The following is a 56,388-nucleotide window of genomic DNA, read 5'->3' as shown; positions in this document are numbered from 1 at the left end:
TAAAGGGTTGAACGTTTCGTTAGGTGGTTATTTGAAAAAGAGGGGGCGTAATTTGCGACATCCTAAAACATGGAGTTCTAAGATGAGAAGTCATTACAACTTACTGACAGAATGTAAGTAACCTTGTCCAAAATTTGGACGAAGTTTCAAATTTACTAAAAAGCAAAAATCGACATACTGACATGATGTAAGTGCGTGACATTAAGTCACTCAGTGACGGTGTGTTGCAAATTAACATACTTGCATAAAGCAAGTGAGTTAAAGTATTCGTTTCATTGTGAAACGATTAAAGTTACACTTTGTTATTCAATTGACACATGGATGTGTCGATTAAAAGCGTCATCATTAATGACCCTATAAATAAAAAACTCCACCTTATATCTACAGTGGAGTGGACTATTTCTTATGTACGATAATGTCTGACGAATCACAATCTAAAGCAATACAAACTCTATCCAGATATTCAAGGTTTATTGTTTTAGCTCTTTTTTCTATTGGAAGTTCTTGATCATTATACCACTGTGAAATTGTATTTGGTCTAATACCTGTAATTTTTGCTAACTGGTACATGGTCATTCCTTCACCATTATTGTAATTATCCATTACTTTTTTTAGTTCAATTAATATCAAAGTGAACCACCCTGTAAAAAATATTATTTTTTTTAGTATATCATAAATTTAACTATTGACGTTATTATCCAATAGAGTTATTATTAACTTACATAGTTATTGTTAACTTACATAGTTATTATTAACTTACATAGTTATTGTTAACTTACATAGTTATTATTAACTAATAGAGTTAATATCGATGAGGGTGATAAAGATATTTAGGGCAGAGTTGCAAAATGCAATGCTAGAGAAAAATTTAACTGTACATGCTTTAACAGACATACTTGAGTTGGGACAAAGTACTTTGACTAGACTACTTAAAAACCAAAGAGAGCTTGAATTCACATATGTTTTAAAAGTGGTTCGTTATTTGTTACCTAATGATGAGATTAGAGTAATGTCTGAGTTCATGGTGAATGAGATTACTAAACCTAAAAACTTTAAGCTTGCTATTGAATACTGTTCCATGAATAGGTTGCTTGAAATAATGGGAATTCTCTTAAATAAGGCTGCTGAATCTAAAAATGAGGAACTTAGTGGTGAGATATATACAGTTTATAGCCATCAATTGTGTCTTCAGAAGTCGGAAATTTCTGCACAAGAGCTTTTTACTTTTTCTAATAATATTAGATGTAAGTATAAAGAATCAAAAATTCTATCAGAAATTCAATCACTCTATGCATTGTATTTCATGAAGGAATACTCATTCTTTAATTTTCAGTTGTCTATTTTGAATCTTGAGAAACAAATTAATGAAATTGACTGTCCATTTATGAGAAATTCATTCCTTACTAGATTTTCAGAGTTAATGCATATCGTTAAGTTGAATGTTCATCGTGATATCCCATCTTCTAGAAAATATGCTTCTTATGTTCTCAATTCAAATAATGCTGGTTTCATGTACCATTGCTCTTCTTTGTTTTCACTTGGGTATTCATACTTTTTTGAAGATCCTGCTAAAGCAATTTCGTATTTTGAACAAGCAAAGGATATTTACATTGCAAACGGAAGAATTGATATAGCTGAAATTGTTGATTCTACCATTGAATTCATCAAAATTTACTGGGATATACCAGTTACTAATGTTATAGATGTTGAAAACCACTGTTATTACTTAATAAAAAACGGTGACAATGAAAAAGGCATTAATAAGTTACTTGAAATTGAATCAAATTCTGAACCTGATCCATACAGATACTTCTTTATTGGGGAAGGTACTAAGGATGTAACTTGGTTATATAAATCTCTTAAGTTGTTTATCAAAAGAGGAGATTATTTCATTTCAGATATAGTTGTTAATTCACTTATTGCACTTGGAGAGAATGAAGAGGTAATTTCTTTGTTTTTGCACAAGTGATAATAAAATATAAACTTCAAATTGAAAGGGGGAACAGAAGGCGAGGTGATAAATAGATGATTAAGAAGCTTATTATCGGTGCAATGTTAGTTATTGCATTAGTTGGATTCTCAATAACAAATGTTAATGAGAAGAAGACAGCCGGAGGAGGTATTGGCTCAGTTCCAATAGGAGGATCTCCAGCGTTTAATGCAATTCCTAATGATACATACTTAGATTAAACTCCCAGACAATTGACGTTTTCCTTTAAAGGGAAACGTCCACCTAATAAGTTTTCTTAATAAGAATTATTCTAAATAAAATGGAATATCAAAGGGAGGAAATGTAAATGAATTACACAGTGTATGGGAATTTTGGTTTTATGGTTAGGTCAAGTGAAAGAATTTATGATCCATATGTCGAGGAAAATATCACTCTATCAGTCAATAACATTATTTGCAAGCAGTGGGAAATGACTAGTAGGCATGTAAGAGATGATATCTACCGGATTGATGCTGTAATGACCATTAATATTGATGCCAGTAATGAAGAAATGGCATTATCTTTGGCAGATAAACTGATAAACGATATTAACGTGGATTGTTATATAAAGAAGTATCCACTTAGGTATGTTAACGGTGAGTCCTATGATTTAGAAGTAGATCACACTTTTGTGGAATGGAAAGAAGTAGAATTAGATGGAGTATTAGTCTGATGGGCGTATTGATATTCAGTGTTGTCTTTCTTCTTATCTTTATTGGATTGTTTTCAATAGTCGCTGAATGACAAAAAAATCCTTATTTATTTAAGACAATTGCCGTAGGAAGCTTGTGTGCTTAAATAAATAAGGATCTTATTAATATATATATATATATTATATCATTATTCGGTAGATGGGTAAATAGTACCATCGGAAAAATAAAATATTTTGAAAAATAGGTTGTCAAAATAAAAATAAATTAATAAAATAGTAAATAGAACCTATCATTTGGTCAGATAACGTCAAACAAACGTTGAACATTATTCTTCAACGTATAGTAAATATTTATCTAAAACTATTTCTTTGAATTTCCTAATTCAGTAACATCATCAATCTAATTAACTTAACCTGAACATAATAGGGTATTAGATACAGGTTAACCGTTAAACACAGTATACAACCTATATTTATGCTTGTCAACGAAAAACGTGCCAATTATTTATTTTTATGAAATTGGATCATTAAGGAGGTGGGGAAAATGTAGATTACTATATTTTTTTTACTAGTGTAGGTACTTCAAAACTAAGCATATCAACTACAAAGGGAGGAATGAAATGTTTTGTGTTATTCAAGAGATCCAAAATAAAAAGGCAAATTCGGAAGGAAAGTCTAAAGAGTTAACTGTAGGTAGTTACAGTTTTGGTATAGTTGGGCAACCACAAAAGACAAAATATACCTACGAGTATAATGACGAACGTTTTGAACGTCCGATAAAAACAGCTTACAAGATTAGTATCCATCATAGTTACCGTGAAAATGGACAAGTGAAAAAGAAACAATGGCACATTTGTACAATGGGATATTATGATTTCTTAGATTATTGGTACGGTGATTTCTATCACAGTTCAAAGCTGGAAAAATGGCTTGATGAAATGGAAATTACCGAAGACGAATTCCATAAAATTATCGGTAAAAAATATACACCACTAGAAGAAAAGATTAATAAAGAGTTCAAATCAACTGAAGAATATAAGACAGACAAAAAGCACAAAGAAATCCTTGATAAGTATAGGAAAGTCAAAGCTGCTTTTGAGGAAATCTACGGTGAGAATACATACGATTACGTCTATGATGTTTTTGGAGAACTTCGAAACCAAGAATACTTAGATGAATTACATAGGATACGTGAAGCACGTAAAGAACAAGAAAAACGTAGTTACGAAAACTTTTACCAAAGTAACTACAATAATAATTCAAATTACGATTACAGTAGTTACTTTTCATCATCATCCAGTACCTACACAGATGACGAAAAGAAGATGCTAAAGAAAATTTACAAAGTTGCTGCTTTAAAATTCCATCCAGACATTACTAATGACAACGGAGAGATGATGAAGTTTTTAACTAAGCTGAAGGAGGGATGGGGTATCTAGATCCTATTAAAATATTAATTTACAACAGTTGCAAATTAAGCCACATGGATTAAATTGTTCTTTGACAAATGGATAGCATTTTCTCGTTCCCCATGGGTAGTCAAATTTGAAAGGTGGTGAGGATAGATGAATGAGAGGCACAAAATTAGACCAATGGAAATTACATTTGAAACAGAAGAGGAATTAGATAAATTTATTGAATGGGCTGAGACACCTAAGCGATCTTTAAATAAAATTAACAAAGGAGAATGATATGGAACTATCTAAAACTGATCTATTTTTCTGTTACGATTTTGCCCTACAACGAAAACTTAAAGCTAAAGGTATTCGATTTGTATTTACCGGATTAACCAATAGCCTTACACGAACATGGATTTACTTCCGTACAGATGAAGTAAATGAAATTATCAAGCAACACGTTAAACAAGAGGATTAATTACATAACTAAACACTTATACAAAAGGAGTAGATGAAATGGCTAAGAAAAGAATAAAACGGAAACCCAAAGAAATACGTGAAATGATTGAAACAACGGACATGAAATACATAATGTTAAATAACCGTCTATTTGATGATTTTTACAGTAAAGGCAAGGTCACATATAAACCTGTTTTAATGAAGGAAAAGAATAAGGATACTGGCAAGGTGGAAGAATATTGGCTTTATCACGATGGTAAAACAGTAGATTATAGCGAAAATAATATCCCTGAACCCAAGACAGCTACGTTTGATGAACGTGATTTTCTTATCATTATATTAATTAAGTTCCTTCAACAACAAAATTTCGTTGGCTATTCAAAAGAATTAGCTGACTATCTTTTTAAATCGAAAAAAGATAATAACGATAAACGAATGAAGCAACGGCTTAAAAAGCTTCAGGTTCTCCAAGGAACTGTTAATAATATTTATCACCACAAGGACAAAAAACGTGTGATGCACCTAGATGGTACACAGGTACGACTTATTAATGAAGAAAAAGTAGAAGGTTATGAGGGTAATACCAAAAGGATATTTTACAAATGGCATTTGAATTTTGATTGTGATTATAAGATTGAAAAGGATAAGGACAAAAAGGAAACAGAGGTTCCAACAAACTTTTTCAGGGTAACAATTTACGATTTGGATTTATATACAAATGGAATACTCAATGAAAAAGAATTTATCACATACTTATATTTCATTCGTTCGTTTAATCCTAGTATACCAATTTGGCATAGCATTGGTGCAATATCCGAAAAAACAAATGTTAAAAATGTAAGTAAAACGGATGAACTAGTTGAACGCTTAACACATGTCAAAGTTAAGGATAAATTTTGTAAAGAGGATGAAACCTTCCCGTTGATTCATGTTGATAGACCAGAAAATTATAAGAGAAAAATATTAGAAAGGCAGCAACCTAGTTCATTCTATAAGCCAATTTACCACCTATCTACAATGAAGCGATTAATGGGTGAAGATGATCCTAATTACTACTCTGTACAAGAAGATAATCCTTCTCAAGATATTGAAGAGGATGAAATAGAACCAAAAGAGAATTTTCAAGTTGTTGAAGATGATGATTTAAGCTTTCTTGACGAATTAGATTGACGTACACCTGTAACACAAAAACGGACACCCTTTAATAGATGGACAATAATTAAACAAATACGGACACTTGCATAACATATCAGGACACCCTTTACATAATATACGGACACCCTTTAATACATAATCGGACACCTATTCAATTACAAACAGACACCTTCTATTTATATACGGACGGTCATTAAACAAATAAGGACACACATTAAATAAATAAGGACGGTTAATACACAAAAACGGACACCTCCTAATCAAATGAAGACAGGTATTGAATAGGTGTCCACATATAAACGTTATCATATCAATGGTTTGAGCGAGGTCGTTTTCGCTACAAGATATATAACAATACTTATAACAATAAATTTAAGAATACTTTATTAGTAAATATTAATAGTAGATTCATAAGTATATTTTCAACAAAATTCATAAGTATATTTTCCATAAGATACGATAGTAGCTTATGCCAATGTGCCAAACCGTTTCACTGTCACATTGTAATCCCTCACTATCGTGAGTGCTTGAATCAGATTTTTTTGTTTAGTTGTTATGTTGAATTGTTAGTTGTACATAATCGGTAAATTTTATATTAAACAATTATTTGAAAAGGAGAATGTTGAATGGCAAATCAAAACGATATTACTAAAGGTTGCTATATCCCATCTATTGAGGCGTGTGATTTATGGGAACACATGAATAGGGATAAAAAGTTATTTACTGATTACATTGGGTTTTTGCCTTATTCATTAGAATTGATAAAGTTAAATGAACAAGAGGAATTTTCTACATTTACATCAAATCGAAATCCTAATAAGTTGCTATCTCGTGATGTGATTAATGTTAAATTTGATAATATTGTAAAGGACTCTGAAGCATTAAGGAAATTGTATCAGAAGCAATTAGATGATGCGGATGAACAATTGAAGGAAATCAGAAAGGAATACGAGGAGAATAAATGTAATTGGTCTAATAAGCAAAGGCTCCACCGAATCAATACTTATCTGTATAAACGTAGCAGACGAAAACTTTTAAACTCCATACCTGATAATTGGGCGAAAGTTAGTAAGGAAGATTTACGTCATGAATTATATAAGAATGGCTTCAAAATAACACGTATAGATAAGAAAACAGGTAAGGAAGAAGTAGATGTCTACAAGATGTATAAACGCTCTAGTAGCAAGTCGAGAAAAGGGCAATGTTTATTTATTAAGGTAGATTTATATAAGAAAATGATTAAATACTCAAGGATGTATCTTTCGTTTGAAGAAGGGGAATCTATTGATTTAGCATCGTTAAGTGCTTATCAAAGTTTGGTCACTTCAAGCATAGAAGCAGTCAAAGTGATTGATCCTAATTCAATACTTGTTGTAGATGAAGTAATCTCACGATGGATAGAAACTGAAACAGTTAATGTGATTAAAACTGTAGATGGTAAAGTAGACAGTGTTCCAGATGATAAATATGAGGTTAAGAATAGTATTTTTGATGGCGAGGCATTGCTCGATAGTGAATTCTTTGAGGAAGGTCAATCTATGTTATTACTTCGTTCTCATTGGACAAAAGCTGCAGCGTTTTCGACCAATTTGCAAACATTTTTTAAAGATTATGCAGAAGAACACGGTGAAGATTATGATACTTGGAAAGTACCTTCAATGTTCGGTGAAGAAGTACCTGTGAAATCTATAAAGATGATTTTAAATCCAACGTGCATTAAATTTCTTAAAATGAGTCATTTATTTAAGAAGGAAGGCGAAAATGAAAAAGATCATGGTCACTTATGGCAAAAGAGAATATGGGAACATTGGAAAACTGTAGTGGAAAGTGAAGGTAATGTATGGGGAGTCTGTAAGCATGATAAGACTAATCGTAGAGATACGATTGATGGTATGCCTCTTCAGAGGATGAGTTATCAGATGGTAAATTCTCTTTTAGCTTCTGCACCAGAAATTGAAGAATTGTCACAGTTTGAAATTAATTACATAATGGACTTAAAGAATAAGCCGGAAAAATTTATTAAACATGTACAGTTAAATTTAAATAAAAATGATGACATAGAGGAAGATGATGAAGATGAAAGAAATAAAATAGATTACTTTTCTTCAGATAAAATGTTTATTGATCTGTACAGTATGAATAAAGAGATCATACATAATAGTGCATTCAAAAAGTTTAGAGCTGATACAATCGCTGATTATGTAAAGGATGTAAAAAGAGGTCGTCTGAAAATAGTGGGTGACTACGCAACTTTATTCAGCTGTCCACTGGAATACTTATATAAGGCAGTTGGTGCAATTGGAAATGAAATTAATGTACCAATTGGCTTGAAAGAAAATGAGGTCTACACCACTCTATTTGGAAAAGAAGGATTTGGGGAGGAGTTTACAATTTGCCGTAATCCCCATACCTCAGTTTCAAACATCTGGATTGGCAAATGTACTTATAACGAGGATATTAAAGAGTATTTTAATTTATCGCCTAATGTAATTGTGATTAATACCATTAGAGAAAATGTAATGAATCGTCTCTCAGGGTGCGATATGGACTCTGATACTGCTGTAGTTTTTCGGGATGAACACCTTTTAAATTTAGCTAAAAAAGTTTACGGAAAATACAATGTCTGTGTCAATGAATTGGATGCAGATAAGACTCCTTATACTTTAACAACAAAATCAATGGCTGAACTAGATCACACTTTAGCAAAATCAACAACAGAAATCGGTAGCATTATTAATTTGAGTCAACTTTGTAGCAGTTTATATTTTCACTACTTAAACAATGGTAAAAATAAAAATGATGAATTAGTGAAAGAAATATATAAGCAAACAGACATTCTTACAATATTAAGTATGTGTTCTATAGATAGTGCCAAACGGCAATATAAAATCAAAATCGGCAGTGAGTTAAGGAAAATACAAAAGTATGTTAGTGATATAGTAAATAAGGATTTTGAAGGTAATAAACCTAACTTCTTTCAATACATCGATAAGAAGGAAAGTGTCACATTTACTCATTACGATACACCAATGGATTACTTGTATGATATCTTATCTAATTTAGATGATGCAGATAGTGTTGATACGTGGAAATTTAGAAAGTTTTTGGATAAGGTGAGTATCGATAATGCGAATCGTAAACAAAGAAAAAAGGTTGAGGAATTGGTTACGGAATTAACGAATGAATTAAAGTCCATCCATTCAAAAAAGCTGAAGAAAAAAGAGAAGAATAAAAAAATATCAGATACATTGCATTTTTATTTAAAGAAAATTGGGAAGCTAAAAATAAAGCCTGATACGATGTACAGTATACTGAAGGATATTGATGATAAAAAATATAGTTCAATTAAGTTGCACTTGATGAACTGTTTATATCAGGCACATACAGAAACATTCCTAAATTGTTTCAAAAAAAGTCACGGTTGATATTTTACTATGTTGCTAGAATCCTTTATTCATAGGGGTTCTAGCGATTTTTTATAGTTATGTAGCTATCTCCTAATGGAAGAGGGGAAACTGGAATGTGAATGCTAGCAATTTGTCACAGCACCGAATGTATTTAGGCGAAGTAGGTGACTTTTTCCTCTCCACCAAATATAACAATCTCCTTTTTTAATTTAAAATCCAAAACTCAGCAACACTTAGGATGACGGGAGTTTAATTTCCTGTCATCTCTTTTTTTATTTTTAAAAAACGTGTATAAATGGAACTCTAGTTTAAAGTCATTATACAAGTGGTTTTAACATAATGCAAGTATTATTTATAAAAACTTTAAATTTGAAATAGCTATTCGGTTTGATGTACTGATCTCCCACAGTATTTAGATTGAACTGAGTAGCTATTTGAGATTTAAAACAAAATACTCTTTTAAGAGTGGGTTAATCCTACTCTAGCCAATTACATTCACACAGGCGGCTAGGGATTAGGGGCTTTAGCCTCCTGTTAAAAGGGTATTTGCCATTACCCCTAAAAAATAACGGAAAAGGAAGTGAATGTAATATGGCAGAAGTTGTGAAGTTTTTAGAAAAGAAAGAGGTTTTAGGAAAGGAATTAGATATATACGGAACTATCGACGAACCGTTTTTCTTGGCGAAAGATATAGCTCAGTGGTTGGAAATGGATGCTTCGAATGCGAGTCGGATGATTAAAAATATTGATGAAGATGAGTATATTATTGCTCGTCATAATAAGACGAGTGCGACATTTTTAACAGAAGATGGTTTATATGAGGTCTTAATGCAAAGTAGAAAACCTGTAGCGAAACCTTTAAAGAAAGAGATTAAATTAATCCTTAAAGAATTGAGACTAAAAGGTGTTGTCGTATCTGAAAATGCCACTTATGAACAAGTTAAATATAACGTGGACACCTTTCTTGCTAATCTTGATGACTATAATATTACTAAACTATATGGATTGATTGAAGGATTCTTAGAGTTTCATCGGGAGAAAAAGACACGTATTCCATTTAAACGTAAACACAGCGCAAGACATGGTAATAAAAAGTATAAGGATCACATTGAGTCAATGGAGGAAATTAGGGATTACTTAGTGGATTATCTGAATGCTAAGATTGATTCCTTTAATTCGTCAAATCAAGCAGGATTGGCACAAGAATATATCCGCATTCGAGAAATGGTAAGAGTTAATGTGGAGAATATGCGTTTTAGGACTGCTGCTTGTAGCAAATAGAAATTACAGAATGCTTGAGAAACGCATTCTAGCGAAATTAGGAATACATAGGTTGTACATAATTAGTTAAATCGAATACATACATAATTTAGGAGGATTCTGCATTCTTGCCGAGTCCTTTTTCTATTTAATACATTTTAATCAAATACACATAGTTATCCATAATCACATTATATAGGTTGTTGATGCAAATGTAAAGACTTAAATTAAATAAATTTATTATTTTTTTTGGGAGGAATACATAAATGAGTTTACCAGAGTTCGAAACAGTTAGAGATGAGGTAGTACCTCTTAAAGGTTATAGTCAGTACGTTGTACATCCTAATTTGGGTAAGATATATAATTTAAAATCGAGGAAGTGGCTTCTTTCCGATAACCCAAAAGGAACAGGCGATAAGGGATATTTGCTAACAAAACTTTTACATGATTCAGGCGAATATCTTCCAATTTATGAGCATGAAGCTGTAATGGCGGTTGATAAAAATGTTGAACCTAAATCATGGAGAAAAGAAAAGCTTGAAATCGATCATAAAGACGGAAATGTGAAAAACAACTCTATTTCCAACTTAAAACTCGGCACGTCCTCGCAAAACAAGCAAAATAGAAGCTACGATGTAGAAAAAAATTCACTTACATTTGAGAACGCAGAAATAGTTAGAGAAGAATTTAAGACTTGGGAAGGACGTAAAACGGATTTTCATGAAATTATGGCTATGCGTTTTTGTGTGACGGAAAGAACAATCCAGAATTGTCTATTGGGAGTCACATATAAAGCAAAACCAAAAGGACTTCGTTACGATGTGGATGTAAATGGTGTTGTACATAATGTAAGGGAAGTTAATTAATACAAAATCAATGGTTGTCGTCAGTTTTTGGTGACAACCTTATTTTAATTTTGGGAGATGAATATTTATGGAAAAACAAATTATTATTTCTTACGACGAGTATTTAGATTTAGAGAAAAAAGTAAATCAATTAGAACAAACTTATTTTAGTTATGAGGAAACTAATTTAATTTTACATAAGGTATTGGATTACATTAAAGATAAAGAGTTGGATAAAGATTTGGTTTTATATCTCATGGCGGTAATGAATGATCCTAAACAAAGACCAGTATTTCCATTATGGTAATTTAGACAAAGATCCTTCTAGAATTAATATAACAGAAATTCTTACAATTGATAAAGCAAGATTAGATACAAGAGTTGGGAAAATTAAAAATGACTTATTTAAAGATATAAATTTTAAATTAAAAAGACAATTAGGGTTAAAATAGTATTGACAAGTTAATTATGTTTAATTATAGTGAAAATATAAGATTTTTATTTAGCCTTTAAGGCAAATGGCTCAAAAGAGTTTTGTTAGGGGAGATTATTTCTCCCCTAAATAATTTTAATAATAATATTCACGTCATTTACATAATATATTAGTACCATTTCAAATTTTTATTTAGTCATTCAGTTGACAATTGGCTTCCTAAAGAAGTTTTGTGTATATTTGAAATGGGGCAGGGTATTTCCCTGCTTTTATTTGTTTTGAGACCTTTCACATTAACTTGTGGAGGGTCTTTTTCGTTATGTAGGAGGAATTTTATCAATAATTGTAGAATACTGTTTCTTATAATAATTTCTTAAGGAGCAACTGCATGAATATTGATTGGACACCTTTGTTTGGAGAAGTTAATGGTCTTGCATTAAAACTTTTTATATTAATTATAATTTTAATTATATTTGCTACATTATTTTCTTTGGTAATTAAGTTGACCAATTTACCTAAGATGTTTATTAGACCTACGATTGGAGTATCTTTATTGTTGGGGTTATTTACTTGGGCTAAATACTTTTTGTAACTCTTTGACTTATTAACAATACTCCTTTATACTCAATAACGTTGTGCACACGCATATACTGGAGATTGATCCTCACATTGAAATGTGGGGATTTTTTATTTTGCTTTCCTTTCCCTATTCGTATATAGAAAAAGACACTTTCAATATTGCAAATTTGATAGATAATGTAAATTAAGAAGGGATATTTTACTATTTTGTCGAACTCCTTTTTAAAAGGGGTTGATGGTAAATAATGAAATCAAAAGTATTTATGATTAATCATCAAAAAGGTTGGATTGCATTATTAACAGAAAATGGCACATTTAGTATTGCTGAAGTATTAGAAATGGAATTACCGAATATTGGAGATATTATTTCTGGAGATATTGATTCACTAGGTAGAGAAACATTTTTAAATGAAACACAAAATGAAGAAATTGATGTATTTGTGCAGGATATTTTGTCAGGTAAGAAAGAGGCAATGAGACAATTAGAAATCTACAATTCTAATAGGAATGTATGGGAAGTACTATAAATTGTTTAAATCAGACTCATTTATTGGGTCTTTTTTTTTATGCCTAAATTTAATTAATGAGGTAACTGAATTATGAATACAAAAGAAAAAGCAAATAAGTATGATGACATCGTTCGTATTTGGAATGAGCATTTAAAAAAGGATGAAAATGAAATCTGGTATTGTCTTGCTGGACACGAGTTTGTCGATGCAATTCAAAGTGTCATTTCTGAGGATATTAGTAAGGTTATAAATATTGAATAATTTAGCATTGGGAGAGTTGAAAATGAAAAAAGTTTTAAATAGATTATTTCGTGCTTTATGGAACGCGGTATTAACGATAGTTCTAGTCTTTGGATTTATATTAATTATTGATATGGTAGAAATGCTAATTTAAATATGTACAATCGTGCTTGAATAAAGATGTACAAAATGGATTGCTCATTTCATACTAATCTTGGGGTGATTAGTATGTATATGGCGCTAAATGTTGAAACCAATTTTGAGATTACTAGTCTTTCAGACTTACCAAAATTCAAACAACTAATGGAGCATTTAAAAATGAAAATCAATAAGAGTAAATTAGCAGAAGAGTTAGGTGTAGATCGTAGGACAATTGACAAATACCTAAAGGGATTTGTGCCGAAACGGAAGAGAGAAAAGCCATCCAAAATAGATGAGTATTATGAGATCATTGCAGCTCTCCTCTCCGAGGATTCTAAACAAGTTTTCTATTACCGACGGGTACTTTGGCAGTATTTAAAAGATAATCATGGATTACAATGTTCAGACTCTGCATTTCGTGCTTATATTGCACGTACACCAGAATTTAAAGCTTATTTTGAGGAAGATAAACGGATTGCCTCACCTAAAGGAGTGGTTCGATATGAAACACCACCAGGAAAACAAGCCCAGTTGGATTGGAAAGAAAGTATCCTATTTGAAACAAAGGATGGGGAACAAGTAGAGGTGAATGTGGCAGTTTTTCTTCTCTCTTATTCGCGATTCCGTGCTTTTCATTTAAGTGTCTCAAAATCTCAACGTGTGCTTCTATCATTTCTAACGGATGCATTTGAAACATTTGGGGGAGTACCTGATGAAATTGTGACGGATAACATGAAAACCGTAATGGATGAAGCACGAACAGAGTATTTCGCTGGAAAAGTAAATCCTAAGTTCGCTCAATTTGCGAAAGACTTTGGCTTTAAAGTGAGACCATGTATAGCTGGTCGACCAAGAACAAAAGGAAAAGTAGAAACAACAATGAAGCTACTGGATGAAATCCATGCTTATCAGGGACAGCTAACCCTCGAAGAGTTACATCAGTTTGTGCAAGATTTAAGTAATCGGATAAATCATGAAATGCATCAAGGTACGGGGAAGATTCCTATTTTTGAATTTAAAAAAGAAAAGAACCTCTTACACCAGCTACCAACTGAGAAAGTAAGAGATTCTTATCGCATCAAACATACGCTTGTCAAAGTCAATGCCTCAAACATGATTTCCTACAAATCGAATCAATACTCGGTACCCGCAAAGTACCAAGGAAAGAAAGTAGGCTTACAAGTGTATGATGATCAATTATGGATTTATTATAACACAGAGTTGATCGCCCAACACCCTATAAGTAACAAGAAGCTAAATTATCAGGAGGCTCATTATCAAGAAGCACTTGGTGTATCTATGCCTTATTTTCCAGATATAAATGATTTGGCCAAACGAAATTTAGCGGCGATTGGAGAGGTGTATAAAAAATGAATCCAATGACAACGAATTACCAACGACTCCTACAAAATTTAGAGTATTTAAAGTTAAAGCAAATGACATTGCATTTAAACGAAGTCATCGATTTCAGCGTGAATAATCAAATGTCGTTCATTGATACACTTATCAAATTAACGAATTATGAGATCGATGTACGCGAGCAAAATATGATTCAATCGATGGTCAAAGTGGGTGCGTTTCCGCACTTAAAAGAAATAAAGGATTTTGATTTTAGTTTTCAAACGTCCGTCAATCAGCAACAGATTTTAGACTTTTTAACGCTTCGCTTTATTGAAAAGAATGAGAATATCGTTTTTCTAGGTCCAAGTGGCGTCGGGAAAACCCATTTGGCCACTTCCATCGGAATTACGGCAGCAAAGAAACGAACTAGTACTTATTTTATAAAGTGTCATGACCTCATTCAAAATCTAAAGAGAGCACGCCTAGAAAATCGATTAGAAGCCCGTTTAAAGCATTATACAAAATACAAGCTGCTTATAATTGATGAAATAGGTTATTTACCTATTGATGCCGAAGATGCGAAGCTCTTTTTCCAGCTCATAGACATGCGTTATGAAAAACGAAGTACCATATTGACAACGAATGTGAACTTTAAATCATGGGATGAAATCTTTCAAGAGCCGAAGTTAGCAAACGCGATTCTAGATCGAATTTTACATCACGCGACTGTCGTTACAATCGTGGGAGAATCGTATCGCTTAAAAGATCATTTAGCGAAAGAAAATGAGTAATTTTGTACATTCTTATACAAGCGAAAGTGTACATATTTGTGTTGACATTTATAGATATGGCAATGATGGTAAGTGTCTGGTTTGGGTTGTGTGTCGTGTTAATAGGATTGATAGCTATATATTACCGTGACATGTATAGGATAGAGAAGTTGTTTAAGGAGCACAGGTAAATGGAGAAATACACATTGACTTTAACCTGCATAGATTGTGGTCATAAACAACATTACACCAAGAGACAGGAAAAATATACAGATGCCAAAAGATGTGAGAAGTGCGATGGTATTGTTCTTTATAGTCCATATAAAAGTTAGTAATGAATTATTACAAGAAAAATAATAAGGAGTGTTGTGACATGGCTGAAAAGCGTGAGTCAAACAATGGATCATTAGAAGTAAAGGTTGATGTAGATTGTACAGAGGCTTTAAAGGGATTGAAGGCTATAACCAGAGCTGCAAAGAAAGCGACTGCTGCTTTAAAGGAATTAGAGGAACAACAAAATAAATTGAGTGGTATTTCCATTTCATTTAGTAGGGAACTTGTTGAGGAAAAGCCTGTAGACGAGTGGAAACCATTTTATTCTGTCGATGGCGCTAAAGATATTCAATGTTAAAGAGTTGTAGTTATTGTGGTGGTATACATCAATTTGGTTATGATTGTCCAAAGAAACCAAAGAGAATAAAGAGTACCGAAGGACTGATGGGTGAGATACATAAAGCTAGAACTACACAACGATGGTTTAAGGTTAGGGATTATGTAAGAGAACGTGACCAACATCTATGTCAATTGTGTGTTAGGAATCTTTATCATACGTTGCAACGATATACATTTAATAATACTCAGGTTCATCATGTTATTCCAATGAAGGAAGATGAGGATAGGAACCTATGGTATAACAGTGAGAATCTATTGTTAGTATGCAAGTATCATCATGACATGTGCGAACGTGGAGAGGTACCAAGGGAGGAACAACTGGAAATAGTTAGGGAACAGGAGTATAAGTATTCCAATTATTGACTTAATCCTTTTATATCCCCCCTACCAAAAATTTACAGGTGATAGAACGATTGTAAAGCCACGACCCCACTTTTTTTCACTAAAAATTCCCAAAATGAAAATTTATTAGGTGGTGAATATTATGTTCAAGAAAAAATTGGTTGATATTTTTCATTCTAAGGGTATTTGTTTTGCTAGATTCGAATATAAAGCTTTTGGAATTAAGTTGTTTTCAATCGAAAAACGTATTGACTAAAAATTAATTAATTTATTGAGGAGGTGGGAAAATTGGCAAGACCATCAAAAAGCGTAAATACTATGTCAAAAAATCTTACGAAGGAAGAAATAAGCATTCGTAAACAAACTGAAGAAAAGCTAAAAGGTGAAGCTGATAAAATCTCACCTCCGAAGCATTTGAACGCAAGACAAAAGAAAATATTTAATTACATAGTCGATGAATTAGCAGCAAGTGAGATTTTAGGAAATCTTGATATTTACATTTTAAGTACATGCTCTATTGCTATTGATAGAATGCAAGAAATTGAAAAACAGATAAATAAAGATATCGAAAAGATTCAAGATAAAAGTCTCATGAGTGCTAAAGAAAAGTATACAAAAGAGTTCTTTAGGTGTGCGAATGAGCTTTCGTTATCACCTCAATCTCGTGCAAAACTAGGAAACATTAATCTTCAAGCCAAACAAAATGAAGAAGATCCACTGCTTAAGGTATTGGCTGGTGGTAGGAAATAATGGATAGTATTCAAGAAAGTAAAGCATATAAGTATTGTCAATGGTGTATTAAAGAAGATAATCATTATGTTGGAAAGTACGTGAAAAAACAGGCTAAAGCATGGATTGATATAGCTGATGGAAATAATAATGAAGCTTATGTAGATGAAGAAATGTTTAATAAAGTCTGCGGAATCCTTCGATTAATGGTACATCCTGATTTAGGGTGTTCTGTTTATGAAGGTATGGAACGTTATCAATGGTTTTTTGTTACAGCAACACTTTGTACATTAAGTCTAGAGGATAAATCCTTTTACTATGAGTCTAGTTTACTGGAGATATCTAGGAAAAATTTTAAAACGTTTATAAGTGGTGTAGTTTTTATTATTGGTATGCTATTATTACCAAAGTTTTCAAGGTTATTTAGTGTTGCACCTGATTATAAGCTATCCTCTGAGTTAAAATTGGCAGTTAAAAAGATAATTAAATCAAGTCCATTATTAGAGGATCGATTTAAAATTAAGCGTGATGTAGTGGAGTGTAAATTGACAGATATCGATTATACACCCCTTGCATACTCAAATGATAAACTAGACGGTAAGCTTGCGGCAGCATATCTGATCGATGAGGTAGGAGCCCTCAACTCATCATATCCAATCGAAGCCATGCGTAGCAGTCAAATTACACTTAAAGATAAGTTAGGTATCCTAATTTCCACACAATATCCTTCAGATCATAATGCCTTACTTGAGGAAATCGATTACGCAAAAAGGGTATTAGATGGGTTAATTGAAAATAAACGTTACTTTAGCTTGTTGTATGAGCCAGATGAAAACATAAGGAAAGAATGGGAAACTAATGATTTAGTAATATTTCAATCGAATCCCGTAGCAGTAGACAATGATAAAGTATTTAAAGCCATTATCGATAAACGGACGATGGCTATTTTATACGAGTCCAAACGTGAAAATTATCTATGTAAGCATAACAACATAATGTACAAAGGTCTAGGAGCCGATGGTTATGTGTCTAGTGATCAAATTAGAGCTTGTAAAGCTGATGAAGAATGGGATTGGTATGGTAAGGACGTTTATGTAGGAGCCGATGGAGCCGAGTCATTTGATAATTCGTCAATAGCTATGCTTGCTTATGATGAAAAAACAGGTATTGTCCATTCGAAAACTTGGCAATTTGTACAAGAAGACTATATAGACGAAAAAAGTAAACGTGAAAAGTTTAATTATCGTAAATCAATTGCAGATAAAAATACAATAATTTGTGGCGAATCCGTACTTGACTATGCACAATTTGAGCAATTTGTAGTTGACTTGCAAGAAGAATATGGTGTGAATATTGTCGGTATTGGTTATGACATTAGAAATCTTCGAAACTCTGCTCAAAAATGGGAACGAGATTATAATTTAACAACGATTGAGGTTAAACAACATAGTAGCGTATTACATCCAACTATTAAATGGCTAAAGGAATTAATATTGGAGCAAAAGTTTTCGTATTACAACAACTTAGCTTACGAAAACCACTTCACTAATTGTAGGTGTGTAGATGATACCAATTTGAATAAATACATTAACAAGAAAATTAGTGTCAAAACAGCAGGTAAAGTAGATATGGTCTTTGCAACAATAAATGCTTTATTTCTACTTCAACAAGATGTAGTTTTCAGTAACAATGATTGGACATTCCAAGTTATTTAGAAGGGAGGTGGAAAAATGGGATTAAGACAAAAATGGCGTGAATTACGGTATTTTAAGAAACAGGAACAAAGAGATAGTATGACTTTGGAAGAACTTCTCCTGAGTGCTGGTATTCCATTGAATGATATTACTAAAGAACAAGCTTTAACTATTCCAGCGGTAAGTGCTGCCTCCGGTTTAATAAGTGATATAATAGCGTCTTTACCTATTCATTTATATAAAGAAGAGAATGGAAAAGTAATAGAGGTTAAAAATGATCCACGTGTCAGTATGTTAAATGATGATACAAAAGACACCTTAAATGGTTTTCAGTTTAAGAAAGCATTAATTGAAGATTATCTTTTAAATGGAGCTGGTTATGCGTACATTAACCGTCAAAGGAATAATGTGAAAAGCTTAAACTATGTTGAATACAAAGATATATCAGTAAACGTGGGAGTAGATCCTATATTTAAAAGTTACGATATCCTTGTAAATGGTCAAACTTATCGTGATTTCGAATTTCTAAAAATAGCAAGAAATTCAAAAGATGGTGTCACAGGTAAGGGAATAATCCATGAAAACAACAAAATGCTTTCTGTTGCCTACTACTCCTTGATTTTTGAAGAAGTGCTAGTTAAAACGGGTGGAAATAAAAAAGGATTTCTTACATCTGAAAGTAAACTTACTGATGAAGTTATTGCTGCTTTAAAGAGGTCATGGAATGACCTTTACAAGAATAATTCTGAAAACGTTATGATTTTAAACAAAGGATTAGACTTCAAAGAATCTTCAAACACCAGTGTAGAGATGCAATTAAATGAGAACAAGAAAACTAACTCTGCGGAGATATTAAAACTGTTTCTTGTTTTTCCTTCAATTTTAGATGGTAGTGCAAGTGATGATGTATATAACGAATGGATTAAAATCTGCATATCACCAAAATTAACTGAAATAGAAACATGTTTAAATAAGGATCTTTTGCTTCCGAGCGAACAAGATTCTTTTTATTTTGCCATTGATTCAAAAGAACTTCTAAAAGGAGACATGGAAAAACGTTATAAAGCTTATGAAATTGCCTTAAAGAATAAGATTCTAGACATCAATGAAGTCAGATACTTAGAGGACAGGGAGCCAATTAAGGCTTTCGAGGATATTGTAGTCCTTGGTTTAAATGATGTACTGTACAACATCAAAACTGGAGCGGTTTATACGCCAAACACAGACAAATCAACTAACATGAATAATCCAGATACGACTTTGGGGGGAGGTGATGATAATGCGAATAGAGATTCGAGGGGATCAGGTACTACTTGATGGCTACGTTAATGCAGTGGCAAGAGAATCTAGGGTTTTACCTTCTCCAAACGGTAGATTTAAAGAGCAAATTGTACCAAAAACCTTTGAAAGAGCACTTCAAAGAGCAGAAAACGTTGATTTGTTGTTTAATCATGATCGAAATAGAAACTTAGGATCTATTAAACAAGGAAATTTGGAATTATTCGAGGATACTATTGGACTCCGTGCAATTGCTACTGTAACCGATGAAGATATCATTCAAAAAGCCAAAAATGGCGCATTAAAGGGTTGGTCATTTGGATTCATAGCCAATAAAGACCGCTGGGAAGACGGAGAAAATGGTATTCAAAAACGTTACATAGAAGATTTAGATCTTTTGGAGGTATCTATTTTAGATAAAACTCCAGCATACATAGCAACTTCTATTGAAGCTAGAGGTGAAGAAACTCTTATCACTGAACAACGAAATGAAGAATTTAAGGCTTCAATTGAAGATTTAACGAAACTAGAAGACAAAAAGGAAGAAAGAGAACTAGATTACTCTCTTTATGAAAAAGAAATTGAACTTTTAAAATTGAAAGGTGGAAAATTTTAATGAGAAAAATGTTAACTGAAAAGAAAATTGAGGTAAGATCAATGCCATCACTTGTAGAGCAACGTAACAACTTGCTTGATGAAATGGATGGAATCATGGCAAAGGTTAAAGAAGAAACTCGTGCTATGGATGATAATGAAAATAAACGTTTTGATGAAATTAAAGCTGAAATTGCTAAAATCGATAAAACTTTAGCTGCTGAAGCAGAAGCACGTTCTTATGAGAAAAAAGAAACTAAAAAGCAAGATGGTAAAGAAGAACAACGTGCTTTAGAGGAAGCAAATTTCTTAAAATACATTCGTGGTGAAGAAAGAGCGTTAGACGTAGGTAGCAATGGTGGAATTATTCCTACTCATATTGCTAATAAAATTATTGAGAAAGTAAAAGAATTATCTCCAATTTATTCAATGGCTACAGTTTTCAATGTTGGAGGAGATTTAGTTTTCCCTGTTTATGATGAAAATACTTCTTCAATTGGTGCTGCTTACGTGGATGATATGCAAGAATTAACAGAAGGGACTGGAAAGTTTACTACTGTTAAACTTGAAAACTTCATCATCGGAAGCCTTGCAAAGATTTCTAAATCATTAATGAATCGTACAGACATTGATCTATTGTCATTTGTAATTAACAAGGTTGCAAAAGCTATTGCAGAATTTCTTGAGAAAGAATTAATTAACGGAACAGATGGTAAATTAACTGGTATCCTATCCTCTACTTATGGGGTTGAATCAGCATCTTCTACTGCATTAACAGCAGATGAATTAATTGATTTACAAATGACTGTTCCAGAAGTATTTCAAGCTAATGCATCTTGGATTCTAAATAAAGATACTTTTAAAGCTGTAAGAAAATTAAAGGATTCTGAAGGTAATTACTTATTAAATAAAGATCTAACTACTCAATTTGGTTGGTCATTATTAGGGAAGCCTGTATACGTTACAGAAAGTATGCCAAAAATTGCTGCAGGAGCAAAAGTAATTGCTTATGGTGATATGAGCGGTCTTTATGTAAAATTGGCACAAAATGTAGAATTGCAAGTATTAGTAGAAAAATATGCTACTCAACATGCTGTCGGTGTAGTTGGTTACGTTGAAGCAGACTCTGAAATTGTAGAACCACAAAAACTAGCTGTTTTAACAATGAAAGCATCTTAATGAAGGTGGATATTCTCCACCTTTCTTTTTTATAAGGAGGGATGATAATTGAAAGTTAAAGCTAAAGTTAGTTTTGCTGGTATTATAACTATGTCTAAAGGTGAAGAAAGAGAAATTCAAGACAAACAAATTTACCAAGACTTAATTCAGGCGAACTATGTTGAAGAAGTTAAAACGAAGAATAAGGTGAAGGCTAATGAAAATTAGTGATGTAACCATTGATGATCTAAAAGAATATGCGCATGTTTACCACAATGAAGATGACAAGCTTTTTACAAGTATTCTTGCGGCAGGGAAATCCTACATAAAAGGCTATACAGGACTTTCAATTGAAAAAATGGATGAATTAGAAGACATTACAATTGTGCTATTTGTCTTATCCAATGAAATGTATGATAATCGTACTTTCTCTGTGCAAGATGATAAAGTGAACTTTGTTGTAAAGTCTATTTTGGATATGCACTCTATTAATCTTTTGTAGGGGGTGTATTTTTTATGACTAGATTTCGAATTAATCCAGGGGAATACAGGCATATAATAACCTTTCAAAAGAAAATAGATGTTCAAAATTCTTACGGTGAAAATATAAAGGATTGGGTAGATATTGAGGGCTTAATTAAACTAAGAGCTGGTATTTATCCTATTAGCGGTAAGGAGTTTTTTGCTGCAGGAGCAGTAAATAGTGAGGTTACCCATAAGGTTAATATGAGGTACATGCCTAACAAAGAGATAACTCCCGATATGCGAATTAAATATTTTGATAATGTAATGGAAAAAGATCGTTATTTTGAATTGATTGCCCCTCCAATTAATTTTCAAGAGAAGAATGTTGAAATACAACTATTATGTAAGGAAGTGATCTAATGGCTAGAAGAAATGAAATTGAAGGTATGGCTGCACTAATTAGAACCATTAGACAGTTAGAAGAACTTCCGCAGAAATGCGTTACAAAAGCAGCTCGAAAAGGTGCAACCGTTGCTTTAAAAGCTACTCGTAATAGTGCTCCTGTTGATAAAGGAGATCTAAAAAGAGGGATTGTTCTCAAAGGTGAAAAATCACGAATCAGAGGTAAAAAAATGTATCAAGTCACATTTGACCGTGGTTATAATCATGTCTTTGTGAAACAGTCTGCTGATGGTACTAAACGATATTACTACCCAGCTTCACAAGAATATGGCTATATTGCTCGTGATGGAAGTTATGTTCCCGGTTATCATTTTATGAGAAATTCAGTTGATGAACATAAAACAGAAATTGAACGGACTACAGTACAAGTGTTGGCAAGTGAAATAGATAAAATTAGGTAGGTGTTTATATGGACTTCGAGGAAGCATTGAGGGCTGAACTCGTAACAATAGATGGGTTATCCAATAAGGTATTCCCCTTAAATGCAACTGAGGGAACGAAACCGCCTTATATTATTTATGTATCATCGGAAGGTATACAGGATAAGACACTTGATGGATATCAATCTAATAAAGAAGCACCATGTGAAATTAATATTGTTCATAACAGTTACGAAAACTTAAAATCTATGACAAAGCAGGTATTGGACAAGATTGTGAGTTTCGAGGGTAGAGTCATTGGGAAAGATGGACCTTTTATTCAAGAATTATCCTATGATAAACCTATTGAATTGTATGAAAATGAAATTTCTGCATATAGAAGTGTAATTAATTTTACAGTAAATTTTTAAGGAGTGAATTAAATGACAGCTACAAGAGGTCTAGGTACAATTTTAAATATGGGTACTAAAAAAATTGGTGGATTAACTGAAATAGGTGGATTAGATTTAACTGCCGATACCATCGATACAACTACTCTAGATAGTGATGGTGGTTATAAAGAATTTATAGGTGGATTTAAAGATGGTGGAGAAGTGTCTTTAAGCGGATACTTGGATGTATCTACTGGAAGTGGTCAAAAGGATTTTTATGATGCTTTTGAGGCAGGTTCTGTAAATGATTTTACAATAAAGTTTCCATCATCCATCGGTGCAAGTTGGAATTTTAAAGGTGTTGTTACAGGATTTAAAACAAGCACTAACATTGATGATCCTCTTAGCTTCGAAGGTACAATCAAGGTATCTGGTAAACCAACATTACAAATCGGTGCAAGTGGAGCATAAAACTAGGATTGTCTTCCTAGTTTTTTTATTTAAATGTAATTGACATGGATAAATTAAAAATTGTTGTTGATGAAAATGGAAGAGTCATAGTTTGGATGAATGGTAAAAGACAAGAAGGAATCTATGGAATTGAATTCTTTGCTCGTGCAGGAGAATCGACAAGACATAAAATTGAATATATTACTGGTTTTCCAGTAAAACGTGATGAGGTGAAATAATATTGGCAGATAAAAATAATATGGTTGTTATTAACTTAGATAGACCAAGAATACTGCGATTTGGTCATAAAGCTTTAAAGTTAATGACAACTTTAACTGGTAAGGATTTTAATAACTTTGAAATCGATAATGCAAATTTTGAGGACCTTGAAAAAATAATGTATTGCGGTTTGTTGTATGACGCAAAAGAAAATAATGAGACTCTTAAACTTGAAGACATGGAAGATTTATTGGATGAAGCAGATACATACACAGAAATAATGGAGAAAATGCAATTGGCTCTTGATGCTGCGTTTGGACAAATGGCTGCTGACCAAAAAAACTTACAGAGGATTGTGGATCAGAAGAAGAAAAAATAGAGTGGGATTGGGAATTATCACTAAAATCCGCAATCCGAGTTGGAATCAGTATTCAAGAGTATGAGGTAATGACTCCTTATGAATTGAGTTTATTTATTCATGATTATAATGAAAAGAAAAAACAAGAGACTGAAGATAAACTCACATTTACATGGTTAGGAGCTTATTGGCAAAGAGTAAATAAATTTCCAAGTTTGAAGGAAGTATTAACATCAACAAAGCCTAAAAAGCCTATGAATGATGAGCAAATGTTTGAAAGAATAAAACAACTGAATATCATGTTTGGTGGTTCTGTAAAAGAGAGTAGTGAATAAACTACTCTTATTTTTTTTGTGTAGGGGGTGAGACTTTATGGGAATTGTAAGAAACCTTGTAGTACGTGCTGGCGCTGATTTTAGTGAATTAACGAATGGAATGAGAAGAGTACAGAACTCATTAAATGATTTTAATAGAAACATTAATAGTACTCTTAAAGGAATAGGTGCTGCTATGGCAGCAATTGGAGCGGCTGTAACAATAAAGGAAGCGGTTAAAAGTGCAATGGACACAGAAGCTGCACTTCAACAAGTAAATCGTCAAATGGGTGCAAGTGCTAATGAATTTACTAAATGGGCTAATGAAAACGCTGCAGCATTCGGTATGGCGAAATCAGAGGCAATTAAATATGGTGCAGTTTATTCCAATCTAATTAGTGGATTTTCTAATGGAACCGAGCAAACTTTTCAACGTACTCAGCAATTATTAAAAGCTTCTGCGGTTGTGGCTTCAGGAACAGGAAGAACAATGGACGATGTTATGGAAAGAATTCGTTCAGGTTTACTAGGGAACACAGAAGCAATTGAGGATCTTGGAATTAACGTTAACATTGCAATGATTGAAAGCACTAATGCTTTTAAACAGTTTGCCAATGGTCAGCATTGGAATCAACTAGATTTTCAAACGCAACAACAGATTCGCTTAATGGCTATCTTAGAACAAGCTAATACAAAATATGGAGATTCCTTAAATCAAAATACTGCAACAAGTATGGCTATGTTTGTTGCCCAATTGAAAAATATTCAATTAGCACTTGGTCAAGCATTTTTACCTATATTAAACGTGGTTCTTCCAGTTTTAACAGCATTTGCAGCAAAAGTGGCTAGTGTTTTAACTGTTGTAGCTCAATTTATGCAAGCGTTATTTGGAAAGAGGACGGCAGTAAAACAACAAGTAGCCCAAGCAAAAGCTACCAATCAACAAGCATCTGCAGTTACAGGTTTAGGTAATGCCTTGAAAAAGACAGGTAAAGAAGCGCAAAAGGCTGCAAAAGCGAGTAGAGGAATTGCAGGGTTTGATGAAATCAACTCTTTAGCTGATCCATCTAGTTCCAGTGGTAGTAAAGGTGCATCTGCAAGTGGCACTGGAGGTGGAGTACCTACAGGTGCTGGAGTAGATATGCCAGATACTAGTCCTGTTGAAAATGGTATTACTCAAATAAGTGAGAAGATTCAAGCTTTTGCTGATAAAATCAGAGGGTTTTTTGGAGGGATTAGAGACTTCTTTAAAGGAGTTGGAAATTTTGTAACAGCACATAAGGATATTATTATTGCTGCCTTGTCAGGTTTGGCTGCTGCATTCGGAACATTTTTAGTAATTGCTAACCTCCCTAAAATTATTGGTGCTTTTGAGACATTATATCTTAAAATTCTATACTTTATTGATGGAATTAAAAAGGTATTTATAACCGCATTTGGGTTTTTAGCATCGCCTTTAGGACTTGTTTTAGTAGCAATTGCAGGATTAACTGCAGCATTCGTCTACTTCTATCGAACAAATGAAAAATTCAAAGGTTTTGTTGATGGTATTCTAAATCAGATTAAAGATGCTGCGGTGTACTTGTGGAAAAATATTCTTGTTCCTTTTGGGGAATTTCTAGGAAAAGTCTTTGCAGCAGCGTGGGATATCGTCAAAGTTGCAGCGCAGTTTTTGTGGAAAAATGTGTTTGTTCCTCTAGGGGATTTCATGGTGTGGATGTGGAAAAATGTTGTATCTCCATTAGCATCTGTTTTGAAAGATATTCTAGGGGTAGCATTTAATTTTGTATCAGATGTAGCAAAATCATTATGGAAAAACGTTCTTGTACCTCTTGGTGACTTTTTTAAAGCTACTTTTAGTCCTACGATTGAAGCGGTTTCTGCAGTGTTTAAATTTCTTTGGAATAATGTACTAGTTCCTTTTAGTTCATTTTTAGGAACAAGCCTAAAACCTGTGTTTTCTGATTTGACCACCGTAATTCAATTTTTATGGAATAATGTTTTAAAACCTCTGGTCACATTTTTAACAGGAGTTTTCAAGCAAACGTTTGATACTGTCTTTCAAGGAATTGGCGGAATCATAAAAGGGTTACAAACAAGCTTTATCGGGCTAATGAACTTTATCACAGGTGTATTTACCGGAAATTGGAAAAAGGCTTGGGAAGGTGTTAAAGACATTTTTCAGGGTGTTTTTGAATCTTTGTATTCTATTGTTAAAACTCCACTTAATCTAATCATTGATGCTATTAATCTGTTAATTAGTGGCTTGAATTCAATTAGTATTGATATACCTAAATGGGTTCCTAAGTATGGTGGACAAACATTTGGTGTAAATATTTCTAAAATTCCTCACTTAGCAAAAGGTGGTATCACCAATGGACCAATGATGGCTGTAATCGGAGATAATCCGGGTGGAAAAGAAGTTGTTTCTCCATTGGGTGAATTGAAGGATATGATCGCATCATCCGTTGGAACTGCTTTTATGTCTGCCATGCAATTTAGTAATAACAATTCCAATAATAAAGGTGATGTAATAATTCAACTAGACGGAAAAACTTTAGCCAGAGTATTAAATCCATACCTTTTAAAAGAAGAAAATCGTATTGGGAATTCAATAATAACTACAACATAAGAAAGGAGTTGGTTATCGATGGCATTGATAACAGTCAATGGAGTTGTTTTACCAACTCCTTCTGATTATAGCGTTGGTGTAATGGATCTTAGCAAAGCAGAACGAAATGCTAATGGTACCATGATTATCGAAAGAATTGCAACTAAAAGAAAGTTAGAAATATCGTATTCTTATTTATCAAAGTCTGAAACAAGTAAAGTATTAAATGCAGTGTCATCAGTATTCTTTACTGTATCCTATATTGATCCTCAAACAGGCGGAAACAGAACAGGAACTTTTTATTGTGGCGATAGAAATGTAGGCATGATTGATTTTAAAAATGGTACTCCTCGTTATAAAGATGTTAAATTTGATCTAATTGAAAGGTAGGTGGAGAAATTGTTTGAAACGAGTAAAGCATATAAAAAAGCAATTTATGCACCTTCCCGTACCTGTACTGCAAAAGTTAGATTCGAATTTTTGGATATTACAGCATTTAAAGATAATACAAAGAGTGTTTCCAGTGAAGAGATTTTTAGTAATTTAAATCAAGTGACTGATAAGGTCAGAGAAAGAACTGCTAAATTTATGACTTTTGAAAAGGACTATTTGAAGTTAGACGGTTCATTTATTCTTCCTCCAAAGAGTTTGGATGAAACTAAAGAAGTTGGTTGGATAAGTTCCGTTTTGAGCGATGAAAATAGTTTATTTATACCAAATCAAGTATTGGAATTCACTTTTTCAGAAGACCATTCGAGTGCTGGATTAACTATATATTTTGATATGCTTAGCAATGAATATGCTAGTGAATTTACAATAGATGTATTCGATTCTTTAGGAAATACCCTTGTCCATGAGGATGTAGTTGATAATACTGAGTCTAGGTACGTTTATATCAATAAATTATCTAATTACAGAAAAATCAACATTACCCTAACTAAATGGTGTAAACCATTTCATCGTGCAAGAATTGTGGAAGTTGATTTCGGTATCATAAAAGAATACCAAGATAGTAGCCTCATAAATTTACATTTAATTCAAGAACTTGATACAACAAGCAACACTCTTCCTTCTGATGAATTGACTTTTACAATCGATAATTCCAGTAAAGAGTTTAATATTCTAAATCCCAATGGCTTTTATGAGTTTCTTACGCAGGGGCAAGAAGCTTATTTGGATTTTGGTGTTTTATTGGACAATGATACTTTTGAGTTTGTTCCTACTGGGAAGTTCTTTTTAAAAGAATGGAAATCGGATGAAGGAACATTGACCACTACTTTTACAGCCAGAGATATTTTAGATTCTTTATCTAATACTGAAGTCGAAAATACCGAGGAAAGAGATATCACTTTGTACGATTTAGCAGAAGAAGTGTTGATTGCTAGTAACATAGAAAATTATGTTTTAAGTGACAATTTAAAGCTTATTCGTACCAAAGCTTTGTACAATAAAATAAGTTATCGAAACCTCCTTCAATTAATTGCAGTAGCTGGAATGTCTGTTACTTTTTCAGACAACGAAGGAACTTTTATGATGCAGCAATTAATAAGTGCAAATGCTGTTATTGATTCTGTTTCAGTTAGTGAATCAGAGAGTATCACTTCAAAGGATCAAATTATCGATAAAATTATCGAACCATATGGAAATGTTGCTACTTTTGAAAAGAATCGTTTTAAACTTGATGGTAGCTTTGTTATTTCAAGTGCTGATATGAGTGAATACGAACTTGGCTGGTGGAGTCATCATCTTAGCAATGAAAACGGCTCTTTTTCTTCACCAATTATGGTTGAAATTGATTTATCAAAGGAACATACAAGTACCAACCTACAAATTCTTTTTGATACTTTAAATAATGAATATGCAAGCGAATTTGACATACTTGCTTATGATTCACTTGGTAACATGATAGTAAATGAGACAATTGTAAATAATTCTAGTACATTTATTTATCAGAACAATTTACTTGCAAATTGTAGGAAAGTGGAACTCATTTTAAAGAAATGGTCTTTAGTTTATAGGCGAGCTAGGATTATTGAAATAGGATTTGATATTCCAGTAGATAATTTAACATTTGATAACATTTACAATGAGCCTAAAATTGAGCTTTCAAATGATATAAAATCAATAGAATTAACGTATTATCCTGAAGATCTTCAGACACAAGCTATCTATGTTTTGGACAATCCAAATGTAAAGTCTGGAAGTATTATTAAGCTTGAAAACTGTTTAATAAACACTGAAGAAGATGCAAAGAATGTTGCGGAGTGGATATTAAGAGAAAATACCAAAATAGCAAAATATACAGTTCAATGGAGGCAAAATCCGGCTTTAAATTTGTCAGATAAAGTTTCCATAGAAAATGGTTATGGTAGTAATAATATCGCCAATATTACAAAGCAAGAATTTGAGTACAATGGTTATTTAACAGGTACTACAGAAGCAAAAGGGGGATTATGATGTGGATTAATCCTAAACTAAATTGGACAGCATCGGACTATTATAATGCTGCTGATTTGAACAGAGTAGAAAATAATACTCAAGAAGTTGCTATCCTCATACAACAAGTCATAGGTACTATTATTGATCTTGAGCCAATCGTGACGAATAGGGATTATACATCCATTGAATTCTATAATGGTCTCAACAGAGTTGAAAGAAATCTAGAAAAATTATTGGTACTTAATTTGGATGGTTTAGTACCTTTAAAAACAAATTGGCAAGTAGGAGATCCTTTCTCATATTTAGATGCTATACGTTTAGAAAACAATTTGTCTATTCTTTATAACCTTTTGAGTAAAAATGCTACTGCCATCAATTATGCTGGAACATTTAATTGTGGAGAGGATGTGATTTAATGGCTTATGCCAAAACTGATTGGAAAAACAGGGTAGTTGAAAGGCCAAGAACTTTTAAATTTCAACAAAATGCAGATGCATCTGTTACATTAATTCCAGATGAAGGACAAATCATTGAACCAGGTACACCTGTTAATGCTGAAAACATGAACAAAATTGAACAGGGTGTTGCAGATTTTTATGAACATAAGGCGGATTATGTATCACACCCTGCAAACGGAGGAACCACTTCAGGCACATCAACAGCTTATACCTGCAATTCATCACCAAACCCTACGGAATTAGTAGATAAGATTGGCATAGTGATTACAGCTCATGTAGATAGCGGATCTAACCCAACGATTAAATGGGGTTCTCTAGCAGCTAAATCTATTAAAAAACCAAATGGGAATGCCGCCAATCTTAAAAAAGATGGATTGTACACATTAAGATACAACTCGGTAAATGACTCTTTTATCTTACAGGGTGAAGGGGCTTCTGGTAATGCCACTGCATCTGACCTTCTCTCTGGTAAAACAGCTTCTACAGATGCAGGTGATATTACAGGAACATTGACTTTAACTGGAACAGCATCGGATGCGGATGTGTTAACAGGAAAAACATACTATAATACCGATGCTAAAAACATTCGCACCGGAACTTTAACACCTGGTAAGAAATTTGCAAGCGGCAGTATTACAGGCTCATCTACCACCATAGGGTTTAAAGAAAATACCGGTAGTACAGGAAACTATTTATATATTGCTGTAAATGGATTAAATTTTAAACCTTCCAGAATTATAATAAGAAAAACGGACGATCCTTCTTTTGAATGTATATATGATGATGGGGAAGTGAATGCAGACTATAAAATAAAGATGATATATACCTTTAATAATACGAGATACTTTAAAGTTGATGGAACAAGTGCGTATATAACAAATACATCTTTTCGCTTACCTGTCACCAACGCAACTTTAAATGGATCATTTACATGGGACGCATACGAATAGGAGGGTTTACAATGAATACTTTAATTATTTATGACAATACAGGTTTTGTTTTAGATATTAGAAGTGGTGACCCACAACCAAGAGAACCTATAGGTGTTCCTTTTTTGTGGGTAGATATTCCAGAAGGAAAACGTATTAAAACTACCGATGGAATAGGAGTAGATGTATCTGCCACACCACACCAAGCTATTTTGGAAGATATTCCACCAACAGAGGTTGATTTACTAAGCAAACAAATAGCTGATTTACAGTATCAATTAATGCTAAATGGGGTGTTATAAATGGATTGGTACGGTAATATTAAATATTTTTATGAAAAGAAATTGTGGAATGAGGCTCAAGTTTGGGATGCAGTAAGTAAAGAAAAAATCACAGAGGAGCAATTCACAGAAATTACAGGTGATCCTTTTCCAGAGGAAAGACCTGTAGTGTCTTAATAAACATCAGGAAGATTATGTGTAACATACAGATAGAGAAATGCCACGTGCCGAGCGTGGCTATTTTTATGACCTAAAGGGGGTCTATGCTTGGATGCAACTCTAACACAATATTTTCTCACGCAGGGTCCATTTGCAGTCCTTTTTGTTTGGCTACTATATTCAAGCCGTAAAGAAGGGAAATCAAGAGAAGATAAGCTATACAAGACCATTGAGGATCAGAATGAAATATTGAACAAATTTAGTAATAAATACGACGTAGTAATAAGTCAATTAACTGATATTAAGGACCGTTTACCACCAAGGTAATTCGGTCTTTTTTATATTTTTAAAAAAAATTAGGGAGAGATGTAGAATGTTTGAAATTTATGATGTAGCGATTATTCCATTGATTTTAGGTATTGTGGCATTACTGAAGGGAGCTGGTTTTCCTGCAAAATTTTCTCCTTTTGTAGCAGTCGTACTTGGGTTGGCATTTGGCGTTTTTTATATGGACACAAGCATTAAACAGGGAATTATTGTGGGGTTAATGCTAGGTTTATCTGCTACAGGATTGTATAGCGGCACTAAAAATGTTGCACAAATCATTACTAGCAAACCTCAAGCAATCCAATCAAGCCAAGATAACAAAGGAGATGATTAAAGATGTCATTTATATCTGAAATCGCTCCACATGCTCAGCGAATTCATAAAGAGTATGGCATCTTAGCTTCTTTGGTAATAGCTCAAGCTATTCTAGAAAGCAATTGGGGTAAAAGTGGACTAGCAGTCAATGGTAAGAATCTTTTTGGAATTAAAGGCGCATACAATGGACAATCCGTTACAATGCTTACCACCGAATATAAAGACGGCAAACCATATAAAGTAAACGCTGCTTTCCGTAAGTATCCTTCTTGGTACGAATCGTTATGTGATCTTGCCAATTTATATAAAAACGGGGTGAGTTGGGATCGTAATAAATATAAAAATATAATTGGCGAGACTGATTACAAGAAGGCTGCTAAGTATGTTCAAGCTGATAAATATGCTACGGATCCAAAGTATGCTGAAAAATTAATTTCCACAATTGAATCAAATAATTTAACACAATATGATTGTGGTATTGTATCCGCATCTTCAAAACCTTCTAACCAGAAGAATGAAAAGATGATTAACGGCATTAAAGTCCTCGGACAAATTCAAATTGATAATGTATCAAATGCTGCTTTTATCTGCGATAAACCATCAAGTTCCAATTCTAAAAATCTTGATACAGCTAAGAAAGGTAGTATTTGGCCGATTGCTGGTAGTATTTCAGGGTGGTATGAAGTCATTTATAAAGGTCGTCGTGCTTACGTGAATCAGAAATACGCTAAAAGAATATAATAATTTTACACCAAGACTCCACATTAAAAGCCCTTCTCAATCGAGAGGGGCATTTTTTTATTTCACAAGATATAAATTTCCATTCCTGAATAACTTCTGAACTTCTGCAGTAATATCAATTGTACCCTCATAAATAACTTTTTCGATTTTAACCTCTTTATTACCGTGTTCTCTTTTGAATTGTTTAATGTATATATTAGCATATTTAGCAGCATCATTAGCACCGTTGAATGGTGGTAATGTGGAGAATTTGCCACCCTTTTGATAATATTCATCTTCAAACTTTAAATATATATCAATGTTTATGATCAAATTATTTCACCTCAGTTTAATCAAGAAAGTTCTTAGTTGTAGTGCTATTATATCTTTGATATAGGTAATACTCTAGTAGTTCCTCAGTTCGATTTTTAAGTCTTGGATTAAAATACCTATGTTTATCCTCATATCCTTTATATATAAAAACATATTCTGTAAATGATTCCTCAGTTTTTATCTTTTCTACTTTTATTCGATTTTGTTTCATGTATCGTTTTACATCGGATAATTCTTTCTGGACAGTTCTAATTGTTTCCTCTATCCATTCTGTATATGGTTTTTTTAGTTTTATAGGACTAGTATTAATTATTTGTAAATCTTGATTAAGAACTATTACTAACATTGGTAAATATATAGCTTTTTCAATAACTTCCCTATCCTTATCAGGGATTAGAACCATACAAGATCTCCCTCGCTTTTTTCTTTAATTATATACAAACGTTTGTTCTTTAATCAAGTTGAAAACGAACTATTGTTCGTATATAATGAGAATGTTAGTTCGTATTTAAGGGAGGTTCATTCGATGAAAGGTTTATTGTTAAATGCTGTAGAATCGTGTGAAAAGCTTGAAATGATTTATCTATCCAATAAAGGAGAGATAACCCAACGCATAATTAAAGTGGAGAAAATCGGAGAAGATTATTTTCGTGCATATTGCTTAACGCGAAAACAGGTTCGAACGTTCAAAATAAAAAATGTTTTATCGATTGGACCTCTTAGAAAATATAGAAGAGGTGCATAAGTGTGGATATTGATAATATTAAAGACCGTGGTTTAGCAAAGAAGTGGCAAGGTTTCTTCATGCCTGAGCATGTGGAAGGATTAAAACAAATGTGGATTGATCAGAAAAAAATTCAAATGCCTTTGTTGGACGACTATCAAATACAGGAGTTTGAAGAAAGGATAAAATATGCGAAGGATTATAAACTTCCAGTAGAGTTTACTTTATTTGATAATGGCTTTACTGATGTCATTATAGGCAGGATTCATTCTTTTGATCAACTTAAACAAAAAATAAAACTTATTTTAGATGATAATACTGTAGAGTATATTTTGTTTAGTGAGATTATGAATGTCCAGATACAAGACTAAAACCGCCCATATGGACGGTTTATTTTTAAGCAACAATATTTCTTCTTACTAATACTTCTCTTTGATCATCGTCTGCTGGTTCATAACCTTTTTCAATTAAACTAATAACGTGTTTTTTATTAGCAGTCCAACACTGACAGATACCCCAAATTCCAATAGTTATTGGATTGAGTAACCACCATTTGACTACTTCTCCCCATTGTCCACGGAAAAGAGCCACCCAACCACCAAAAAAGAATGTAGTCCAAGAGAATCCTACCTTTGCAGTTTTTACAACACCAGTCTTGTTTTTTAGTCTTACTTTAGCCATTTGAAAAATTTCCCCCAAAATTTAATATTTTCAAAAACAGTATAAATATAAAAGTTCCTCCTAATTATACCTAATTAACTGAATATTTCAATGGCTTTTAGAGAATATATACTAGTACTATTGGTTCGTAAAGAAAAACCGTTCTCATTCGAGAGGGTTTTCGGTTTGTTTGTTATTAATCTCTTTTCTAGATTTAACAAAGTCATATAAAAAGAAAAATAACAATAATGGTGCATGAAATACCATAGCTGTTGGATAAAAAATAAACCCCAAAATTTCAGTAAGAATAAATGAAACGAATAAACTAATAACCATTGCCAGAGTTTTATCTAATTTGTATTTTGTAAAGATGTTCACTAAATATAAAGCCAAATTCCAAATTACAAACCCATAGACTAGTCCACCTATAATGACATATAGATAATCCATTAATTATTTTCACCCCTCAATATATATTTTTTAATTTCTGATTCCCTAAAAAGCAGTTGCAATAGATAGAGGTTCGATATTTATCGTTGTTTCTTTACCTTTAATATCAGTTGCAATTATTTTGATTTGTATTCGATTTTTATCATCCGGATCATAAATTACCTCATTCGAAAAAAGATCTTCCTGTAAAATTTCATCTTCTAAGTCATTATCAATTTTCAACTTTAAATCCATGGTAATTACATTATTTGAAGGTAAGTTAAATGAATAATGTATATTCTTGTTTCCATTAATAAACAAGTCTGGACTAAAACCTCTAATGATTCGTTTATTCGACATTATTACAATATTGATATCTTTTATAGCTGTATTTGACTTTCCATAGTTATAAATATCCACCAATAGCCCGATATCAATAAATTCAGCTTCATTGTAGTCTGCTATTTCTATGGTGCTGAATCCTTCGTTGTCTCTCATGATCTTCAAGTAGTTGAAATTTCCAGTTTTTAATTCCATTTTCACTTTAGGTCGATTAATAACTAACCCATAAATAATGTTTGATAATGTAGATAAAATAAAACCTAGACAAACTCCAATAATAGGTAAGAATTGTTTGATTAAATCTTTCACAAGGTTTACTCCTCATTCTCTTTCTTCTATAGTGCGTTCGTATAATTCATCGACTTTTACCCCTAGTAATTCAGCAAGATCCCAAGTTTCAGGATGAGAAGGGAAACTTTTCCCAGTACACCAATTTGAAATAGTGTTTGCTGATTTTCCATACCTTTTCCGTATGTCTTCTCTTGTATAATTCGATTTATCAATAAGCCAACCAATGTTACTTTTTAATTTCTTCATGTATATCACCTATAATATATTTCTATCTTTACCTGTTTTATTCCTTCAAAGAAAAAATTGTATCTTTCAAAGATTTTTTTGTATGGACATACAATATTTATTTATTCGCCCATATACATAAATCAAGTTACAAATATATCAGCAAATATAAAAGCAGCTATATTCTAGCAGAATATATTTTTATTTTGTCCTTCCATTGATAAACAAGTAAATTAAAAATCATTTAGAGAAGGAGCGAGCGACTGAACGACGGAAGGGGAGTCCGAGGGGAAACCAAATAATTTTTATTGAGGTGAAACTACATGAAATCTGATTTTAAAATTATTGAATTATTTTGGATGGATTTACTTCGTGAATTTGAAAGGAATGAATCTGACGAAGTATTAAAGATTCTTAGATTTGTAGAAAATGAGGTGGAAAAATTACATGCTATCACTTCTATTGAATAAAAAAGAAGAGGTCTTTACCGTGAAGGAATTCCTAGCTGGCAGGCACAAGAATTTAGATCACTGTCAAACCTCTTCAATATCATTATATAGCCTAATGGGTATAGATATTAGTCCAAATGGGATGTTTAACTTTCATAATTTTAATACACCTTATGTAGTTGTTTTTGGAGTTGCAGGTGTTTTGTTAATATCTACACTTATCGAACACTTCTTTGTTGTACATGGGAATCCGAGAATGGCTGAATCTGTAGAAGGATTAACGAAATTAATGATGCCTATAGCTTTCTATATTTTCCTTTTGATTGGGATATTTAAAGTACTGTGAGGTGATTACATGCAAATTAAACAATACCTTTACAAACAAAAAATGAGAAATAAATTACTTGATTGTTTTCGTTCTTCTGGTATTTATTTAACAGTCAAAAGAGGCGATAGAACAATTTATATTTATCCAAAGATACATGCCGTTGTAAATAAGGAAAAAGAAAACTGTACAGAAATAAAATTTACATTATTGAATGGGCTTGATCCTAGTGAAGTAAAAAAGAAAATGTTTGTATTTCAGCAGTATTTTGGACGTTCAATCGATTTAAAAGGGGATTTGAAAAAGTATGTTCTCACCATATATCACTCTGCATTGAGTACGAATTTAGTTTATAAATTTAAAGAATTACAACCTTATCTAGAAAGTATTAAATTTCCTATTGTAGTTGGTCAGAAAAAGAATTCTAGATATTTAGTGTTGGATGCTTTAGAGTTGCCCCATGTGATCATACAAGGTGTTTCAGGCTCAGGGAAAAGTTCTGCCATACGTGTAATCTTAACAACCTTAATTAAAACATTGAGACCGGAGCAATTAGATATTTATTGTATAGACGGTAAAAAAGCAGAATTTCAATTATTTAAAAAGGTGGAGCATGTTCAAGCTGTTGTCCATTCAAACAAACATGCTAAAAATATACTGAATCATGTCTGTAAAATCATGAGTGAGAGAGAAGATTTACAAGAAACATTTGACGTTCCACATATAGATGATTTACCAGAAGAGCATAAACAAAAATACATCTTAGTTGCCATTGATGAAATGTATGAATATATGGATGACAAGGCAATACAGGAAAAAATTATAAAAATAGCCAGTAAAGGACGTTCTGTAGGAATAATACTTTTACTAAGCGCTCAGCGTTTTGATGCAGATGTCATCGATACCAAAGCAAGAGCAAATTTCAATATTCGAATAAGCCTTAGAGCAGTTGACCGTGTGAATGCTAGACTTTTAGGAACAGATGGAGCAGAGAAAATAAAAGGGGATAATTTTGGTAGGCTTATTTTAAATTATGGAGATGTTGAAGAATTACAAAGTCCTCATTTGACATATGAGAAAGCTAAGAAGTTATTGAATCCATTCTTTGTATCCAAGGGAAATGCTAAAGAGGTTTTTGAAGACACAGAAAATAAAACGGAGTCCATTGTAAACAAAGCGATTGAAAAGAATGATAATAAATTAGATTTCTTCTTATGAGGTGACAACATGAGACAACGTGACTTAGATATATTAAATAGTCTTGAGAAATTTAAATGTCTAGAACGTGATCAAATAGCAGCGTTACATTTTTCTAAAAATGCTAATCCAATTGTTAATTGTAATCGTGTGTTAAAACGACTTCGAACTCAATCCTACATTCTTGCGAATACGAACCGTTCATTTCAACAATATCTCTATTTCCTTAATCCAAGCAGTTTAAAACTAGATAGCCAAAAGATTGATCATTATCTGATGATTGCACAGGGCTATATTGATTTAAATAATTTATCTCCTGTGAGTGTCTATGATATTGAACCTAAGATTAAATATGCAGAGTTTATTCCAGATGTTAAAATGGAGTGGCTTGGGAATAAGACCTATTTCCTTGAATACCAAAATAGTTTATACAGTTGTCATCAGATGCATCAGAAACTAGGGAAATATAAGAGGTACTTTGAACAAGGTTATGGGACGGATGAAAGAGTACTTATAATAGGAAAGATTAATCTCAAATTTAATATTGAGGATTATCCGTTCAAAGTTATGCAGGTGAAAACAATCAGTGAACTTGAGAAGTACATTAAGGAATTAAAGAAAATGAATGAAGTAACTGCTAAAAGTGTGGATGGGACGATATCTTGGAAGCTGGAAGTATAATTTTTGTATATAATATTCTAAATATGACAACACTTTCAAATATGGAGGTGTATTTATGATAACAATAGAAATTGCAATTGCTATACTATTAATCATTGCATATATACATTTTAGGTTAACAAAACGTAAAGTAAATTATCAAAACACATTAATTAATAATCAACTTGATCATAGTACCGAAATGAAAAAGACTCTGGCAATGGGATTGTACTTATGTTTTAAAAAAGAAGAAGATGAGAAAATAAATTATTCCTCTCTATTCATAAAACAAGATCCATTATCATTTGAATACTTTGTAGCGGAAATATTTGAGAGAGCCAGAGGAGGAAAGACTTGGGTTTCTCCACCAAGTGGTGATTTTGGTGTAGACTTTGAGCATGATCGTGAGATTGGAAAGTATTATGGTCAAGTTAAATGTTATAAAGAAGACTTAGATTACAAGCCTATTGCATTAGTTCACTCAAGAATAGTAAAAGACAATGCTGATGGTGGTTATGTAATTACTACTGGATCATTTACAAGGGCAGCAAAGGAATATGCACAGGAATTAAATATAGAATTGATTGATGGAGTAAAGTTAGTGGAATTGTGGCTAGAAGCTTTAGAAAATGCAGAAGAGGAAATTGAAAAGTTAATACCAAGTTTGACTTAAGGGGGTATCTATTTAGATACTCTTTTTTTGTTTAATTTCAACTATTCATGTTAATCCTGTATTTAAAACTTAAAGGGATGAAATAATGTTAGAAATTAAGATTGATGAAAAAGAAGTAAAAGACTGGATATTTTTTTATCCGTTTTTCTACTATTATAATATTGATGATGGATAAATCACTTTGTTTTTTAATCTATTAACTCTTTATAGACAAACTCTATTATTTTTGGTATATTTTACTCAAACGAATAGATTGGTCTGTAATGTTTGAAAACGTTGAAATATCAATGCTTAAAATGATGATGACACAAATGGGTATGAAACCATCCCAGAAGAAAATCAATCAAATGATGAATGCGATGAACAAACAAATGAAATAATGCATCCTAATAAGAAGTATATTAGGATAAAGAGTGAATTCCCGATTCACTTATAGTATAAAAAAACACTATTTCCTAACAGAAATAGTGTTTTTTTATTAATCTCTCCAGGGATTATTACTGTTGAATTCTTCTGCTACTTCATCAATTGTATTAATGATATTTTGATTACTTTGTTGACTCGTTTGATTATCTGTATGGACATCACTTTTAGCATCCTGAGCTATGTTCTCAAATGTTTCGTTTACCGTTTCCATAATATTATCGTTGCTATTGGAAAGATTTTCTTTGAAATTTTGATTTTCCATTTTTTTCACCTCAGGCATAGATTGTGTAAAGTTTCGAAAATTATTCAGTTGCCATAATCAAAATGAAATATTATTTTCCTTTTTTTCAACTAAAAGTGTCCTATTCCCTACTTTTCGAATGAAAGAATATTTGATAAAATTAGAAAGCATTTGTAAATTCAGACAATGTTTAACTGACGGGGGAAAAGAAATGAAAGTGTTTTTGGATTTAATGTGGTTTTTTAAGCAAGAAAAAAAACCATATATAGTTGGAATATCTATATTAGCGTTTGTCGCTATTTTGCAGTTAGTTCCACCTAAAGTGGTGGGTTATATTGTAGATGAAATTAAAGATAATAAACTTACCCCCATACTGCTTGGCAAGTGGGTGTTTGTTTTGGTTGTCGTAGCTTTAGCTATGTATATATTAAGGTATTATTGGCGAATCATGATATTTGGTTCTTCCTATAAGCTTGCCCGCGTTCTACGCAACCGTCTTTTTCATCATTTTACCAATATGTCCCCATCCTTTTATCAAAAAAATCGTGTAGGGGATTTAATGGCTCATGCAACCAATGACCTTCAAGCTATCCAAGGTACAGCGGGAAGCGGGGTTTTAACACTAGTTGATTCTATTATGACTGGTGGTTCCGTTATTATTGCAATGGCTGTCACAATTAGCTGGAAATTGACGCTAATTGCATTGATTCCGATGCCTATAATGGCCATTCTGACTAGCTATTATGGGTCAATTTTACATAGGCGATTTCATAAGGCACAGGCGGCGTTTTCTGATTTAAATGACAAAACGCAAGAAAGTATAAATGGAATTAAGGTTATTAAAACCTTTGGCCAAGAAAAAGATGATATCGCATCCTTTATCAAGCAATCGGATGATGTCGTAAAGAAAAATATATCTGTTTCAAGGATTGATGCCCTTTTTGATCCGACTATTTCGATAATCATTGCTATATCATTCTTTTTATCGATTATTTTTGGTTCAAGATTAGTGATTAATCATGAATTGACGATTGGCGGTTTAATATCCTTTACAACCTACATCGGGTTACTGACATGGCCAATGCTTGCGTTCGGAAGTATTTTTAATATTATGGAACGTGGAAGAGCATCTAATGATCGTGTAAAAAAACTATTAGCGGAACAGGTTGAAATTAAAGACAAACCAAATGCATTAAACGAAATTCCATCTGGCCCTATTTCATATGCTATAGAATCTTTCCGTTATCCGAATGAGGAAAAAGAGATATTAAGAGATATTTTCTTTTCCATTAATCAAGGGGAAACTTTAGGGATTGTCGGAAAAACTGGAGCTGGTAAGACGACATTGTTAAAGCTATTGATTCGTGAATTTGAAGGTTACAAAGGGAAAATAGAATTTGGAGGACATTCTATTCAGGATTATAAAATGGATAGTCTTCGTCATTCCATTGGCTATGTACCTCAAGATCATTTTTTGTTTTCCGCTACTGTTGGAGAAAATATTGCGTTTACCAATCCATCGATGTCAAAAGAGAAAGTAGTAGATGCGGCTAAATTAGCACATATTCATGATGATATTGTCGAATTTACAGATGGCTACGATACGATTGTGGGAGAGAAAGGTGTTTCCCTATCAGGTGGTCAGAAACAAAGAATTTCGATTGCAAGAGCGTTAATTATGGACCCAGAGGTATTGATGTTGGATGATTCTCTCTCTGCGGTTGACGCAAAAACAGAGGAATCTATATTAAAATCTTTAAAGGAAGAAAGAACTGGGAAAACGACAATTATTACTGCTCACCGTTTAAGTGCTATTAAGCATGCGAATATGATTATTGTGTTAGATGAGGGAAAAATTATTGAACGTGGTAATCATGATGAGCTAATCAATAAAGGCGGCTGGTATAAAGAAATGTATGACCGTCAACAGCTTGAAGAACTTGTGGAGCATGGGGGATAATGAAATGGATAAGATGACATCAATGTCCGGGAAGGAACAACGTAAAGTATTATTTCGACTAATGAGTTATACAAAACCCCATTTAAAGATTATTATATTCGCTTTTACATTGTTATTGTTAGCGACTTTGGGTGATATATATGGACCAATTATTATCCAACGATTTATTGATGATTATTTAACCCCGCATCATTTTCCATATAAGCCGCTTGTTACTTTAGCATGTCTTTATATTGGGATCCAAATATTTAAAGTTGTTATTTCTTATTTTCAAATTTTTAAGTTTCAGGAAATCGCCATCAAAATTATTCAGCAGCTGAGAATTGATGTGTATTCCAAGGTGCAAACATTAGGAATGCGTTATTTTGATAAGACACCCGCAGGAAGTATTGTTTCAAGAATTACGAATGATACAGAAGCTATCTTTGATATGTTTGTAAATGTAATGGTTACCTTTATCCAGGGCAGCTTTTTATTAGTAGGTATTTTTATTGCTATGTTCTCTTTAAATACAAAGCTCGCATTATTTTGTTTATGTATATTGCCATTAATATTCTATGTTATGGTACTATATCGAAAATTTAGCTCAGTATTTTACCAGGAAATGCGCGAGCGACTAAGTCAGTTGAATGCCAAATTAAATGAGTCTCTGCAAGGGATGTCCATTATCCAAGTATTTCGACAAGAGAAGAGACTTAGAGATGAATTTTCTGAAATAAATGAAAAGCATTATAAAGCTGGAATGAGAAATATTAAGATTGATGGATTATTACTTCGACCGGCCATCGATTTAATCTATGTTTTTGCTTTAATTATTGTTTTAAGCTTTTTCGGTATAACATCGTTCCATCATACAGTGGAAATTGGTGTATTATATGCATTTGTTAACTATTTAGATCGATTTTTTGAACCTGTCAATCAAATGATGTTTCGCTTGTCTATGTTTCAGCAAGCTATCGTAGCAGCATCGAGGATTTTTAAAGTAATGGATGAGCAGGAAGTAGCACCTATTCAAGAGAACCGAAAACAATTAAAAATTGTAGAAGGCGAGATTGAATTTAGAAATGTAAGCTTTTCCTACGATGGAAAGCGTGAAGTTTTAAAAAATATTTCCTTTGTTGCTAAGCCAGGTCAAACCGTAGCTTTAGTAGGGCATACTGGTAGCGGAAAAAGCTCTATTATTAATTTAATGATGAGGTTCTATGAGTTTGAAAAAGGAGAAATAATCATTGATGGAAAATCTATAAAAGAGTACCCCATGTCGGAATTACGTAACAAAATGGGGTTAGTACTTCAAGATCCGTTTTTATTCTACGGTACGATAAAAGACAATATTCGTCTTCATAATAATGCAATTACAGATTCAGAAATTGAAGAGGCAGCTAAATTTGTGCAGGCACATACCTTTATAGAGAAAATGGATGACCGCTATTCCCATAAGGTTGTAGAACGTGGTGCCACTTTTTCTAGTGGTCAACGTCAGTTAATAGCGTTTGCCAGAACCATTGCAACAGATCCAAAAATTTTAGTTTTGGATGAAGCAACAGCAAACATAGATACGGAAACGGAAGAATTAATTCAGGATGCCTTAGAGAAAATGCGTAGAGGTCGTACTACCATTGCGATTGCCCATCGCCTTTCCACCATTCAGGATGCAGATTTAATATTGGTGCTACATCAGGGCGAGGTAGTAGAGAGAGGTACACATCAAGAATTAATTGCAAAAAGAGGACTGTATCATAAAATGTATTTATTACAGAACGGAATGGCCGAATTAGAGCAAAGCATATAAGAAAAGCGTAGAAGCAAGACAGAGATTAATTTGTTAAATAAATTTACAGTAGTAAACATATACTTTTAAAAAAAACGAGTGGTTGCTATCACTCGTTTTTTTATTCAGTACTAGATTATGAACTTTTATTTGTAACAAGAGAGGAAGATGTCCTTTTAACAATGTAAATTTCGTTATATTGATTCAGTAATTGATCCAATTCTTGACTATAAAGAATTGTATTTGGAGAGTGCAGTCCCTCAATCATAACCATTTCTATTAATTCAGCTCGTTTTTTTTCTATTAGGATGGAAAGTTGATCTTTTGACACGGCTGTGTTCCTTTCATTAATAGAGTGACAATATAAACATTTTGAAAAAATAATAGATTATTAATAGTATAACCATTCTTTTACACTTTTTCAAAAAGAAGTTCTTTTTCCTAATTGTAAAAAAAGCGGAGTGCCATAAAAACGTCACATGTTACCTATTCATTTATTTAGCATAAATTTGGTAAAATATAAGAGGAATCGTTGATTTTACGAATTCCGTACAACGATAACCAAGGAGATTGTGTATTTGATCTTTTACTGACAAAGTCAGATAATTAGCAGGAGTTGTGATATATGTCTAATGTGGATTTAAATTTTTTTCTAGCTCTTGGAGCTGGTTTTCTAAGTTTTATTTCGCCTTGTTGTTTGCCACTCTATCCGGCATTTATTTCTTACATAACTGGAATGTCCGTTAATGAACTTAAAACGGAAAATGCCATGCTACAAAAGAGAAGTATGCTTCATACCCTATGCTTTATATTAGGTTTTTCTATTGTATTTATTGCTTTAGGGTACAGCGGTTCATTTATTGGACATCTTTTTCGCGATTATAAGAATCTGATTAGACAGATTGGTGCAATCCTCATTGTCTTTTTTGGATTAGTTGTTATAGGTTTTTTGAACCCGAAATTTATGATGAAGGAGCATAAATATCATTTTAAAAGCCGCCCTTTAGGCTTTGTCGGCTCCATTTTGATTGGTATTGCTTTTGCAGCTGGATGGACTCCTTGTACAGGCCCAATTCTAGTAGCACTTTTTTCTTTAACTGTTTCGAATCCCGGGTCCGCAGTAATCTATATGGTTGCCTATGTCTTAGGATTTGCCATCCCATTTTTCGTTCTTTCCTTTTTTATTGGAAAACTGCAATGGATACGTAGACACAGTGCAAAAATTGTAAAAGTTGGCGGAGCAATAATGATTATTATGGGAGTATTCCTTTTCTTTAATTGGATGACCATCATAACCAGCTATATGAGCTTATTATTCGGAGGGTTTCAAGGTTTCTAAAGTGGTTTTATTCATTTTCGGATAATGAAGCTTTTAGGTAAATAGTACTTTCTCACAATTATATTGCATGAAATGGAAGTTATTTGATATAGTTAATGTAATAATAGTATGAATCTTTCGGTAATATTGTGTGTTGGGTGAGGGGGAAGCATCTTTGGCAAAAGTGTTAGTAGTAGATGATGCAAAATTTATGAGAGTAACATTAACGAATATGCTGAAACAAGGAAATCATGAAGTGATTGGAGAGGCAGAAAATGGACGGCAAGCAACAGAACTATACCGATCACTGAAGCCAGATGTAGTAACAATGGATATTACTATGCCAGAAATGACTGGAATTGAAGCAGTGAAACAAATAATAGGTGAATTTCCTGATGCCAAGATTATTATGTGTTCCTCTATGGGGCAACAGCAAATGGTCTTAAGTGCGATAGAGGCAGGTGCCAAAGACTATATTGTAAAACCGTTTGATGAAAGCAGAGTGAATGCTGCGATCAGCAGAGTACTGTAGAACCATTCGATAAATAAGTCGGATGGTTTTTTTCATATATCGTTCATGATTTGGGTATTTGTGTTCTGAACAAAATTCGTTATAATAAGAGAGTGAACTTAATACTTGACACCAATTTAGTATATAATATTATATAAAAATAACATAAATAATAGGCTTTTTTCATATTTATGGTTGCTTTTCGTAAATTGTTAATGCAGATTCAGTTTTAGAACATCTTTTTCGAAATGTTGTTTAACCTAAAGAAAGATGTTTATAATTTTTTCGTCTGCAAAAGCAACATAGTGAAGAAAAGTGCCTTATTAAAGAGGATGATTTTATATGACAGAAATTATCGTTTCATCCATTATCGCCTTATGCATGGGAGCCATGGTAATTTTTATCAGACTTAAGGCATCAAACAAACCTGTTTCCGTAAAAAAAATCATTTTACCTCCATTTTTTATGAGTACGGGTTTCTTAATGTATATCGTTCCCACTTTTCGATTGACATTAGGTGAGGTTTTGGAGTCTATTGTTGTAGGGATGGTATTTTCCACTTTATTAATAAAAACATCTCGGTTTGAAGTACGTGACAATGATATTTATTTAAAACGTTCTAAGGCATTTCCATTTATTTTAATTGGACTTTTAGTCATTCGCTTAGTCATGAAGCTGGTTCTTAGCTCCGAAATAGATGTAGGTCAGCTAAGCGGCATGTTTTTCCTACTTGCATTCAGTATGATTTTACCATGGAGGATTGCGATGTATCTTCAATATCGCAAATTGGCAAATGGGATGGATGAGAACATACAGACAAAAGGGATATAATAAAAAGAAAAAGCGAAGCACTTTGGTGTCTCGCTTTTCTTCTTTTTTAAAATAAATGCTCATATGGAGCCAAATCTATTTGCATTTCATTTAATTTTTTTCTTAAAAATTTATGATCCCTTTTCGGAGTAGCTAGAATATAACCTCGGATAACATGATCTACCGTAATAGACTTTGCTTTATCCTCTAAAGCGACCTCACCTATTTTTCCCGCAATTTTGTGTCTTGCAACATCCCGGAATAATTCAGGTACTGGACTAACCAATTCTTCTAGTAATTCCTTCTTATCATCTGTCCAAAGATTTCTGGTTGTATTAACAAAATGCTCTTCCCAATCCATTACAGATTTCCCATCTTCTTTTGGCAGTTTTTTTAAAAACTTTCGAAACATAAAAAAGCCGCCAATAGCCATTAAAGAGATTAGTATGACTACCCAAAAAAGAATGAACCATAAAAACCAACCTTGAAGCATGAATGAACCCCCCACGAACATTACTATCTTTCTACATTATAGTCAAAAAGGGTTAGTACAGACAAGCGTAAAACAATGTGGTTGCTTCTTACTTGTGAATAATAGGCAAATTCACTATAATAGAAAAAGTGCTATGGGGCTGATTGTGTTGCTGGTGCATGCCGAGGTCTTCAAAACCTTCCTGAGAGGCGCGTGCCGTCTCTGCTGGGTTCGATTCCCAGGCAGTCCCGCCATTCCTTACATATCAAGAATATCTGCTTGATTACTTGGAATTGAGAAGAGGATTATCCTGTACAATAAGTATGATATATTTATACAAGGAAATGAAGCCTAGAAATATTTTTGAAAATTAAGCTACTTAGTCGCATATGTTATAACTCAAGCGCCTAGTTTCGGCTGTTACGATATGTCTATGAGGGCGCTAATAAGCAAGATAAAAGGGATATTTCAGAAAACAGAAACATCCATTCGTTAGCATATTAGAGAAACTTGTTTGTAGTAATGGGAAATAAATCTATAAAGATATAACCCTTCTGGCAGATATAGATATGAATATCACTTTTCTTACCCAACTATTTAAATGCCTTTTGTTTTCATGCCATTAATGGAGTAACTTACATGGATAGTTGCGCTTAATGAATGGGCTACTGAACAATATTTATCTACGGAAAGCTGGATCGCCCGAACGACCTTATCTTCAGGAAGGTCTCCTTCTAATACATAGTGAATGTGAATCTCTGTAAATTTTTTGGGGTGATCGTTTGCCCGCTGACCTTCCACATCCATGTAAAAATTAGTAGGGTTCAATCGCATTTTTGTCAAAATAGAGATAATATCAATTCCTGTACAGCCTGCTACTGCATCAAGGAGTATTTCTGTCGGTCTTGCCCCACTATTTGAACCCCCGTCTTCTTCTGCAGCATCCATTTTTATTTCATGACCGGATGGTGTTATACTCGAAAATGCCATTTTACCTTTCCAATCTATCCTGGTCTTCATTGTCTTGGACCTCCTAGTTTTTCTATATAAATATTAATGTATGCAGTCATTATCATTTTAGTATAATGCATCTTATAATGTTTCCAGTTAGCCGAATTTTAAACTCATTGTTCATAAAAAGAAAAAAATGACATAGTTATATAAAGTTTTAGAAAATTCGTTTGTGTTTTCATTGAAAATATCTAATGTATAAATGTCTCAAAATAAAATAAAAAACTGATCACATCCTCCGACGAATCAGTTTAAATAGTGCACAATTTTCCCCTAATGATCTTCATTAGGATTTTTTTTTGGTTAAAAACCAACGATGCAACTTTTCAAAATTTAAGGTACATACAAGATCTTATATTTATTGGATATCCCAAAATACCGTTTCTTTTTCGGATTAAAATAACCATGAAACCCAATAATAGAGGATGAATAAGGTAAATATCAATGTAGGTGGAATAACGGTAATGGTGATTTTTACATATTGTTTCCATGTGATTCTAACTTTCCCTTTTTTAAGAATGTGCATCCACATAAGTGTTGCTAGTGTTCCCATCGGTAAAAGCAATGAACCGATATCACTTCCGATAACATTTGCCAAATACGAGATTTTAAGGGAAAGGGGATCTAGATTCATATTTGTTAAAGTGAGCGTTCCAACCATCAGAGCAGGGTGATTATTAAAAATATTAGATAAAACGGTAAGTAGCAGCCCCATCATAACACTTGCATGGAGTAAGCTTCCTGAAACAATAGGGTGCATAAAATGAATAAGCCATTCAGTCAACCCAATATTGTGCAACCCATATATAATCACATACATACCGAAAGCAAACACGAGAATATACCATGGAGTCTTTTTCAGCATATCAATAGGTGGTACTTTTAAATAAATCCATCTCCAGCTCAACAAAACTAATGATCCGAAGACAGCCATCACGGAAACAGGAATGGAAAAATAGGATGCAGCAAATAAACTCAAACGTACAGCTAAAACGAAGAGGAGAACATTTCTCATAAAACGGGTCTGTTTCTTATCATTGTCTGTTTCAATCGGGGCTTTAAGTGGGTGATAAGCTGGATTAGAAAGGCCTGATACTCTTGTTGGTACTGTTTTTGGAATATCTTTATGAAACCTGAAAAACAGTAGGACAACGAGAAAAAGCAATCCGAGCGTGGCAGGAATAAACATCATTGCTGTATGCATGTATAACGTCATATTCACTATTTTTAATGCGATTAAATTTACGATATTACTTACCCCGATGGGGGCACTGGATGCAGTTGCAATAAGACCTCCTGAAAGCAAATAGGGTATTTTCTGATGATTTTTTAATCCCATATTATTTAAAAGCATAACTAAAATAGGTGTTGTAATTAAAATACTTCCATCGTTATTAAAAAAGAGTGTCATTAAAAAACATAGGAGATTTACATACCAAAATAACCGAATTCCTGACCCTCTTGCTTTCTCTGCTAACTTTTCGGCCATCCAATGAAAGAAGCCGAAGCTTTCTAATACAATTGCCATAACGATTGTTGCCATAATGGTTATGGCTGCACCACTTATGGTTTCTGTTATGGTACCGAGATCGGATATCGATACACTACCGCTAAGTATCACTAGAAGAGCACCTGCCATTGCTGGAACAGCTTCATTAATTCCTTTAGGCCTCCATAGTATTAAGATGACGGTACCGATAAAAGCTAATATGGTCATCCAAACCATAATTGAAGACATTTTATTACTCCTTTCATATAATCACCTTTAATCGGAAATCCTCCTAAGGAATTATATTAATGTATAGAATTTGTCCATCCATTACTTCTATCTCTGTAGTTATTGTGTACGTTATTTATATGTAACTATGGTAAGACAAGCGATGGGTTAATTCCTCTTTTTTTTATATTTCCGCTGGAATCTAACGGCTTATAACTTATAAATCTATGAAAAAAATGAATTAACTTTTATATGGAGAAAAAGCTGTTGTAATTTCCGTATTGATATAAGATTAATAAAAACATTTTTATAAATGATGCATGTAAAGGTTATCGATATTAATACCACTGACATGTTTTTATGACAAACTGGCTCAATTACACGTTTTTAAGTATAATTTGAATAAAGCTTTACTATATTAATTTATTTATAATTGGCGGTGTTTTTTCTTGGAAAAAACGTATTATGTTGCAACCCTGTTTTTTGGGTGCATTATAACGTTAGCAATTCTCTGTTTTGCAATTGTATGTTTTTACCTTCATTATCTATGGATTGGGATTTTCTTTCTGTTAATTTTTGCTGCAGCAATCTCCATGAATGTTGTCTTTGCTAGAAAATGGTTTCATAAAAGTAAAAACGGATAATTTTTAGCAGGTGAGTATATGAAAAAAAGGTATTTTACTGTAGGAATGGCAGGCCACATCGATCACGGAAAGACTGCATTGACAAAAGCTTTAACAAATGTTGATACAGATCGATTGAAAGAAGAAAAGGAACGGCAAATTTCGATTGAGCCTGGTTTTGCTCCTCTTTATGATGATGATAGGATTCAGATCTCCATCATTGATGTGCCAGGTCATGAACGATTTATTCGTCAGATGATTGCTGGTGTAGCAGGAATTGATTATGTTGTTCTTGTTATTGCAGCGGATGAAGGAGTTATGCCACAAACTTTGGAGCATGCAGAAATACTTTCCTTTCTTAATATTGAACATGGATGCATTGTCCTTAACAAGATAGATAAGGTTGATGAAGAAGTATTAAAAATGGCTGTTGAGGATATTCAGGCAGGCTTGAACGGTACAATGTTTGAAGGGGTACCAATTTTCCCAGTTAGCAGCGTAACAGGGGAAGGTTGTGATATGTTGAAATCTTCTATTGTAGAAACGTTGCTTTTGCAGCCTGAAAGGCATATATATGATACCTTTCGTTTTCCAATCGATCAAGTATTCACGGTAAAAGGTCAAGGAACTGTTGTGAGGGGAACTATTTATGAGGGATCTGTAAAAGAAGGAGACAAGTTAATAAGTCTTCCTAACCAACTCGATGTGAAGGTTAGACAAATTCAGGTACATCATGAACAAGTGGACACTGCGTATGCTGGACAAAGAACGGCATTAAACATAACAGGTATTCCATTACATCAAATGAAAAGAGGAGATACACTAGTTAGCTCTAATTCATACATAACATCCGATACAATTGATGTTAATTTAAGTTTAGGAAGTAACTTAAAATATACAGTTAAACAGCGTATGCCTATTAAATGCTATATTGGCACTACTGAGGTAATGGGGAAAATTGTTTTCTTTGATCGTAATGAAGTTACGATGGAAAAAGAAGATATATTATGTCAATTAAGATTAGATTCTCCTATTGTGGCAAAGCGAGGGGATCGCTTTATTATTAGAAGACCATCTCCGTTCGAAACAATAGGCGGCGGATGGATTATTGATCCGAATGGGAAAAGGTATAAATTTGGCCGGGATACGATTACTCTTTTACAAAAGAAAAAGTCCGGTAGCTTTTCGGACAGATTATTCTCTTTTCTAGAGGAAGCAAAAGCGCTGGAAAAAAAGCTCATTTTATCTAATTTGTCTATTTCTCAGGAGGAGCTTGAAAAAGAAATTCAGCATCAGGAATGGATCGTCTATAATGATTTCGTAACACATAGAAAAATATTAAACGAAATGGTCAATGAAATGGAACGTAACATAATTGATTTTCATCATCTGAATCCATTACAAACAGGATTAAGAAAAGCGGAATTATTTCAAAGTATACAAAGGCAATATCCCGAACACTTAATAGAGTACTGCTTAAAGAAGGGTCTCGAACAAGGCAAATGGGAACAAGAGGGACCTTACGTATTCAAAAAGGATTTTCATCCGCATCTCCCTGAGAAATGGATAAAACCGATGTCATCTTTAGTGGCCTCGCTTAAAAATGATAATTGGAAAGTAGATAACTTTATAACATACATAGAGAAATCAGGCATTGAGAGTAATAAGGCGCAAGAAGTTATTAAATTTTTAATGGACGAAGGAAGTATTGTTCCATTGACCCCAGCCCTTTACTGGCAAAAGGATGTCTTTCAATATTATGTAAATGAACTCAAGACCAAAACAAATGCTATTTTTGACATGCAAGAAGCAAAAGCGATTCTTGGTTTTTCAAGAAAATATTTGGTTCCGTTTTTAGAAGCGATGGATAGAGAGAAATTAACGTGCAGAAAAGATGGCGGGAGAATGTGGACAAAACATTAATAGGATAGTATTAAAGAATGCCCATAGCGTTTCGAAAACGCTGCGGGCATTCTTTCTAAAAGCTTTTTTCTGCTCGAAATACACGAAAACCAATTAAATGTCCATAGACATTTGTTAGCTGATTATGTGCAAGTAAAATAGCGACTAAATCAGGTGTAACATTGGGAGACATTTCAAATTCCGGATCGAGTAATGGTTGTGGTTGCTGCAAATGATTTAGGATGGATGTGCCCAGCAGTATCTTAATCGGAAAGAATCCTGATGCAGCCATTTGTTGCAACCATTCATTTTCTGTTAGAATATTGTCCATCCCATATACGGTACAAATTTGATCTTTTTCTTCATTACTAAGAGGTCCTTCAGCTGTCATATCTAAATCTATTAGAATTCCATTTGGTTTTAAAACACGGTAGTATTCGTTTAGTGTTTTACTAATATTAGTAAAGGCAGTTACGGACTCTGCAATTACTATATCAAAGGACTGATCGGGAAAAGGCAATTTCTCAATACTTCCTTGGAATACTGGAATAGACAAATTTTCTCTGGAAAAACGCTGCTTTGCTTTTTCTACCATTATCGGATGATGGTCAATTGCGGTAACTTGACATTTATATTCCTTGGCAAGATATGCTGAAGTCTGGCCAGTTCCACATCCGGCATCTAATACCGCTGTATTTGGTGAAATTCCCTCTTTTTGCAAAATTTGCTTTGTCAGATGCAGTCCGCCTGGATGTGCCCCGCCTATACCATAAGATGCTAGTGCATCCTGATAAGTAGATTTCAAGTTTTTCACCCCTAAAATCAAATCATATTAAGGCTGATTTTGCCTTCGATTGTTGTTTTTCACATAATGGTTTAAACTGTAATTTATTTGAATATGAAGTAACTTTTCGTCCTATTTAAAAACTTGTTTAATAAGGAGAACAAGTAAATCAATATTTACGAAAAGAGCATCTAGTTTAACCATCATATGAACTAGGAGTGAATGTGTGACAAACTATAGGTATATACCTAGTTTCAAAATGTGAGTGTGGGAAAATCAAGCTTATAACTTTGTCCGTAAATCCCAAAGTTCAGGAAAAAAACGATGGTCCAAAACTTTTTTTAAGTAACTGACCCCCGCTGAACCACCTGTACCCGGTTTGTGACCGATAATCCTTTCTACTGTTTTCATATGACGAAATCGCCATTGCTGAAGCCAATCTTCAATATCTACTAGTTTTTCTGCTAATTGATATAAATCCCAATATTGATCGACATTTCTGTATACTTCTAACCATGCTGCTTCAACGGTATGATTGGCTACATAAGGAGAAGAGTAGTCCCGTTCTAATAGCTGTTCTTCAATAAAAAAGCCTTCATTGTTTAATGCCTGAATTGCTACATCATATATACTTGGCGAATGTAACGCCTTTGTTAACTTATCATGCAGAAGTGCATCTTTTTTATAGATTGCCAGTATATGTTTTGACTTATAGCCCAATGCAAATTCAATCATTCGATATTGATAGGATTGAAACCCGGATGCCTGCCCTAACTGGTCACGAAATTCCATATATTCTGAAGGTGTTAAAGTTGATAAAACATCCCATGCCTGAATAATTTGTGTTTGAATTTTGGATACACGTGCTAGCATTTTAAACGCGGTTGCCAACTCACCATCTTGTATGGATTGTATGGCAGCTGTAAGTTCGTGAAGAATTAATTTCATCCAAAGTTCACTGACTTGGTGAATTATAATGAACAGCATTTCATCATGATGATTGGATAACCGCTTTTGACTTGCAAGCAGCTGATCTAGCTCTAAATATTCTCCATACGTCATTTTATTAGTAAAATCCGTATAGATTCCTTCCTGCGTCTTTTTATCTGTCATAATCCCACCTCCATACAATTACGTTAATGCAACAGGCTTCACGATGGCACGAACAGGACTGCCATCTGCTTCCTCTATCAATAATGGTAAAGCAATTAAATGGTAATCTCCTGGAGATACATGTGCTAAAACAACATTTTCTAAAATATGAACCCCGTTATCAAAAAGTGCATGATGGCTTTCTAAATCTTTGCTGTCCAAAGGATCAACAGAAGGGATATCTACACCTATAAGTTTTATTCCTTTTTGTTTTAAATAGGGTCCAAGATTAGGATGTAAAAAAGGAATACTATTTGGAAAAATGGTAGGATTGGAAATTGATTTTGTTTTAAACAGTAATCTGCTTATCCCTGATAAATCAAACTCTTCAAGCTCATTTGCTCCAATAGTCTCTAAATGGGATACATCAATAACTCTAGCATTTCCCACATATATAGAAACATCCAATTCTTTTACTTTTCGTCCGTTAGAATCGAAATGATAGGGTGCATCAATGTGTGTACCGGTATGAACACTCATTGTGAGCTTCCCGATGTTGACGGACCCGCTTTGTTCTTTTGTAACAGTAACCTCAAAGGAAAATGGAGTATCTCCTGGCCAAACTGCAATGTCATTGGTTAATGGCTGTGAAATATCAATCCAAGTCATACGTTTTTAATCCTCCTTATGCAATAACTTCTCTAGTATTTTTAAAATTCTTGTATTTCTTTTCAACCATAATTTCTTTTAAGATAGAAATTGCATGGTAAACATCCTGATAGGAATTGTAAAAAGCAATTGGTGCAAGTCTAATGCCATTTGGCGCTCTAAAATCCGGAATCACCCCGTTTGCTTTTAATGCTTTGCAAATGCTGGCAGCCTCTTGGTGTTCTAGATATACATGCCCACCTCGCTTTATTTCTTCGAGCGGATTCGCTAGTATAAATCCATATTCATTTAATTCATTCTTCACAAGTTCAATCATATAATTTGTAAGTTTAATTGATTTCTCTCTAAGTTTTTGAATGCCTACTTCGGCAAACATTTCAAGTGATCCTATTAAAGGAGCCATACTTAATAGATGTGGTGTTCCAATTTGATAGGCACCAGCATGATGTGCAGGTGTTAAAACATGCTCCATATCAAATTGCACGTTCTTGTTCGAGCTAAACCATCCTGCAAGACCAGGCACATTTCCAAAATGATGTTCGTGTACAAATAATCCGCCAACACTTCCCGGACCGGCATTTAAATATTTGTAATTGCACCAGAAAGCAAAATCAACATTCCATTCATGCAGTGCATGGGAAATGGCTCCAATGGAATGGCATAAGTCAAATCCTATACGTATATTTCGGTCATGTGCTGCTTTAGTCAAGCGTTTCATATCTAGTATTTGGCCGCTTCGGTAAAGAACACTAGGCAGTACAATGAGGGCAATATCATCGGTCATCCCTGCGATAATTTCATCTTCATTAAGTGTTTTGCCATCCTGACTCTTTACCCTTATTAAATGAGTATCTGGATCATATCCTTTTTGCTTTATCTGGCTTTGTAAAGCATAAATATCAGATGGGAAATTTAATTCATCTGCCAATATTTTTGTCTTTTTCCCTTTAGGCTTATAAAAAGTTGCCACAAGCTGATGAAGGTTTACCGTCGTGGAACCGGTTACAATAATTTCTTCTGGAAAAGCACCAACAAGCGGAGCCGTTAAATTTCCGAGTTTTTCCGATAAATAAAACCAAGGATATTTTCCTTTTGTCCATCCATCTATCCCGAACCTCTTCCAAGAATCCAATATTTTCAGTAATGAGCTTTCCGCCCGCTTAGAGAGGAGACCTAATGAATTCCCATCAAGGTAAATTGTTTCTTCAGGAAGATAGAATTCCTTCCTATATATTGCTAACTCATCTTGTGCATCTAAATCCTTTGCATACGCCTGTGAGTATTTATTCATTTACTGATTTCCTCCTATTCTAGTTGTTCATTTGTTAAAACTGTGAATAATCTCGCCCTTTCTTTTACTATACAATAAGACTGCCGATACTGAAAATCATTTATATTTTAAATATTAAAATAATATTGACAAGTTTTATCTTTTAAACTTACTATAATTTAGAAAGTATGAAAAATTTTGAAAGGGAAGTGAGGAATATGGAAAAAAATAAGCTGAAACAAAAGCAAGGACGTAAACATATCGATTATGAATCGATTGCCTCTTCAAGTAAATTTAAAAAACTAATTTCAACAAAGAAAAAATTTATCGTCTCTGGCACTATTTTCTTCTTAGTCTTCTATTTCGCGCTACCAGTTCTTACCTCCTACACGACTGTTCTTAACAAAAAAGCATTTGGTGATATCTCCTGGGCATGGGTATTTGCCTTTTTACAATTTATTATGACTTGGGTGTTATGCACTATTTACGTGAAAAAAGCTGCATCCTTTGACAAGCTTGCCGATGAAGTTATCTCCGAAAATATTATTAAAGGAGAAGTTGGAGCATGAGTGGAACTGTCATTACTTTATTTCTTATTAT

At 33.2% G+C, this 56,388-nt stretch carries 72 protein-coding genes, 1 tRNA gene and 2 pseudogenes (2 of these 75 running past the window's edge); 59 read left to right on the top strand and 16 right to left on the bottom strand.

All coding sequences use genetic code 11. The annotated features are described in order from the left end of the window. Positions 1 to 3 carry the 3' portion of a helix-turn-helix domain-containing protein gene (locus tag AN964_RS14195; RefSeq protein WP_055740306.1) on the top strand. The gene continues 765 nt to the left of window position 1, outside the view, so 3 of the gene's 768 nt are visible here — the last part of the coding sequence; its start codon lies beyond the left edge, outside the window; its stop codon occupies positions 1 to 3. 393 nt (positions 4 to 396) lie between these two features. Here the strand turns inward: AN964_RS14195 and AN964_RS14190 are convergent, their stop codons facing one another. Next, complete coding sequence (locus AN964_RS14190; RefSeq protein WP_235950806.1) at positions 397 to 630, bottom strand: helix-turn-helix domain-containing protein; 234 nt, start codon at positions 628 to 630, stop codon at positions 397 to 399. A 181-nt stretch (positions 631 to 811) separates the two neighbouring features. On the opposite strand from AN964_RS14190, the gene AN964_RS14185 reads away from it, so the two are divergent. The 41 genes and pseudogenes from AN964_RS14185 to AN964_RS27110 form a co-directional block, all read left to right on the top strand. Continuing rightward, positions 812 to 1,969 (top strand): AimR family lysis-lysogeny pheromone receptor, encoded by a 1,158-nt coding sequence (locus tag AN964_RS14185; RefSeq protein WP_055740305.1) that lies wholly within the window; start codon positions 812 to 814, stop codon positions 1,967 to 1,969. A gap of 56 nt (positions 1,970 to 2,025) precedes the next feature. After that, positions 2,026 to 2,190, top strand: a complete 165-nt coding sequence (locus AN964_RS26435) for a hypothetical protein (protein WP_161809256.1) — start codon at positions 2,026 to 2,028, stop codon at positions 2,188 to 2,190. A gap of 107 nt (positions 2,191 to 2,297) precedes the next feature. Continuing rightward, positions 2,298 to 2,663: a hypothetical protein gene (locus AN964_RS14180; protein WP_055740304.1), complete on the top strand. Its 366-nt coding sequence runs from the start codon at positions 2,298 to 2,300 to the stop codon at positions 2,661 to 2,663. 599 nt (positions 2,664 to 3,262) lie between these two features. Continuing rightward, positions 3,263 to 4,081, top strand: coding sequence for a hypothetical protein (locus AN964_RS14175; protein WP_055740303.1), 819 nt, complete (start codon positions 3,263 to 3,265; stop codon positions 4,079 to 4,081). Positions 4,082 to 4,207: 126 nt separating this feature from the next. Then, positions 4,208 to 4,333, top strand: a complete 126-nt coding sequence (locus tag AN964_RS27310) for a hypothetical protein (protein ID WP_268888426.1) — start codon at positions 4,208 to 4,210, stop codon at positions 4,331 to 4,333. 222 nt (positions 4,334 to 4,555) lie between these two features. Further along, positions 4,556 to 5,668, top strand: a complete 1,113-nt coding sequence (locus tag AN964_RS14165; RefSeq protein ID WP_055740301.1) for a hypothetical protein — start codon at positions 4,556 to 4,558, stop codon at positions 5,666 to 5,668. A 611-nt stretch (positions 5,669 to 6,279) separates the two neighbouring features. Then, positions 6,280 to 9,078 (top strand): hypothetical protein, encoded by a 2,799-nt coding sequence (locus AN964_RS14160; RefSeq protein ID WP_055740300.1) that lies wholly within the window; start codon positions 6,280 to 6,282, stop codon positions 9,076 to 9,078. Positions 9,079 to 9,651: 573 nt separating this feature from the next. Then, positions 9,652 to 10,341, top strand: a complete 690-nt coding sequence (locus AN964_RS14155) for a BRO-N domain-containing protein (RefSeq protein WP_055740299.1) — start codon at positions 9,652 to 9,654, stop codon at positions 10,339 to 10,341. A 245-nt stretch (positions 10,342 to 10,586) separates the two neighbouring features. Then, positions 10,587 to 11,186 (top strand): HNH endonuclease, encoded by a 600-nt coding sequence (locus AN964_RS14150; RefSeq protein ID WP_055740298.1) that lies wholly within the window; start codon positions 10,587 to 10,589, stop codon positions 11,184 to 11,186. A 67-nt stretch (positions 11,187 to 11,253) separates the two neighbouring features. After that, the gene (locus AN964_RS14145; RefSeq protein ID WP_055740297.1) at positions 11,254 to 11,472 is read left to right on the top strand and encodes a hypothetical protein; all 219 of its coding nucleotides are present in this window, start codon (positions 11,254 to 11,256) and stop codon (positions 11,470 to 11,472) included. Continuing rightward, positions 11,435 to 11,617 carry a type II toxin-antitoxin system PemK/MazF family toxin gene (locus tag AN964_RS27510; RefSeq protein ID WP_055740296.1) on the top strand — a complete coding sequence of 61 codons (183 nt, stop codon included), beginning with the start codon at positions 11,435 to 11,437 and terminating at the stop codon, positions 11,615 to 11,617. Before AN964_RS14145 ends, AN964_RS27510 begins: the two co-directional genes overlap by 38 nt. 369 nt (positions 11,618 to 11,986) lie before the next feature. Next, the gene (locus AN964_RS14135; protein ID WP_055740295.1) at positions 11,987 to 12,190 is read left to right on the top strand and encodes a hypothetical protein; all 204 of its coding nucleotides are present in this window, start codon (positions 11,987 to 11,989) and stop codon (positions 12,188 to 12,190) included. Between the two features lie 232 nt (positions 12,191 to 12,422). Next, complete coding sequence (locus AN964_RS14130; RefSeq protein ID WP_055740294.1) at positions 12,423 to 12,704, top strand: hypothetical protein; 282 nt, start codon at positions 12,423 to 12,425, stop codon at positions 12,702 to 12,704. A 72-nt stretch (positions 12,705 to 12,776) separates the two neighbouring features. Next, positions 12,777 to 12,947, top strand: a complete 171-nt coding sequence (locus AN964_RS26430; RefSeq protein ID WP_161809255.1) for a hypothetical protein — start codon at positions 12,777 to 12,779, stop codon at positions 12,945 to 12,947. A gap of 207 nt (positions 12,948 to 13,154) precedes the next feature. Continuing rightward, complete coding sequence (istA, locus tag AN964_RS14125) at positions 13,155 to 14,441, top strand: IS21 family transposase (RefSeq protein WP_055738371.1); 1,287 nt, start codon at positions 13,155 to 13,157, stop codon at positions 14,439 to 14,441. Positions 14,442 to 14,446: 5 nt separating this feature from the next. Beyond that, positions 14,447 to 15,199, top strand: coding sequence for an IS21-like element helper ATPase IstB (istB, locus tag AN964_RS14120; protein WP_055741248.1), 753 nt, complete (start codon positions 14,447 to 14,449; stop codon positions 15,197 to 15,199). Between the two features lie 352 nt (positions 15,200 to 15,551). After that, the gene (locus tag AN964_RS26720; protein ID WP_055740293.1) at positions 15,552 to 15,809 is read left to right on the top strand and encodes a hypothetical protein; all 258 of its coding nucleotides are present in this window, start codon (positions 15,552 to 15,554) and stop codon (positions 15,807 to 15,809) included. A 671-nt stretch (positions 15,810 to 16,480) separates the two neighbouring features. Next, on the top strand, positions 16,481 to 16,942 hold the full coding sequence (locus AN964_RS14105; RefSeq protein ID WP_055740291.1) for a phage terminase small subunit P27 family: 462 nt from the start codon (positions 16,481 to 16,483) through the stop codon (positions 16,940 to 16,942). Further along, the gene (locus tag AN964_RS14100) at positions 16,942 to 18,636 is read left to right on the top strand and encodes a terminase TerL endonuclease subunit (RefSeq protein ID WP_055740290.1); all 1,695 of its coding nucleotides are present in this window, start codon (positions 16,942 to 16,944) and stop codon (positions 18,634 to 18,636) included. The genes AN964_RS14105 and AN964_RS14100 overlap by 1 nt, the downstream gene beginning before the upstream one ends. Positions 18,637 to 18,651: 15 nt before the next feature. Beyond that, complete coding sequence (locus tag AN964_RS14095; protein ID WP_055740289.1) at positions 18,652 to 19,932, top strand: phage portal protein; 1,281 nt, start codon at positions 18,652 to 18,654, stop codon at positions 19,930 to 19,932. Further along, complete coding sequence (locus AN964_RS14090) at positions 19,895 to 20,509, top strand: HK97 family phage prohead protease (protein ID WP_055740288.1); 615 nt, start codon at positions 19,895 to 19,897, stop codon at positions 20,507 to 20,509. The genes AN964_RS14095 and AN964_RS14090 overlap by 38 nt, the downstream gene beginning before the upstream one ends. Then, the gene (locus AN964_RS14085) at positions 20,509 to 21,666 is read left to right on the top strand and encodes a phage major capsid protein (protein WP_055740287.1); all 1,158 of its coding nucleotides are present in this window, start codon (positions 20,509 to 20,511) and stop codon (positions 21,664 to 21,666) included. Before AN964_RS14090 ends, AN964_RS14085 begins: the two co-directional genes overlap by 1 nt. Before the next feature lie 48 nt (positions 21,667 to 21,714). Continuing rightward, entirely contained in the window at positions 21,715 to 21,873 is a 159-nt protein-coding gene (locus AN964_RS26715; protein ID WP_163258587.1) for a hypothetical protein, read from the top strand. Then, positions 21,863 to 22,147, top strand: coding sequence for a head-tail connector protein (locus tag AN964_RS14080; RefSeq protein ID WP_055740286.1), 285 nt, complete (start codon positions 21,863 to 21,865; stop codon positions 22,145 to 22,147). Before AN964_RS26715 ends, AN964_RS14080 begins: the two co-directional genes overlap by 11 nt. A 14-nt stretch (positions 22,148 to 22,161) precedes the next feature. Then, a complete protein-coding gene (locus AN964_RS14075; RefSeq protein ID WP_055740285.1) occupies positions 22,162 to 22,530 on the top strand; it encodes a phage head closure protein in 369 nt (122 codons plus the stop codon). Continuing rightward, positions 22,530 to 22,973 (top strand): HK97-gp10 family putative phage morphogenesis protein, encoded by a 444-nt coding sequence (locus tag AN964_RS14070; RefSeq protein ID WP_055740284.1) that lies wholly within the window; start codon positions 22,530 to 22,532, stop codon positions 22,971 to 22,973. Before AN964_RS14075 ends, AN964_RS14070 begins: the two co-directional genes overlap by 1 nt. Before the next feature lie 8 nt (positions 22,974 to 22,981). After that, positions 22,982 to 23,362, top strand: coding sequence for a hypothetical protein (locus AN964_RS14065; RefSeq protein WP_055740283.1), 381 nt, complete (start codon positions 22,982 to 22,984; stop codon positions 23,360 to 23,362). Positions 23,363 to 23,374: 12 nt separating this feature from the next. Then, positions 23,375 to 23,794 carry a phage tail tube protein gene (locus AN964_RS14060; RefSeq protein ID WP_055740282.1) on the top strand — a complete coding sequence of 140 codons (420 nt, stop codon included), beginning with the start codon at positions 23,375 to 23,377 and terminating at the stop codon, positions 23,792 to 23,794. A gap of 44 nt (positions 23,795 to 23,838) precedes the next feature. Further along, on the top strand, positions 23,839 to 24,012 hold the full coding sequence (locus tag AN964_RS26425) for a hypothetical protein (RefSeq protein WP_161809254.1): 174 nt from the start codon (positions 23,839 to 23,841) through the stop codon (positions 24,010 to 24,012). A gap of 2 nt (positions 24,013 to 24,014) precedes the next feature. Next, complete coding sequence (locus AN964_RS14055; RefSeq protein WP_235950555.1) at positions 24,015 to 24,371, top strand: hypothetical protein; 357 nt, start codon at positions 24,015 to 24,017, stop codon at positions 24,369 to 24,371. Positions 24,372 to 24,439: 68 nt separating this feature from the next. Further along, positions 24,440 to 24,685, top strand: a complete 246-nt coding sequence (locus tag AN964_RS14050; protein WP_055740281.1) for a hypothetical protein — start codon at positions 24,440 to 24,442, stop codon at positions 24,683 to 24,685. Between the two features lie 37 nt (positions 24,686 to 24,722). Further along, positions 24,723 to 27,296, top strand: a complete 2,574-nt coding sequence (locus tag AN964_RS25610) for a phage tail protein (RefSeq protein WP_083489358.1) — start codon at positions 24,723 to 24,725, stop codon at positions 27,294 to 27,296. Between the two features lie 18 nt (positions 27,297 to 27,314). After that, positions 27,315 to 27,665: a DUF6711 family protein gene (locus tag AN964_RS14040; RefSeq protein WP_235950554.1), complete on the top strand. Its 351-nt coding sequence runs from the start codon at positions 27,315 to 27,317 to the stop codon at positions 27,663 to 27,665. 9 nt (positions 27,666 to 27,674) lie between these two features. Then, a complete protein-coding gene (locus AN964_RS14035; RefSeq protein WP_055740280.1) occupies positions 27,675 to 29,732 on the top strand; it encodes a hypothetical protein in 2,058 nt (685 codons plus the stop codon). Then, positions 29,732 to 30,130 carry a hypothetical protein gene (locus AN964_RS14030; RefSeq protein ID WP_055740279.1) on the top strand — a complete coding sequence of 133 codons (399 nt, stop codon included), beginning with the start codon at positions 29,732 to 29,734 and terminating at the stop codon, positions 30,128 to 30,130. Before AN964_RS14035 ends, AN964_RS14030 begins: the two co-directional genes overlap by 1 nt. Further along, positions 30,130 to 31,122: a hypothetical protein gene (locus tag AN964_RS14025; protein ID WP_055740278.1), complete on the top strand. Its 993-nt coding sequence runs from the start codon at positions 30,130 to 30,132 to the stop codon at positions 31,120 to 31,122. The genes AN964_RS14030 and AN964_RS14025 overlap by 1 nt, the downstream gene beginning before the upstream one ends. A gap of 11 nt (positions 31,123 to 31,133) precedes the next feature. After that, positions 31,134 to 31,403, top strand: coding sequence for a hypothetical protein (locus AN964_RS14020; protein ID WP_055740277.1), 270 nt, complete (start codon positions 31,134 to 31,136; stop codon positions 31,401 to 31,403). Next, on the top strand, positions 31,404 to 31,559 hold the full coding sequence (locus tag AN964_RS25605) for an XkdX family protein (protein WP_083489356.1): 156 nt from the start codon (positions 31,404 to 31,406) through the stop codon (positions 31,557 to 31,559). Positions 31,560 to 31,649: 90 nt separating this feature from the next. Continuing rightward, positions 31,650 to 31,868, top strand: a complete 219-nt coding sequence (locus AN964_RS14015) for a BhlA/UviB family holin-like peptide (RefSeq protein ID WP_055740276.1) — start codon at positions 31,650 to 31,652, stop codon at positions 31,866 to 31,868. Positions 31,869 to 31,914: 46 nt separating this feature from the next. Then, entirely contained in the window at positions 31,915 to 32,202 is a 288-nt protein-coding gene (locus tag AN964_RS14010) for a hypothetical protein (protein ID WP_055740275.1), read from the top strand. 2 nt (positions 32,203 to 32,204) lie between these two features. Then, a pseudogene (locus AN964_RS27110) lies at positions 32,205 to 32,654 on the top strand (glycoside hydrolase family 73 protein); the annotation flags it as partial. 327 nt (positions 32,655 to 32,981) lie between these two features. Here the strand turns inward: AN964_RS27110 and AN964_RS14000 are convergent. Next, positions 32,982 to 33,236, bottom strand: coding sequence for a hypothetical protein (locus AN964_RS14000; RefSeq protein ID WP_055740273.1), 255 nt, complete (start codon positions 33,234 to 33,236; stop codon positions 32,982 to 32,984). A 16-nt stretch (positions 33,237 to 33,252) separates the two neighbouring features. Then, positions 33,253 to 33,639, bottom strand: a complete 387-nt coding sequence (locus AN964_RS13995; protein WP_055740272.1) for a YhjD family protein — start codon at positions 33,637 to 33,639, stop codon at positions 33,253 to 33,255. A gap of 123 nt (positions 33,640 to 33,762) precedes the next feature. Here AN964_RS13995 and AN964_RS13990 point away from each other — a divergent pair, with 123 nt between their 5' ends. Beyond that, positions 33,763 to 33,981: a WYL domain-containing protein gene (locus tag AN964_RS13990; RefSeq protein ID WP_055740271.1), complete on the top strand. Its 219-nt coding sequence runs from the start codon at positions 33,763 to 33,765 to the stop codon at positions 33,979 to 33,981. Between the two features lie 2 nt (positions 33,982 to 33,983). Then, positions 33,984 to 34,331: a YolD-like family protein gene (locus tag AN964_RS13985; protein ID WP_055740270.1), complete on the top strand. Its 348-nt coding sequence runs from the start codon at positions 33,984 to 33,986 to the stop codon at positions 34,329 to 34,331. Positions 34,332 to 34,356: 25 nt separating this feature from the next. Here the strand turns inward: AN964_RS13985 and AN964_RS13980 are convergent, their stop codons facing one another. From AN964_RS13980 to AN964_RS13965, 4 genes are all read right to left on the bottom strand, one after another. Beyond that, positions 34,357 to 34,641, bottom strand: coding sequence for a hypothetical protein (locus tag AN964_RS13980; protein ID WP_055740269.1), 285 nt, complete (start codon positions 34,639 to 34,641; stop codon positions 34,357 to 34,359). Between the two features lie 144 nt (positions 34,642 to 34,785). Then, complete coding sequence (locus AN964_RS13975; protein ID WP_055740268.1) at positions 34,786 to 35,070, bottom strand: hypothetical protein; 285 nt, start codon at positions 35,068 to 35,070, stop codon at positions 34,786 to 34,788. A gap of 45 nt (positions 35,071 to 35,115) precedes the next feature. Beyond that, a complete protein-coding gene (locus AN964_RS13970; RefSeq protein ID WP_055740267.1) occupies positions 35,116 to 35,700 on the bottom strand; it encodes a hypothetical protein in 585 nt (194 codons plus the stop codon). Positions 35,701 to 35,712: 12 nt separating this feature from the next. Then, the gene (locus tag AN964_RS13965) at positions 35,713 to 35,928 is read right to left on the bottom strand and encodes a helix-turn-helix transcriptional regulator (RefSeq protein WP_055740266.1); all 216 of its coding nucleotides are present in this window, start codon (positions 35,926 to 35,928) and stop codon (positions 35,713 to 35,715) included. Between the two features lie 302 nt (positions 35,929 to 36,230). On the opposite strand from AN964_RS13965, the gene AN964_RS26420 reads away from it, so the two are divergent. The 6 genes and pseudogenes from AN964_RS26420 to AN964_RS25600 all read left to right on the top strand — a co-directional run. Beyond that, entirely contained in the window at positions 36,231 to 36,377 is a 147-nt protein-coding gene (locus AN964_RS26420; protein ID WP_161809253.1) for a hypothetical protein, read from the top strand. Beyond that, positions 36,355 to 36,702 carry a hypothetical protein gene (locus AN964_RS13960; RefSeq protein WP_055740265.1) on the top strand — a complete coding sequence of 116 codons (348 nt, stop codon included), beginning with the start codon at positions 36,355 to 36,357 and terminating at the stop codon, positions 36,700 to 36,702. Before AN964_RS26420 ends, AN964_RS13960 begins: the two co-directional genes overlap by 23 nt. A 9-nt stretch (positions 36,703 to 36,711) precedes the next feature. Beyond that, the gene (locus AN964_RS13955) at positions 36,712 to 37,899 is read left to right on the top strand and encodes an FtsK/SpoIIIE domain-containing protein (RefSeq protein WP_055740264.1); all 1,188 of its coding nucleotides are present in this window, start codon (positions 36,712 to 36,714) and stop codon (positions 37,897 to 37,899) included. Positions 37,900 to 37,908: 9 nt separating this feature from the next. Beyond that, positions 37,909 to 38,559, top strand: coding sequence for a replication-relaxation family protein (locus AN964_RS13950; RefSeq protein WP_055740263.1), 651 nt, complete (start codon positions 37,909 to 37,911; stop codon positions 38,557 to 38,559). A gap of 55 nt (positions 38,560 to 38,614) precedes the next feature. Then, entirely contained in the window at positions 38,615 to 39,211 is a 597-nt protein-coding gene (locus tag AN964_RS13945; protein WP_055740262.1) for a restriction endonuclease, read from the top strand. A 287-nt stretch (positions 39,212 to 39,498) separates the two neighbouring features. Further along, positions 39,499 to 39,591: pseudogene (locus tag AN964_RS25600) on the top strand (YneF family protein); the annotation flags it as partial. 98 nt (positions 39,592 to 39,689) lie between these two features. Here AN964_RS25600 and AN964_RS13940 read toward each other — a convergent pair. Continuing rightward, positions 39,690 to 39,899, bottom strand: coding sequence for a hypothetical protein (locus AN964_RS13940; RefSeq protein ID WP_055740261.1), 210 nt, complete (start codon positions 39,897 to 39,899; stop codon positions 39,690 to 39,692). Positions 39,900 to 40,089: 190 nt separating this feature from the next. Here AN964_RS13940 and AN964_RS13935 point away from each other — a divergent pair, with 190 nt between their 5' ends. Further along, complete coding sequence (locus tag AN964_RS13935) at positions 40,090 to 41,838, top strand: ABC transporter transmembrane domain-containing protein (protein WP_055740260.1); 1,749 nt, start codon at positions 40,090 to 40,092, stop codon at positions 41,836 to 41,838. Between the two features lie 4 nt (positions 41,839 to 41,842). Further along, positions 41,843 to 43,630 (top strand): ABC transporter ATP-binding protein, encoded by a 1,788-nt coding sequence (locus AN964_RS13930; protein WP_055740259.1) that lies wholly within the window; start codon positions 41,843 to 41,845, stop codon positions 43,628 to 43,630. Between the two features lie 115 nt (positions 43,631 to 43,745). On the opposite strand, the gene AN964_RS13925 is transcribed toward AN964_RS13930, so the two are convergent. Further along, positions 43,746 to 43,940, bottom strand: coding sequence for an aspartyl-phosphate phosphatase Spo0E family protein (locus AN964_RS13925; RefSeq protein ID WP_055740258.1), 195 nt, complete (start codon positions 43,938 to 43,940; stop codon positions 43,746 to 43,748). A gap of 294 nt (positions 43,941 to 44,234) precedes the next feature. Here AN964_RS13925 and AN964_RS13920 point away from each other — a divergent pair, with 294 nt between their 5' ends. The 3 genes from AN964_RS13920 to AN964_RS13910 all read left to right on the top strand — a co-directional run bounded on the left by AN964_RS13920 (position 44,235) and on the right by AN964_RS13910 (position 46,269). Beyond that, the gene (locus tag AN964_RS13920) at positions 44,235 to 44,948 is read left to right on the top strand and encodes a cytochrome c biogenesis protein CcdA (protein WP_055740257.1); all 714 of its coding nucleotides are present in this window, start codon (positions 44,235 to 44,237) and stop codon (positions 44,946 to 44,948) included. Between the two features lie 154 nt (positions 44,949 to 45,102). Then, a complete protein-coding gene (locus AN964_RS13915) occupies positions 45,103 to 45,459 on the top strand; it encodes a response regulator (RefSeq protein ID WP_055740256.1) in 357 nt (118 codons plus the stop codon). Between the two features lie 321 nt (positions 45,460 to 45,780). Beyond that, positions 45,781 to 46,269: a CcdC family protein gene (locus AN964_RS13910; protein ID WP_055740255.1), complete on the top strand. Its 489-nt coding sequence runs from the start codon at positions 45,781 to 45,783 to the stop codon at positions 46,267 to 46,269. Positions 46,270 to 46,315: 46 nt separating this feature from the next. Here AN964_RS13910 and AN964_RS13905 read toward each other — a convergent pair whose 3' ends face one another. After that, entirely contained in the window at positions 46,316 to 46,741 is a 426-nt protein-coding gene (locus AN964_RS13905; protein ID WP_055740254.1) for a DUF2621 domain-containing protein, read from the bottom strand. A gap of 135 nt (positions 46,742 to 46,876) precedes the next feature. Here AN964_RS13905 and AN964_RS26090 point away from each other — a divergent pair. Further along, positions 46,877 to 46,974, top strand: a tRNA-Sec gene (locus AN964_RS26090). 343 nt (positions 46,975 to 47,317) lie between these two features. On the opposite strand, the gene AN964_RS13900 is transcribed toward AN964_RS26090, so the two are convergent. Together AN964_RS13900 and AN964_RS13895 are read right to left on the bottom strand one after the other, a co-directional pair. Then, a complete protein-coding gene (locus AN964_RS13900) occupies positions 47,318 to 47,740 on the bottom strand; it encodes an OsmC family protein (protein ID WP_055740253.1) in 423 nt (140 codons plus the stop codon). Between the two features lie 385 nt (positions 47,741 to 48,125). Beyond that, positions 48,126 to 49,469, bottom strand: coding sequence for an arsenic transporter (locus AN964_RS13895; protein WP_055740252.1), 1,344 nt, complete (start codon positions 49,467 to 49,469; stop codon positions 48,126 to 48,128). Between the two features lie 641 nt (positions 49,470 to 50,110). Here AN964_RS13895 and selB point away from each other — a divergent pair. Further along, positions 50,111 to 51,994 carry a selenocysteine-specific translation elongation factor gene (gene selB, locus AN964_RS13885; RefSeq protein WP_055740250.1) on the top strand — a complete coding sequence of 628 codons (1,884 nt, stop codon included), beginning with the start codon at positions 50,111 to 50,113 and terminating at the stop codon, positions 51,992 to 51,994. A gap of 55 nt (positions 51,995 to 52,049) precedes the next feature. Here the strand turns inward: selB and AN964_RS13880 are convergent, their stop codons facing one another. From AN964_RS13880 to kynU, 4 genes are all read right to left on the bottom strand, one after another. Continuing rightward, the gene (locus tag AN964_RS13880) at positions 52,050 to 52,778 is read right to left on the bottom strand and encodes a class I SAM-dependent methyltransferase (RefSeq protein ID WP_055740249.1); all 729 of its coding nucleotides are present in this window, start codon (positions 52,776 to 52,778) and stop codon (positions 52,050 to 52,052) included. Positions 52,779 to 53,039: 261 nt separating this feature from the next. Further along, positions 53,040 to 53,870, bottom strand: coding sequence for a tryptophan 2,3-dioxygenase (kynA, locus tag AN964_RS13875; RefSeq protein ID WP_055740248.1), 831 nt, complete (start codon positions 53,868 to 53,870; stop codon positions 53,040 to 53,042). An 18-nt stretch (positions 53,871 to 53,888) separates the two neighbouring features. Continuing rightward, positions 53,889 to 54,518: an arylformamidase gene (gene kynB / locus AN964_RS13870; RefSeq protein WP_055740247.1), complete on the bottom strand. Its 630-nt coding sequence runs from the start codon at positions 54,516 to 54,518 to the stop codon at positions 53,889 to 53,891. Between the two features lie 16 nt (positions 54,519 to 54,534). Beyond that, positions 54,535 to 55,809 (bottom strand): kynureninase, encoded by a 1,275-nt coding sequence (gene kynU / locus AN964_RS13865; RefSeq protein ID WP_055740246.1) that lies wholly within the window; start codon positions 55,807 to 55,809, stop codon positions 54,535 to 54,537. A gap of 197 nt (positions 55,810 to 56,006) precedes the next feature. On the opposite strand from kynU, the gene AN964_RS13860 reads away from it, so the two are divergent. Beyond that, positions 56,007 to 56,357, top strand: a complete 351-nt coding sequence (locus AN964_RS13860) for a DUF485 domain-containing protein (RefSeq protein ID WP_055740245.1) — start codon at positions 56,007 to 56,009, stop codon at positions 56,355 to 56,357. After that, positions 56,354 to 56,388, top strand: partial view of a solute symporter family protein gene (locus tag AN964_RS13855; RefSeq protein ID WP_055740244.1) — the start only. Its footprint extends 1,504 nt past the window's final position; the window shows 35 of its 1,539 coding nt (coding positions 1-35); its start codon is at positions 56,354 to 56,356; its stop codon lies off the right edge, out of view. Before AN964_RS13860 ends, AN964_RS13855 begins: the two co-directional genes overlap by 4 nt.

The organism is Heyndrickxia shackletonii (genome assembly GCF_001420715.1).
GTDB lineage: Bacteria > Bacillota > Bacilli > Bacillales > Bacillaceae_C > Margalitia > Margalitia shackletonii.
Note: the sequence above shows the minus strand (reverse complement) of the source record. Positions and strands in the feature narration are given on the sequence as shown.

Excerpts from the sequence above, each read along its gene's own strand:
- AN964_RS14090 (WP_055740288.1), top strand. The coding sequence starts at position 19,895 with ATGCGAATAGAGATTCGAGGGGATCAGGTACTACTTGATGGCTACGTT.
- AN964_RS13990 (WP_055740271.1), top strand. The coding sequence starts at position 33,763 with ATGAAAGGTTTATTGTTAAATGCTGTAGAATCGTGTGAAAAGCTTGAA.
- AN964_RS13940 (WP_055740261.1), bottom strand. The coding sequence starts at position 39,899 with ATGGAAAATCAAAATTTCAAAGAAAATCTTTCCAATAGCAACGATAAT.
- AN964_RS14025 (WP_055740278.1), top strand. The coding sequence starts at position 30,130 with ATGGCTTATGCCAAAACTGATTGGAAAAACAGGGTAGTTGAAAGGCCA.
- AN964_RS14020 (WP_055740277.1), top strand. The coding sequence starts at position 31,134 with ATGAATACTTTAATTATTTATGACAATACAGGTTTTGTTTTAGATATT.
- AN964_RS13975 (WP_055740268.1), bottom strand. The coding sequence starts at position 35,070 with ATGGATTATCTATATGTCATTATAGGTGGACTAGTCTATGGGTTTGTA.
- AN964_RS13930 (WP_055740259.1), top strand. The coding sequence starts at position 41,843 with ATGGATAAGATGACATCAATGTCCGGGAAGGAACAACGTAAAGTATTA.
- AN964_RS13935 (WP_055740260.1), top strand. The coding sequence starts at position 40,090 with ATGAAAGTGTTTTTGGATTTAATGTGGTTTTTTAAGCAAGAAAAAAAA.
- AN964_RS14175 (WP_055740303.1), top strand. The coding sequence starts at position 3,263 with ATGTTTTGTGTTATTCAAGAGATCCAAAATAAAAAGGCAAATTCGGAA.
- AN964_RS13895 (WP_055740252.1), bottom strand. The coding sequence starts at position 49,469 with ATGTCTTCAATTATGGTTTGGATGACCATATTAGCTTTTATCGGTACC.
- AN964_RS14085 (WP_055740287.1), top strand. The coding sequence starts at position 20,509 with ATGAGAAAAATGTTAACTGAAAAGAAAATTGAGGTAAGATCAATGCCA.
- AN964_RS14135 (WP_055740295.1), top strand. The coding sequence starts at position 11,987 with ATGAATATTGATTGGACACCTTTGTTTGGAGAAGTTAATGGTCTTGCA.
- AN964_RS14060 (WP_055740282.1), top strand. The coding sequence starts at position 23,375 with ATGACAGCTACAAGAGGTCTAGGTACAATTTTAAATATGGGTACTAAA.
- AN964_RS25605 (WP_083489356.1), top strand. The coding sequence starts at position 31,404 with ATGGATTGGTACGGTAATATTAAATATTTTTATGAAAAGAAATTGTGG.
- AN964_RS13955 (WP_055740264.1), top strand. The coding sequence starts at position 36,712 with ATGCAAATTAAACAATACCTTTACAAACAAAAAATGAGAAATAAATTA.
- AN964_RS27310 (WP_268888426.1), top strand. The coding sequence starts at position 4,208 with ATGAATGAGAGGCACAAAATTAGACCAATGGAAATTACATTTGAAACA.
- AN964_RS13980 (WP_055740269.1), bottom strand. The coding sequence starts at position 34,641 with ATGGCTAAAGTAAGACTAAAAAACAAGACTGGTGTTGTAAAAACTGCA.
- AN964_RS26435 (WP_161809256.1), top strand. The coding sequence starts at position 2,026 with ATGATTAAGAAGCTTATTATCGGTGCAATGTTAGTTATTGCATTAGTT.
- AN964_RS13950 (WP_055740263.1), top strand. The coding sequence starts at position 37,909 with ATGAGACAACGTGACTTAGATATATTAAATAGTCTTGAGAAATTTAAA.
- AN964_RS14080 (WP_055740286.1), top strand. The coding sequence starts at position 21,863 with ATGAAAATTAGTGATGTAACCATTGATGATCTAAAAGAATATGCGCAT.
- AN964_RS27510 (WP_055740296.1), top strand. The coding sequence starts at position 11,435 with ATGATCCTAAACAAAGACCAGTATTTCCATTATGGTAATTTAGACAAA.
- AN964_RS14100 (WP_055740290.1), top strand. The coding sequence starts at position 16,942 with ATGGATAGTATTCAAGAAAGTAAAGCATATAAGTATTGTCAATGGTGT.
- AN964_RS13920 (WP_055740257.1), top strand. The coding sequence starts at position 44,235 with ATGTCTAATGTGGATTTAAATTTTTTTCTAGCTCTTGGAGCTGGTTTT.
- AN964_RS13910 (WP_055740255.1), top strand. The coding sequence starts at position 45,781 with ATGACAGAAATTATCGTTTCATCCATTATCGCCTTATGCATGGGAGCC.
- AN964_RS14070 (WP_055740284.1), top strand. The coding sequence starts at position 22,530 with ATGGCTAGAAGAAATGAAATTGAAGGTATGGCTGCACTAATTAGAACC.
- AN964_RS13860 (WP_055740245.1), top strand. The coding sequence starts at position 56,007 with ATGGAAAAAAATAAGCTGAAACAAAAGCAAGGACGTAAACATATCGAT.
- AN964_RS13905 (WP_055740254.1), bottom strand. The coding sequence starts at position 46,741 with ATGCTTCAAGGTTGGTTTTTATGGTTCATTCTTTTTTGGGTAGTCATA.
- AN964_RS14165 (WP_055740301.1), top strand. The coding sequence starts at position 4,556 with ATGGCTAAGAAAAGAATAAAACGGAAACCCAAAGAAATACGTGAAATG.
- AN964_RS13945 (WP_055740262.1), top strand. The coding sequence starts at position 38,615 with ATGATAACAATAGAAATTGCAATTGCTATACTATTAATCATTGCATAT.
- kynA (WP_055740248.1), bottom strand. The coding sequence starts at position 53,870 with ATGACAGATAAAAAGACGCAGGAAGGAATCTATACGGATTTTACTAAT.
- AN964_RS26425 (WP_161809254.1), top strand. The coding sequence starts at position 23,839 with ATGGATAAATTAAAAATTGTTGTTGATGAAAATGGAAGAGTCATAGTT.
- istB (WP_055741248.1), top strand. The coding sequence starts at position 14,447 with ATGACAACGAATTACCAACGACTCCTACAAAATTTAGAGTATTTAAAG.
- selB (WP_055740250.1), top strand. The coding sequence starts at position 50,111 with ATGAAAAAAAGGTATTTTACTGTAGGAATGGCAGGCCACATCGATCAC.
- AN964_RS14160 (WP_055740300.1), top strand. The coding sequence starts at position 6,280 with ATGGCAAATCAAAACGATATTACTAAAGGTTGCTATATCCCATCTATT.
- AN964_RS14150 (WP_055740298.1), top strand. The coding sequence starts at position 10,587 with ATGAGTTTACCAGAGTTCGAAACAGTTAGAGATGAGGTAGTACCTCTT.
- AN964_RS26420 (WP_161809253.1), top strand. The coding sequence starts at position 36,231 with ATGAAATCTGATTTTAAAATTATTGAATTATTTTGGATGGATTTACTT.
- AN964_RS25610 (WP_083489358.1), top strand. The coding sequence starts at position 24,723 with ATGGGAATTGTAAGAAACCTTGTAGTACGTGCTGGCGCTGATTTTAGT.
- AN964_RS14185 (WP_055740305.1), top strand. The coding sequence starts at position 812 with ATGAGGGTGATAAAGATATTTAGGGCAGAGTTGCAAAATGCAATGCTA.
- AN964_RS14030 (WP_055740279.1), top strand. The coding sequence starts at position 29,732 with ATGTGGATTAATCCTAAACTAAATTGGACAGCATCGGACTATTATAAT.
- istA (WP_055738371.1), top strand. The coding sequence starts at position 13,155 with ATGTATATGGCGCTAAATGTTGAAACCAATTTTGAGATTACTAGTCTT.
- AN964_RS14155 (WP_055740299.1), top strand. The coding sequence starts at position 9,652 with ATGGCAGAAGTTGTGAAGTTTTTAGAAAAGAAAGAGGTTTTAGGAAAG.
- AN964_RS26430 (WP_161809255.1), top strand. The coding sequence starts at position 12,777 with ATGAATACAAAAGAAAAAGCAAATAAGTATGATGACATCGTTCGTATT.
- AN964_RS13995 (WP_055740272.1), bottom strand. The coding sequence starts at position 33,639 with ATGGTTCTAATCCCTGATAAGGATAGGGAAGTTATTGAAAAAGCTATA.
- AN964_RS14040 (WP_235950554.1), top strand. The coding sequence starts at position 27,315 with ATGGCATTGATAACAGTCAATGGAGTTGTTTTACCAACTCCTTCTGAT.
- AN964_RS14075 (WP_055740285.1), top strand. The coding sequence starts at position 22,162 with ATGACTAGATTTCGAATTAATCCAGGGGAATACAGGCATATAATAACC.
- AN964_RS13900 (WP_055740253.1), bottom strand. The coding sequence starts at position 47,740 with ATGAAGACCAGGATAGATTGGAAAGGTAAAATGGCATTTTCGAGTATA.
- AN964_RS13960 (WP_055740265.1), top strand. The coding sequence starts at position 36,355 with ATGCTATCACTTCTATTGAATAAAAAAGAAGAGGTCTTTACCGTGAAG.
- AN964_RS14050 (WP_055740281.1), top strand. The coding sequence starts at position 24,440 with ATGACTCCTTATGAATTGAGTTTATTTATTCATGATTATAATGAAAAG.
- AN964_RS14095 (WP_055740289.1), top strand. The coding sequence starts at position 18,652 with ATGGGATTAAGACAAAAATGGCGTGAATTACGGTATTTTAAGAAACAG.
- AN964_RS14065 (WP_055740283.1), top strand. The coding sequence starts at position 22,982 with ATGGACTTCGAGGAAGCATTGAGGGCTGAACTCGTAACAATAGATGGG.
- AN964_RS13965 (WP_055740266.1), bottom strand. The coding sequence starts at position 35,928 with ATGAAGAAATTAAAAAGTAACATTGGTTGGCTTATTGATAAATCGAAT.
- kynB (WP_055740247.1), bottom strand. The coding sequence starts at position 54,518 with ATGACTTGGATTGATATTTCACAGCCATTAACCAATGACATTGCAGTT.
- AN964_RS26720 (WP_055740293.1), top strand. The coding sequence starts at position 15,552 with ATGGCTGAAAAGCGTGAGTCAAACAATGGATCATTAGAAGTAAAGGTT.
- AN964_RS14180 (WP_055740304.1), top strand. The coding sequence starts at position 2,298 with ATGAATTACACAGTGTATGGGAATTTTGGTTTTATGGTTAGGTCAAGT.
- kynU (WP_055740246.1), bottom strand. The coding sequence starts at position 55,809 with ATGAATAAATACTCACAGGCGTATGCAAAGGATTTAGATGCACAAGAT.
- AN964_RS14130 (WP_055740294.1), top strand. The coding sequence starts at position 12,423 with ATGAAATCAAAAGTATTTATGATTAATCATCAAAAAGGTTGGATTGCA.
- AN964_RS14145 (WP_055740297.1), top strand. The coding sequence starts at position 11,254 with ATGGAAAAACAAATTATTATTTCTTACGACGAGTATTTAGATTTAGAG.
- AN964_RS14010 (WP_055740275.1), top strand. The coding sequence starts at position 31,915 with ATGTTTGAAATTTATGATGTAGCGATTATTCCATTGATTTTAGGTATT.